The sequence below is a fragment of the Paracoccus binzhouensis genome (assembly GCF_016446475.1).
GTDB classification, from domain to species: domain Bacteria; phylum Pseudomonadota; class Alphaproteobacteria; order Rhodobacterales; family Rhodobacteraceae; genus Paracoccus; species Paracoccus binzhouensis.
On sequence record NZ_JAEHFP010000023.1, the window covers coordinates 1 to 41,750 of the forward strand.

The following is a 41,750-nucleotide window of genomic DNA, read 5'->3' on the forward strand; positions in this document are numbered from 1 at the left end:
AGGTCTGCGATCTGTTCTCCGACGAGGAGTGCTACAACTACTTCAAAACCGCCGGGTATGAGGCCGATTGAGTGCAACAGGCTCTAGAGCCAGTCCGCGTTGCCGCTGCCGGTCAGCTCGGCCAGCGTGACGCCTTCGCGCGCCAGCCGTGCGTCGAGGTCGCGCGCGATCTGCGCGGCAAGCGAGAAGCCCTGGTAGATCAGCGCGGAATAGATCTGCACGGCCGAGGCGCCGGCGCGCAGCTTCTGCCAGGCCTGCTCGGCCGAGCCGATGCCGCCGACGCCGATCAGCGGCACCCGGCCGCCGGTCTTGCGGTGAAGCCGGGCGAGGATGCGGGTGGCGCGGTCGAAGAGCGGCGCGCCGGAAAGGCCGCCGGCCTGCCCTGCATGGGTCGAGGCGAGGCCGTCGCGCGAAAGCGTGGTGTTGGTGGCGATGATCGCATCGACCGGCGCGGCGAGGGCCACGGCGGCGATGTCGGCCAGCGCGGCCTCGTCGAGATCGGGGGCGATCTTGATGAACACGGGCGGGCGGTTCGGCAATGCGTCGCGCGCCGCCAGCACGCCTTGTAGCAGCGCCGCCAGCGCCTCGGCGCCCTGCAGGTCGCGCAGCTTCTCGGTGTTCGGGGAGGAGACGTTGACGGTCAGGAAATCGGCATGGGCGCCGGCGATGCGCACGACTTCGGCGAAATCGGCGCTGCGGTCCGGGCTGTCCTTGTTCGCGCCGATGTTCAGCCCGACCGGGATGCCTTTCGGGCGCCGGGCAAGCCGGGCGGCGATGGCCTGCGCGCCTTCATTGTTGAAGCCGAAGCGGTTGATGATGGCGCGATCCTCGGTCAGCCGGAACAGGCGCGGCCGGGGATTGCCGGGCTGGGCGCGCGGGGTGGCGGCGCCGATCTCGACGAATCCGAAGCCGGCGCGCATCAGCGCCGGCAGGGCGCGGGCGTTCTTGTCGTAACCTGCGGCAAGTCCGATCGGGTTCGGCAGGTCGAGCCCGGCAAGGCGCAAGCGCAGCCGGTCCGAGGTGACGGCTTGGCCGGGCAGCGGCACCAGCCCGCTTCGCAGGGCGAAGATCGAGAGATCATGCGCGCGTTCCGGGTCGAGGCGATGCAGCGCGGCCAGGCCCAGCCGCTCGATGGGGTTCATGCCAGGTCTCCGATCTCGTGGCCCATGGGGCCGAGGGGCAGGGGGCGGGACCAGAGCACGTCGTCGGCCCGCAGCTCGCGGTAGAGATGCGGGAACAGGTCGCCGCCGCGCGAGGCTTCCCAGCGCAGACAATTCAGCCCCTCGGTCTCGACAGCCAGCAGGTGCAGGCCGGATTCGCCGGCGAAATGCTTGGCAAGCGTTCCGGGCAGCTGTGCGGCGGTGGACAGGTGGATATAGCCATCGGCCAGGTCGACGGGCGCGCCGGCTGAGCAGCCGTCGCGCAGGAATGCCTGGTATTCGGGATCGCGGAAAATCTTGTAGGCCAGCATGGCCGGTTCATGCGTCGCGGCCCGGCCGCCGTCAAGCGCGAAGCTTTGGTCGAGCACGATTGACGCAGGCGGGCGCATCGCCCAATCTTCCCATGGTCCAGACATCCGTGACGAGAGGGATTGAGATGAAACGCTGGCTCCTGGTTTCAGCGGCGGCGGTGGTGCTGTCCTCGGGCGCGGCGCATGCGGATTACACGCTGCATGTGCTGCATATCAACGATTTCCACAGCAGGATCGAGCCGATCAACAAATATGACAGCACCTGCGACGCCGAATCTGCGACGAAGAACGAGTGTTTCGGCGGCGTCGCGCGCCTGGCCAGCAAGATCCGCACGCTGCGCGAGCAGTTGAAGGCCGATGGGCAGCACGTCGTCGTGCTGGACGCCGGCGACCAGTATCAGGGCAGCCTGTTCTATACCTCCTACAAGGGCAAGGACACGGTCGAGTTTATGAACGCCATCGGCTTCGACGCCATGGCGGTCGGCAACCATGAGTTCGACGACGGGCCGGGCGGCCTGCAGATTCTGGCCGAGGGGGCGAAGTTTCCGGTCGTCTCGGGCAACCTGGATCTGTCGCAATCGCCCGAACTGAAGGGCAAGGTGGGCGACGTGCTGACCCTGGAGGTCGGCGGCGAGAAGATCGGCATCGTCTCGGCCCTGGCGATGGACACGCCCGAGACCGCCTCGCCCGGCGACAAGGTCATCTTCCAGGACGACATGGACAGCCTGAAGGCCGATGTCCAGGAACTGACCGACGAGGGCGTGACCAAGATCATCGCGCTGACCCATTCCGGCTACAGGCGCGATCAGGCCTTCGCGGCCGAGGTCGCCGGGATCGACGCGGTGATCGGCGGGCACAGCCATACGCTGCTGGGCGACATGGAGGGTGCCGAGGGCCCCTATCCGACCATGGTCAAGGGCGCGGACGGGGTCCAGGTGCCGGTGGCGACGGCTTATGCCTATGGCAAATACCTGGGCCACCTGGTCCTGACCTGGGACGACAAGGGCAAGCTGGTCAAGGCCGAGGGCGCGCCGATCCTGCTGGACGCCTCGGTGGCGCCGGACGAGAAGCTGGCGGCGCGGGTCAAGGAAATGGCCGCGCCGATCGAGCAGCTCAAGCAGAAGCGGGTGGCCGAGTTGAAGGCGCCGATCGACGGCAGTCGCAACAATTGCCGCGCCCGGGAATGCGAGATGGGCAATGTGGTGGCCGATGCCATGCTGGCGCGGGTCAAGGACCAGGGCATCACCATTGCCATCCAAAACGGCGGTGGACTGCGCGCCACGCTGCAGGCCGGGACGGTGACGATGGGCGACGTGCTGTCGGTGCTGCCGTTCCAGAACACGCTGTCGACCTTCCAGCTGAAGGGCGAGGACGTGGTCGCGGCGCTTGAGAACGGCGCCAGCCAGATCGAGGAGGGGGCCGGGCGCTTCGCCCAGGTCGCAGGACTGAAATACACCCTGGACCCGGCGGCCCCGGCCGGCAGCCGGATCAGCGAGGTGCAGGTGCGCGGCGGCGCGAACTGGGTGCCCATCGACCCGAACGCGACCTATGGCGTGGTGTCGCAGAACTACATGCGCGCCGGAGGCGATGGCTACAGGGTCTTCGCAGAGAAGGCGATGAACGCCTATGATTTCGGGCCGGACCTGGCGGATGTGCTGGCCGAATACCTGGCCAGGCAGGGGCCGGATTTCGCGCCCAGGCTGGATGGGCGCATCACCGTCAAGTGAGAGGGCCGGAAGCGGAGGGGCCGGGCATGCGCCCGGCCCTTTTCGCGTTTCAGGCGGGCGTCATGCCGGCAGGAAGGGGCGGGCGTTCTTCAGGTGCCGCTGCAAGAGCCTGCGTGCCTCGCGCCCGCGGGTCAGGGGGCGGGCGGAGGCCGCGCTTTCCCCGGCAAGGTTGGGGAACAGCGCGAAGATCTCGCGCCGGGCGGCGGCCGACAGCCCGGCCAGCGCCTGCGGCCCGGTCAGCAGCGATTCCGTCCAGAGCCCGTCGGAGAGCAGCAATTCGTGCCGGTCGAAAAGCAGGTGCAGGTAATGGATGCCGCCGGCCGGCGCCAGGACGGTGACGCCGGGCAGCGCCGTCAGGTGCTTGGCGGCGACCAGGACCTCCTCGGCCCCGAACATGCGCTGCGCGATGACCGAGCGGATCAGCACCCGGTGCTGGGGCGAGACCAGCAGGTCGCGGGCCGGCAGGCCCGGCCCCAGCGCCCCGCGGCCGATCAGGATCGGGCGCAGGTTGGGCTGCAGGTCCAGCTGACGCCCGGTCAGCCGGGCGCCGCCGATCCAGCGCAGCGGCCGGCAGCCGTGGTCGCGGGTCAGGATGGCGTCGCCGAGGCGAAGCGTCTCGACGGGCCTGGCGCCGTCGGCGGTGGCGATCAGCGTGCCCGGGGTGAAGCAGGGCGGCGCGCTGACCGTCTGGTCATAGGCGATCGAGGTCTGGCCGACCCCGATCTTGTAGCTGCCGACGAAGCTGTAGGTGGCGTCCTGGCGGAATTGCGGCCAGTAGTCGTTGCCCTCGGCATCCTGGCGGAGTTTGGGCACGATCAGGACGCTGTGCCGGAGGCCGATCTCGATCGGATAGCCGCTGGTGCCGTAATCGGTATAGGTCGGGAACGAGACGTAGAACTCGTTGCCCTGGTCGTCGCGCAGGATGGCGGCGTCCTGGAAGGATATGCGCTGGCCGGGCCCGAGGGTCACGGGGGCGTCGGAGGGGCCGAAACTGGCGCCCTCCAGCAGCGACTGGCCGGTTTCGCTGCCGGGATCGTCGTAATAGCTGCCGGAACCGCCGCGCGAGAGATAGCCGAACTCGGCGTCGTCATCCTCGAGGCGGATCTCGCCCATCTCTGCCGTGTCGAAACGGACCGAGCCGCGGTTCAGGAAGGGCAGGTATTTGTCCGAGCCGGTGGCCGAGGGATCGCTGTAGACCGGGGCCTGGAACGTCGCCGTCGTGATTCGATATTCCATGGAGCCCCCGTGCAACAACTACCGATTGTGTCGCCAGATAACGGCATGGCCGGGCATCCATCAATAAAACATCAATTTGCCTGCATTTTACCGATTTCATGTGTCGTTGATGCAACTTTTGCACGATTTGCGGGTGCGGGTGCTAATCCTCGCCCGCCTCATCGCCGCATTGGGGCAGGGCATCGCGCAGGAAACGCTCGAAATCGTCGAGATCCACCGGCTCGAACTGCCCGAAGCCCTGCATCCAGACCGAGGCGCTGCGCAGCCCGTCCGGCTCGAGCTTGCACCAGATGATGCGGCCGCGCCGCTCCTGCCGGATCAGCCCGGCGGCGGCCAGCACGGCGAGATGCTTCGAGATCGCCGCCAGGCTGACCTGGAAGGGCGCCGCCACGTCCGTCACCGCCATGTCGTCTTCCAGCAGCATGCCAAGGATCGCCCGCCGCGTCGGATCGGCAAGGGCGGAGAAAATGGCGTCGAGGCTGGGTGGCTGCGCGGTCATCGGCTTTCGCTTAACTTCGCGGTTGAATATGCGGCGGATGCCCCGCCGACCGCAAGGCCGGGTTTTCGCCGCGTCGGGCGATTCCTCAATCCCTGCAAAATCAGATGGTTGCGGTAAAAACCCCCTTGCTTGACTCGGGGGACGCAAGCCCCTATCACCGCGCCAACCGATAACGGGGGTGTGAGCCGTGGCCGAGGACGACCATGACGCCGCGCGGGCCCGGGACGCGGAGCGGTTGCGCGCGCTGGAGGCCCGGCTGGGCGAGAAGGCAGCCGACAAGCCGGCCTCGCGCGGGGAGGAACATTTCAGCCAGGCCAACATGGCCTGGCGCATGGTGACCGAGCTGGTGGCGGGATTGGCCCTCGGTTTCGGGATCGGGTTCGGGCTGGACTATCTGACCGGCCTGCGGCCGGTCTTCATGGTGGTTTTCGTGCTGCTGGGCCTGGTGGCCGGCATCAAGACCATGATGCGGACCGCCAACGAGATAGGCAAGACACCGGGGCGCCCCGGCGACGACAAGGGTGAATGACGATGGCAGAAGAAGAAGCAGGTGGTCTGGTTTTCCATCCGATGGATCAGTTCGTCGTCAAGCCGCTGTTTGGCGACGGTCCGGTGCATTGGTACACGCCGACCAACGCGACGCTGTGGATGGCGCTGGCGGCGCTGGCGATCACCGCGCTGCTGGTCTTTGGCACCCGCGGCCGGGCCATCGTGCCGAACCGCGTGCAGTCCATCGCCGAGCTGCTCTACGGCATGGTCCGGAAGATGGTCGAGGACGTGACCGGCAAGGACGGGCTGAAATACTTCCCCTATGTGATGACGCTGTTCTGCTTCATCCTGTTCGCCAATTTCCTGGGCCTGCTGCCGAAAAGCTTCTCGCCGACCTCGCATATCGCGGTCACGGCGGTGCTGGCGGTGCTGGTCTTCGTCGGCGTCACCGTGCTGGGCTTCGTCAAGAACGGCGCGCATTTCCTGGGCCTGTTCTGGGTCAGCTCGGCGCCGCTGGCGCTGCGCCCGGTCCTGGCGGTGATCGAGCTGATCTCGTATTTCGTGCGTCCGGTCAGCCATTCGATCCGACTTGCCGGCAACATCATGGCCGGCCACGCAGTGATCAAGGTCTTTGCCGCCTTCGCCGCCATTGCTGCCATCGCGCCGGTCTCGGTGCTCGCCATCACCGCCATGTACGGGCTCGAGGTGCTGGTCGCGCTGATCCAGGCCTATGTCTTCACCATCCTGACCTGCGTCTATCTGAAGGACGCGCTGCATCCGGCGCACTGAGCCGGGCAGCCAAGGTCTGAAACGAAAACCCTTTCCAAAGCCTCAAGGAGCATGAACATGGAAAATCTGGGTCAACTGGGACAGTATCTCGGCGCCGGTCTGGCTTGCGTCGGCATGGCCGGTGCGGCCATGGGGGTGGGCAATGTTGCCGGCAACTACCTGGCGGGCGCGCTGCGCAACCCGTCGGCTGCCGCTTCGCAGACCGCCACGCTGTTCATCGGCATGGCCTTCGCGGAAGCCCTGGGCATCTTCTCGTTCCTGGTCGCGCTGCTGCTGCTGTTCGCAGTCTGATCCTTTGCCATCCTTGCGGTTGGGTGGGGGCCGTGCGGGCGCCCACCCGATTGTGAAACGACCGGCATGGGGTAGGATATGTTCAGCCTGTTGCAACAGACCGCGCCCGTCGTGGTCGAAGACTCTGAAACGGTGGTGATCACCGAATCCGCCGAGGCGGCGGGCCATGGCGCCGATGCGGCCCATGCCGCGGCCGGTGCAGCGGATGCGGCCCATGGCGCGGCCGGCCATGCTGCCAGCGCCCCCGGCATGCCGCAACTGGATTTCACGACCTTCGGCAACCAGATCTTCTGGCTGCTGGTCATCCTGGCAGTGATCTACTGGGTGCTGTCGCGGATCGCGCTGCCGCGCATCGGCGGCGTCATCTCGGACCGCCAGGGCGCCATCACCGGTGATCTGATGGCCGCCGAGGAATTCAAGCAGAAGGCCAAGGAGGCCGAGGCCGCCTATGACAAGGCGCTGGCCGATGCCCGCGCCGAGGCCCAGAAGATCATCGCCGCCAACAAGGCCGAGATCCAGAAGGAGCTCGACGCCGCCATCGCCCATGCCGATGCGGAAATCGCCGCCCGTTCGGCGGAATCCGAGAAGCGCATCAGCGAGATCCGCGCCTCGGCGGTCGAGGATGCGCGCACGGTCGCCCGCGACGTGACCGCGGCGCTGGTGGAACATTTCGGCGGTGCTGCCGACCAGGCCCTGGTCGGCGAAACGGTCGATCAGCGGCTGAAGGGGGTGCTGCAATGAAGCGTCTGAGCGTTCTCTTCGCCCTGATGGCGAGCCCGGCCCTGGCGGCTTCGGGTCCGTTCTTCTCGCTGCGCAATACCGACTTCATCGTCACCCTGGCCTTCCTGCTGTTCGTCGGCGTGCTGGTCTGGTTCCGGGTGCCGCAGATCGTCGGCGGGTTGCTGGACAAGCGCGCCGAGGGCATCCGCAACGACCTGGCCGAGGCCCGGCGCCTGCGCGAGGAAGCCCAGGAGATCTATGCCAGCTACGAGCGCCGGCAGCGCGAGGTGAAGTCGCAGGCCGACGAGATCGTCGCCAATGCCAAGCGCGAGGCGAATCTGGAGGCCGACAAGGCCAAGAAGGCGCTGCAGCTTTCCATCGAGCGTCGCCTGAAGGCGGCCGAGGAGCAGATCGCCAGTGCCGAGGGTGATGCCGTCCGCGCCGTGCGCGACCGCGCCATCCAGACCGCTGTCGCCGCTGCGACCGAGATCCTGGGCAAGCAGGCCACCGCCGAGCAGCGCGCGGCCGGCATCGACAAGGCCATCGACGACGTGGCGCGCCGCCTCAACTGAGGTCGCCTGAGCCGGACAACGCGCCGGCAAGGCGCGGCACAAGGGACAGCGATGCGACCCCCCCCTTGGCGAAAGCCTTGGGGGGTTTCTGCATGTCCGGGCCGCCCTGCACCACTGTCCAAATCCCCGGTGGTCCGCACGCGCCGGCCCGCCGCTTCGGCGCTTCTCCGTTCCACAGATACTCAAGAAGATCGCCGGCGCCGGCGCATGAAAAAGGGCTGGCAGCCGCGCCGCCAGCCCACGCTTGCCGTCCCGGCCCGCCGCGATCAGCGGGTCGGGATGATCAGGATCTCCACCCGGCGGTTCTGTGCCCGTCCGGCGGCACTGTCGTTCGAGGCGACCGGCTGGGCCGAGCCGCGGCCGGAGGTGGTGATGCGGCCCGAGGACACGCCGCCGGCGGTCAGGATGCCGGCGACCGACCGCGCCCGGCGCTCGGACAGGTCCTGGTTATAGGCGGCCGAGCCGGTGCTGTCGGTATGGCCGATCACCTGGATGGTGCTGTTCGGATACTGGTTGAGGTTGCGGGCGATGACATAGAGATCGTTCTGCCCCTGCGCCCCCACCGCCGCCGAATCGGTGGCGAACAGCGTCGATTCCGGCATGGTCACCGACAGGTAGCTGCCATGGTTCACCACCCGGATATTGGGGTTGTTCAGCGATTGCTGCAGCGCCTTCTGCTGCTGGTTCAGGACGGCGCCGCCGACGCCGCCGATGGCGGCACCGACGATGGCGCCCTTGATCGCGTCCTTGCCCTGGTCGTTCTTGTCATTGTCGCGGGTCGCGCCCAGGATGCCGCCGACCACCGCTCCGGCGATGGCGCCCTGCTGGGCGCGGTTCAGCTGGGTTCCGCCCGTCGTCGGGTTGCCATAGGGATCGGTGGGCGCACAGGCCGTCAGCGCGATCGCGCCGGCCGAGGCGAGAAGCAGCGGAATACGGGTCTTCATTCTTTCACCTTTCTTTTCAGGGCGATCCACCGTCGCCTGTCCTTGCGACTGGGCCGGAGAGGCCGGCTGCTGGTGCCCAAACACCCGGAACTTGGCACGAGTTCCGCGACAAGGCCAGAGAGAGGCGCGCAAATCTGCCCACGCCCCCTCACAATGCGGCGATGGCGCGCGGTGCAATGCTGGCGCCCTCGCGGGCCAGCAGGGCGCGCTTGACCGCCTCGCCCCAGTGATAGCCGCCGATGGCGCCGCCGGTGCGGGTGACCCGGTGGCAGGGCACCACCCAGGAGACCGGGTTCTGCCCGACCGCGGTGCCGACGGCGCGCAGCGCCCGCGGTCGGCCGATGCGCTCGGCCAGCATGGCATAGCTGATCACCTGCCCGGCCGGCACCCGGATCAGCGCCTGCCAGACCTGGAGCTGGAACGCGGTGCCGGCCAGCCGCACCGCGATCTCGCCCTCTCCGCCCAGCAGCGTCTGGATGGCCGGGGCCAGCGCCTTGGGCGCCTCGACCGTCCTGGCGCGGGGAAAGCGCGCGGCCAGGTCGGCCTCGACCTGGTCCTCGGGGATCGGCCCGGCGAAGCCCAGGGCCCAGAGCGCCCCGCCGGCGCCATAGGCGATCACCGTGCCAAGCGGGGTCGGGAAGCGGCCGCGGCACAGCACCGCGCCCCGGTCCTCGGCCGGCTGCGTGGTGATCGTGACCCGCAGCCCTGGCTCGGCGGGGGCGGGGGAAAAGAGCGTCCGTGTCATCCTGGCCTCGCTGCTGTTGCCGGGGCAGCTTAGCGCGGCGGCGGGCCGAATCCATGCACGAATGCTTGCGCATGGCAGCGGGGCAGGGCATCTGGGGGCCATGGCACGCAGCGCTTCCCCTCGCCCCTCGCCGGCCCTGCCCTATGCGGCGCAGGTCGAGATCTTCTCGCGGTTTCGCGCCGCGAACCCGCAGCCGGTGACCGAGCTGGAATACACCAACGCCTTCACCCTGCTGGTGGCGGTGGCGCTGTCGGCGCAGGCCACCGATGTCGGGGTGAACAAGGCGACGAAGCGGCTGTTCCAGCGCGTCGCCACGCCGCGGCAGATGCTGGAGCTGGGCCTCGAGGCGCTGACCGAGGAGATCCGGACCATCGGGCTTTACCGCCAGAAGGCGAAGAACGTCATCGCCCTGTCGCGCATCCTGGTCGCGGAGTATGGCGGCGAGGTGCCGCAGTCGCGCGCGGCGCTGATGACCCTGCCCGGCGTCGGGCGCAAGACCGCCAATGTGGTTCTGAACAGCGTCTTCCATTTCCCCGCCCAGGCGGTGGACACGCATATCTTCCGGGTCGGCAACCGCACCCGTATCGCCCCGGGCCGCGACGTGGCCGAGGTCGAGCGCGCCATCGAGGACAACGTCCCCGTCCCCTTCCAGCAGAACGCCCATCACTGGCTGATCCTGCATGGCCGCTACGTCTGCCAGGCGCGCCGCCCGCGCTGCAAGATCTGTCCCATCGAAGACCTGTGCCCCTATGAGGAGAAGACCGAATGACCACCCCCTATGTGATCGGCATCGGCAATGCCGTCATGGACGTGATCGCGCCGACCTCGGATGCGACGCTGGCGCGGCTGGGGGTGCAGCGCGGCATCATGCAGCTGATCGACCGCGAGCGGTCCGAATTCCTGATGGCGGCGCAATCGGCCGATCCGCAGGCCGGCAAGGCGCGGCTGGTGCCGGGCGGCTCGGTCGCGAACACGCTGGCCGGGCTGGGGATGCTGGGGCTGCGCACCGCCTTCATCGGCAAGGTGGCGGGCGATCCGCTGGGGCTGAGCTATGCCGAGCAGACCGAGGCGCAGGGCACCGTCTTCGTCAACCCGCCGGTCGCGGGCCAGGTGGCGCCGACCTCGCGCTCGATCATCTTCGTGACCCCGGATGGCGAGCGGTCGATGAACACCTATCTGGGAATTTCCGGGGAGCTGGGGCCGGATGACGTGAACCCGGCGACCTTCAGCGGTGCCGGCTGGCTGTTCCTGGAAGGCTATCTCTTCGACAAGGATGCCGGCAAGGCAGCCTTCCTGAAGGCGGCCGAGGCCTGCCACCAGGCGGGCGGGCAGGCGGGGATCGCGCTGTCGGACCCGTTCTGCGTCGACCGCCACCGCGCCGATTTCCGCCGGCTGGTGGCCGGGCCGATGGATTACGTCATCGGCAATGTCCATGAATGGCAGTCGCTCTATCAGGTCGAGGATCTGGAGGCGGCGCTGCGGCTGGCCTCGGGCGATTGCGGCACGGTGATCTGCACCCGCTCGGGCGAGGATGCGATCCTGATCCGCGGCGAGGAGCGGGTGACGGCGCCGGTGCATCGCGTGGTGCCGGTCGATGCCACCGGGGCTGGCGACCAGTTCGCGGCCGGGCTGATCTATGGCCTGGCCATCGGTGCCGAGCTGGCGGCGGCGGGGCGCATGGGCTGCATTGCCGCGGCCGAGGTGATCGGCCATGTCGGCGCCCGGCCCGAAAGCGACCTGCGCGCGGCCTTCCGGGCCGAGGGGCTGATCTGATCGCGCCCTTGCGCGCCGCCGCCTGGGTATTCGGGAAACGGTGAAGTGCCGCGGGGCCGCGCCCGGCGTTTCGGAAGCGGTTCTTTCCGTTTTGCAAATACCCATCCGACCGGGCGGACAAGGCCGATCCTTGCAGCCTTGTCCCGGGGCCCCTGTCAGGCGGCCTTGCGGGCGGTCCTGCCGTAGAAGCTTTCGCCCTTGGCGGCCATATCCTTGAGCAGTTGCGGGGCGGTGAAGCGGGGGCCGAATTTCGCCGCGAGATCCTCGGCGATCTCGACCGCGCGCGCAGCGCCCAGCATGTCGAGCCAGCCGAAGGGGCCGCCCGACCAGGGTGCGAAGCCCCAGCCGAGGATGGCGCCGACATCGCCCTCGCGGATGTCCTCGAGCACGCCGTCCTGCAGCGCGCGGACGGCCTCGAGCGATTGCGCGAACATCAGCCGGTGCTGGATCTCGGTCAGCCCGGGCTGGGTTTCGGCTTCGGGCCATTCGGTCGCAAGGCCCGACCAGAAGCCCTGGCGCTTGGCCCCCTCGTCATAGTCGTAGAAGCCCGCCTTGGCCTTGCGGCCCAGCCGGCCCTGCTCGGCCAGCCTGAAGATCACCTGGTCCACCGCATCGTCGGGATAGGCATCGCCCATTGCCGCCTTCGTCGCCTTGGCGATCTTGACGCCGAGGTCGATCGAGGTCTCGTCCACCAGTTGCAGCGGCCCCAGCGGCATGCCCATCATCTTGGCGGCGTTCTCGATCAGCACCGGGCTGATCCCTTCGGCCACCATGCGGATGCCCTCGTTGATATAGGGGATGATGCAGCGGTTGGCGTAGAAGAAGCGCGCGTCGTTGACCACGATGGGGGTCTTGCGGATCTGGCGCACGAAATCCAGCGCCTTGGCGACGGCGCGCGGGCCGGTCTCGCGGCCCTTGATGATCTCGACCAGCAGCATCTTGTCCACCGGGCTGAAGAAATGGATGCCGATGAACTGGTCCGGCCGGGCGCTGGCGCGGGCCAGCTCGCTGATCGGCAGGGTCGAGGTGTTGGTGGCGAAGATCGCCTCCGGCGGAAGCACCGCCTCGGCCTTCTTGGTCACCTCGGCCTTGACGGCGGGATCCTCGAACACCGCCTCGACCACCAGGTCGCAGCCTTGCAGGGCGGCATAGTCGGTGGTGGGGGTGATGCGGGCCAGCACCTCGACCTTCTTCTCCTCGGTCGCCTTGCGGCGACTGATCGCCTTGTCGAGCAGGTCGGTGGAATAGGACTTGCCGCGCTCCGCCGCCTCGATCGTCGAGTCGATCAGCACCACCTCGATCCCCGCCATGGCCGAGACATAGGCGATGCCCGCGCCCATCATGCCGGCGCCGAGGATGCCCAGTTTCTTCACGCTCTGGTCCGGCGCCTCGGGGCGGTTCGCGCCTTTCTCCAGCGCCTCCTTGTTGATGAACAGGCTGCGGATCATCGCGGTCGAGGACGGGTTCATCAGCACATTGGTGAACCAGCGCGCCTCGATCTTCAGCGCCGTGTCGAAGGGCACCATGGCGCCTTCATAGACGGCGCTCAGCAGGGCCTTGGCCGCCGGATAGACGCCCAGCGTCTTGCCATGCACCATGGCGCTGGCGCCCACGAAGGTCATGAAGCCAGCCGGGTGATAGGGCTCGCCGCCCGGCATCTTGTAGCCCTTGGCGTCCCAGGGCTTGACCAGATCGGCCTCCGATGCCTTCAGCACCCATTCGTGGGCCGCGGCGACCGGATCGGCCACCACCTCGTCGATCAGCCCGGCCGACTTGGCCTTGGCCGGGTCGCTGAGCTTGCCCTCCAGCAGGAAGGGCGCGGCGCCCATGGCGCCCAGCTTGCGCACCAGCCGGGTGGTGCCGCCGGCGCCGGGAAAGATGCCGACCATGATCTCGGGCAGGCCGATCTTGGCCTTGGCGTTCTCGGCGGCAAAGATGCGATGCGTGGCCAGCGGCAGTTCCAGCCCGATCCCCAGCGCGGTGCCGGGCAGGGCGCTCGCGATGGGCTTGCCGCCCTTCTTGGTCTTGGCGTCCATCCCGGCCAGTTCGATCTTGCGCAGCAGGCGGTGCAGCGTCATCACGCCGTCGAACACCGCCTGCGCGCCGCCCTGCTTCATGCCGGCGATGACGTTCAGGTCCATGCCGGCGGCGAAATCCTTCTTGCCGCTGGTGATGACGATGCCCTTCACGGCCGCGTCGGCCAGCGCATCGTCGATCAGCGCGTTCAGCTCGGCCGCGCCGTCCAGCGACAGCACGTTCATCGACTTGCCCGGCACGTCCCAGGTGATGATGGCGACGCCCTCGGCGTCCTTCCGCATGGTGAAATCGGTCATGTTCCCCTCCCTCAGACGCGCTCGATGATGGTGGCCGCGCCCATGCCGGACGCGATGCAGAGCGTGGCGAGGCCCACGGTCTTGTCCTGGCGCTCCAATTCGTCGAGCAGCGTGCCGATGATGATGGCGCCGGTCGCGCCCAGCGGGTGGCCCAGGGCGATGGCGCCGCCATTGACGTTGACCAGGCCGGGATCGACCTGGAAGGCCTGCATGAAGCGCAAGACGACCGAGGCAAAGGCCTCGTTCACCTCGAACAGGTCGATGTCGGAAATCGCCATGCCGCTGTCCTTCAGGATCTTTTCCGTCACCGGCACCGGGCCGGTCAGCATGATGGTCGGATCGGTGCCGATCTTGGCGGTGGCGCGGATGCGGGCGCGGGGCTTCAGCCCGTGGGCCTTGCCGAATTCCGCATTGCCGATCAGCACGGCGGCGGCGCCGTCGACGATGCCCGAGCTGTTCCCGGCATGGTGGATATGCTCGATGCGGTCCAGATGCGGGTATTTCAGCATCGCCACCTTGTCGAAGCCGGGCATGGTCTCGCCCATCTCCTTGAAGCTGGCCTTCAGCTTCGCGAGATCCTCCAGCGTGGTGCCGGGCCGCATGTATTCGTCGCGGTCGAGGATGGTCAGGCCGTTCTGGTCCCTGACCGGCACGATGGACTTGGCAAAGCGCCCCTCCTCCCAGGCGATGGCGGCGCGGCGCTGGCTCTCGACGGCCAGGGCATCGGCCTCCTCGCGGGAAAAGCCGTATTCGGTGGCGATGATGTCGGCGCTGATGCCCTGCGGCACGAAATAGGTCTTGAAGGTCAGGCTGGGGTCGACCGCAATGGCGGCGCCGTCGCTGCCCATGGCGACGCGGCCCATCATCTCGACGCCCCCGGCGATATAGGCCTGGCCGGCGCCGCCCTTGACCTGGTTCGCGGCCAGGTTCACCGCCTCCATGCCCGAGGCGCAGAAGCGGTTGATGGCAAGGCCGGGGATGCTTTCGTCCAGATCGGATTCCAGCACCGCCGAGCGCGCCAGGCAGCCGCCCTGTTCCTTGACCTGGGTGACATTGCCCCAGATCACGTCCTCGACCGCATGGCCGGTCAGCCCGTTGCGTTCCTTGACGGCGTTCAGCAGCCGGGCGGAAAGCGCGACCGAGGTGACTTCGTGCAGGCTGCCGTCGGGGCGGCCCTTGCCGCGCGGGGTGCGGGCGGCGTCGTAGATATAGGCTTCGGTCATGCGTCCTCCTTCGCGGCCCGGTCCGCGGGATTGCCGGGCATCAGGTCATAGGGGTGTTTCCAGCCGGGCAGGGCCTGGATGCGGTCGAGCCAAGCGTCGATATGCGGCCATTCGGCGCGGTCGAAGCCGAAGGGCTCGGGGTAGAAGAGATAGGAGCAGCAGGAGAGGTCGGCGATGCTGGGCGTCTCGCCCACCAGCCAGTCGCGGCCCTGCAGTTGCCGATCCAGGGTCTTGAGCGCTGCCTTGCAGCGGCCGGTGAGCCAGGCGATCACCTCGGCCGGGCGCTTGTCGGGCGGCAGGAAGTTCATCAGGAAACGCAAGGTGCCGAATTGCGCCGAGCCCTTGTGGTTGTCCCAGAACAGCCAGCGCAGGATCTCGCTCCGGTCGCCCTCCATGAAGCGCCTGGTCTTCCCGGCCAGGTGCAGCAGGATCACGCCGGACTGGGTCAGGGTCACTCCGTCCTCGGTGAAGACCGGCGCCTCGCCCATCTCGTTCAGGGCGTGGTAATCGGCGCTGCGGGTGGCGCCGCCGAAGAAATCCACGAAGACCGGCTGCCAGGGATAGCCGGTCAGCTGCATCATCAGCGCCACCTTGTAGGAATGGCCGGATTCTCCGAAGCAGTGAAGCTGGGCGGTCATGCTGTTCTCCCTTTCCTCCTGGTTGGGCCAGGGGTCGCCGTCGCATTGGGTATTTGTAAAACGGAAAGTGCGTCAGCGGGTTCTTAACCTTTCTCGGCTATGGCTGATTCCGCGGTACAGGCTGGGGAGCCGATGACCGCAAACGGAAAGAGCGCCCCGGTTCACCCGGTCTTGATCCCCTGGGAAAGGCACGGTGCTCCGGGGCGCCGCATCCGCATCTTTCCGTTTTCCAAATACCCATGCGATCCCGCCGCCAGGCCCCCTTGCCCGTTTCAGAACCGATCCGCCGCCAGCGCCATCACCGGCTCGGCGCCCGAGCGGATGCGCGCCAGATGCGTCGCGGTCATCGGCAATTGCCGGGCCATGTAATAGCGGCCGGTGGCGAGCTTGGTCTCGTGGAAGGCCGGGTCGTCGCTGCCGGCCTCGAGCGCCGCCCGCGATGCCGCCGCCATGCGCGTCCACATCAGCCCCAGCGCTACATGCCCGAACAGGTGCATGAAGTCGTAGGAGCCGGCCAGCGCCGCGTTCGGGTTCTTCATGCCCTGTTCCATGAAGAACATCGCTGCCGCCTGCAGGTCCTTCGAGGCGGTCTTCAGCGGCTCGAGGAAATCGGCCTTCAGCGCCGCGTCGCCCTCATGCGCCTTGATCTCGGCCTTGATCAGTTCGAAGAAACCCATGATCGGCTTGCCGCCCTCGGCCGCCAGCTTGCGGCCGACCAGGTCCAGCGCCTGCACGCCGTTCGCGCCCTCGTAGATCATGGCGATGCGGGCGTCGCGGACGAATTGCGACATGCCCTGTTCCTCGATGTAGCCGTGGCCGCCGAAGACCTGCTGCGCCTGTACCGTGGTCTCGAAGCCCTTGTCGGTCAAGAAGCCCTTGATCACCGGCGTCAGCAGCGACACCAGGTCGTCGGCCTCCTTGTCCTGCGCCAGATGCGCGCGGTCGATCAGATGCGCGCCCCAGAAGGCCAGCGCGCGCGCGCCTTCCAGGAAGCTCTTCTGGTCCATCAGAGTGCGGCGGATATCGGGATGCACGATCAGCGGATCGGCGGCCCCCGAGGGGTTGGCGTCGCCGGTCACCGCGCGACCCTGCAGCCGGTCGCGGGCATAGGCGGCGGCGTTCTGATAGGCGGCCTCGGCCACGGCATAGCCCTGCAGGCCGACACCGATGCGGGCCTCGTTCATCATGGTGAACATGGCGCGCATGCCCTTGTGCAGATCGCCCAGCAGCCAGCCCTTGGCGCCGTCGTAGTTCATCACACAGGTCGCGTTGCCGTGGATGCCCATCTTTTCTTCGAGGTTCCCGACCGAGACGGCGTTGCGTTCGCCCAGGCTGCCGTCCTCGTTCACCAGGAATTTCGGCACGATGAAGAGCGAGATGCCGCGCGTGCCCTCGCCGCCGCCCGGGGCCTTGGCCAGCACCAGGTGGATGACGTTTTCCGCCATGTCGTGGTCGCCGGCCGAGATGAAGATCTTCTGCCCGGTGATGCGGTAGCTGCCGTCGTCCTGCGGTTCGGCCTTGGTGCGCAGCAGACCCAGATCCGTGCCGGCATGCGGCTCGGTCAGGTTCATGGTGCCGGTCCATTCGCAGCTGACCATCTTCGGCAGGTAGGTGGCTTTCTGCTCGTCGGAACCGTGGGTGTGGATGGCGGAATAGGCGCCATGGGTCAGGCCTTGATACATGGTGAAGGCCATGTTCGAGGCCGAGAACATCTCGCCCGCCGCCAGGCCGATCACATAGGGCATGCCCTGGCCACCATAGGCCGGGTCGCAGTCGAGCGCGGTCCAGCCGCCCTCGCGCATCTGCTCGAAGGCCGCGCCGAAGCCGTCGGGCGTGCGCACCACGCCGTTTTCCAGCCGGCAGCCCTGGCGGTCGCCGACCGGGTTCAGCGGCGCCAGCACTTCCGCGGCCAGCTTGCCGGCGGCATCCAGCACGGCCTCGGTGAATTCGCGGTCGAGATCGCCATAGCCGGGAAGCTCCTGCTTCGAGATCTCGAGCACGTCATGCAGCACGAATTGCATGTCGCGGACGGGGGCGGCATAGGTGGTCATCGGTCCTCCCAGGGTTGGCGCGTCAGGCGCCGGATTTCAGGTTCTGCAGCCAGACCTCGCCCTCGGCGATCTGCGCGCGCAGCTCGGCGATGGCTCCGCCCAGCTCGTGATGCTGCCGCTCCATGTCGGCAAGCCGCTCGCGGGCGGTGGTCAGGGTGGCCTCGGTCTGGGTGATGTTGCGCTCGGCCGGGTCGTAAAGCTCGAGCAACTGGCGGATCTGCTCCAGCGAGAAGCCGAAGCGCTTGCCGCGCAGGATCAGTTTCAGCCGCGCCCGGTCGGTGCGGCCGTAAAGCCGGTGCTGGCCCCGGCGCTCGGGGAAGATCAGCTCGCGGGACTCGTAAAAGCGCAGGGTGCGGGGTGTCACCTCGAAGGCGTCGCACATCTGGCGGATGGTCATCAAAGCGTCGCTCATGGCCGATCCCTCCTTCAGTGGCACGCCTCGAAGGGGAATATAGGCGCAGTTGACGTGCACGTAAGGTGCGACGTGGCGTCAGTGCTCGGTCAGCGTTCGGCCGCCGCCGCGCCGTCCCCCTCCGAGGCTTCCATGTCCTTCAGCAGCGTTTGCGTCTCGTTGCGCAGCGTCAGCAGGTCGGCCATGGCCGCCTCGAGCTCGGCGCGCTGCTGGGCCAGCACCTCGAGCTGGCGGTCGGCCAGTTCAATCCAGACGCGATACTGTTCGCGCGTGCCCTTCTCGCCATAGATCAGCAGCCATTGCCGGATGTCCTCGAGCGAGAAGCCGAAGCGGCGACCGCGCAGGATCAGCTTCATCCGGGCGATCTCGCGCGGGCTGTAGAAGCGCGAGCGGCCTTCCTTCTTCGGGCTCAGAAGCTCGATATACTCGTAATAGCGCAGGGTGCGCGGCGTCACGTCGAAACGCGCGCACATTTCCTTGAAGCCAATGTATTCGTTATCGGACATCGGAAGAACTCATGCTCGGGCCGGCCTCGGCCGCAGCCTAGCGCGCCGCCCGCGCAAACTCAACCATTGGCGGGAGCGGGCTTGCCAGTGTGTCCCGCGATGCTACCATTCCCCATCCAGCAGAGGCAGCCAGACGCATGACCGACCCGATCCCGGAAGAGCAGACCGAGCAGCGCCAGCGCATCGCGCGCCAGTTCATCGAGGTGATCCCCCATGCGCGCGCGCTTGGCATGAGCTTCGGCGAGTTGTCCGAGCAGGGGGCAGAGATCTGGCTGCCCTGGCGCGAGGACCTGGTCGGCGATCCGCGCAGCGGGGTGATCCATGGCGGCGTCATCTCGGCGCTGATGGACACCTGCTGCGGCGCGGCGGTGATGGTGCATCCGACGGGCGCGCGCTCGACCGCGACCATCGACCTGCGCATCGACTACATGCGCGCCGCGACGCCCGGCCAGACCATTCGCGCCAAGGCGAGCTGTTATCACATCACCCGCTCGGTCGCCTTCGTGCGGGCGGTGGCGATGGATGACGACGACAGCCGCCCCGTGGCCTCGGCCACCGGGGCCTTCACCATCGAGCGCTGACATTGGACCGCTGACATGGACCGCAACGAACCCCTGGCCGCGATCAAGTCGCGCCGCGACAATGCCCTGAACGCGCTGGTCTCGGGCGTGCCCTATATCCGCTGGCTGGGCATCCGCTTCGACCGGCGCGGCGACGAGCTGACCGCCGTGCTGCCCTTTGACCAGAAGCTGATCGGCAACCCGATGCTGCCGGCGATCCATGGCGGCGTCACGGCCGCCTTCCTGGAGGTGGCGGCCATCGTCGAACTGACCTGGACCGCCATCTGGGAGGACATGGAGCAGGGCCGCATCGCCCCCGATGCCGCGGTGCCCGACAGCCTGCCGCGCCTGCCCAAGACCATCGACTTCACCGTGGACTACCTGCGTTCCGGCCTGCCGCGCGACGCCTATGCGCGGGCCAAGGTGGTGCGCTCGGGCCGGCGCTATGCCAGCGTGCAGGTCGAGGCCTGGCAGGACCACCGCCAGAAGCTCTTCGCCCAGGCGACCGGGCATTTCCTGATGCCGCAGAACGGCTGAGCCATGGTCGAGCTGCAGTCCGGCGGCCAATCCGGCGGCCTGTCCGGGACGGAGCCGCCGCGGGCGCTGACCCATCGCCGGGTGCTGGCCATCGCGCTGCCGGTGGTGCTGTCCAACGCCACCATTCCCATCCTGGGCGCGGTGGATACCGGCGTCATCGGCCAGCTGGGCCGGGCCGAGCCCATTGGCGCGGTCGGGCTGGGCGCGGTGATCCTGACCTCGCTCTACTGGATCTTCGGCTTCCTGCGCATGGGCACCTCGGGGCTGGCGGCGCAGGCGCATGGCGCGGGCGACGCGGGCGAATCCGGCGCGCATCTGATGCGGGCGCTGGCCATCGGCATGGCGGCGGGGCTGGGGCTGGTCCTGTTGCAGGTCCCGCTTTTCGCCGTTGCCTTCTGGCTGGCGCCGGCCTCGGACCAGGTCGAGGCGCTGGCCCGGGACTATCTGGCGCTGCGCATCTGGGGCGCGCCGGCGACCATCTCGCTTTACGCCCTGACCGGCTGGCTGATCGCCGTCGAGCGGACGCGCGCGGTCCTGGCGATGCAGCTGGCGATGAACGGGCTGAACATCGTCCTGGATCTGTGGTTCGTGCTGGGACTGGGCTGGGGCGTGCGCGGCGTCGCCGGCGCGACGCTGATCGCGGAATGGTCCGGGCTGGCCCTGGGCCTGTGGTTCGCGCGTCACGCCATCCGCGCCGGGATGCGGCGGGCGGGGCTGTTCGCCCGCGACCGGCTGGAGCAGCTGGCGCGGGTGAACGGCGACATCCTGATCCGCTCGGTCCTGCTGCAGGGCTCGTTCACCACCTTCATGTTCATGGCGGCGGGGCAGGGCGACGTGACGCTGGCCGCCAACCAGGTGCTGCTGCAATTCCTCTCCATCGTCGCCTATGGGCTCGACGGCTTCGCCTTTGCCGCCGAATCGCTGGTCGGGCAGGCGGTGGGGGCGCGGCGGCCGGACCGGCTGCGGCGGGCGGCGCGGCTGGCCTCGGGCTGGGGCGTGGCGGGGGCCGGGCTGCTCTCGGCCCTGTTCCTGCTCGGCGGGCCGGCGATCGTGGACCTGCTGACTACCGCCCCGGCGGTCCGTGCCGAGGCACGGCAGTTCCTGCCCTGGCTGGTGGCGGCGCCGCTGATCGGCGTGGCCTCGTGGATGCTGGACGGCATCTTCATCGGCGCCACCCGCACGCGCGAGATGCGCAATGCCATGCTGGTCTCGGTCGGGATCTATGCGGTTCTGGTGCTGCTGCTGCCCAGGGCCTTCGGCAATCACGGGCTTTGGGCGGCGCTGATGGCGCTGAACGCGCTGCGCGGCCTGACTCTGTGGCGGCTTTACCCGCGGATCGCGGCGGCGGCCGGAGGCGCGGTCTCGGCAGCGCCCTGAACCGCGCCCCCGGAATGCAAGACGCCCCGGCGCGGGGCCGGGGCGTCGGGAAGAGCGCGGAGCGGCGCCTACATCTCGCTGACGATCTGGTCGCGGGCGGTGGCGCGCAGTTCGACCATCTTGGCGCGGATGGCCTCCTCGTCGACCTTGCCCGCCAGGTCGGCCGCCAGCTTGCGGAACACGTCCTCGTCGCCTGGCTCGTCGAAATCCGAAGTGACCACGGTCAGCGCATAGGCGCGGGCATCGTCGCCGGTCTTGCCCAGAAGCCCGGCCGCCCATTCGCCCAGCAGGCGGTTGCGCCGCGCCTCGGCCTTGAAGTTCAGTTCGGCATCATGGGCGAATTTCGCCTCTTGCGCGCGCTCGCGGTCGTCAAAGGTGGTCATGGCGGCCTCTGCTTGGGTTTTCCCGTGGTCTTGTCGCAGGATATGCCCGCGCCGGGGCCGCATCGCAAGCCTGTATTGCCCCTGACCCCGTTTCTGGCCTATAGCGCGATAAAGATTGTCACCTTGCGGACGGGAGAAGCGCAGCATGGCACCAAGGCGCAAGAAAATCTACGAAGGCAAGGCCAAGATCCTGTACGAAGGCACCGAGCCCGGCACGCTCATCCAGTATTTCAAGGATGACGCCACCGCCTTCAACGCCCAGAAGAAGGCCACCATCGAGGGCAAGGGCGTGCTGAACAACCGGCTGTCCGAGTTCTTCATGACCGGGCTGACCAATATCGGCGTGCCGAACCACTTCATCCGCCGCATCAACATGCGCGAGCAGCTGGTGCGCCAGGTCGAGATCATCCCGCTGGAGGTGATCGTGCGCAACTTCGCCGCCGGTTCCATCGCCAAGCGCCTGGGCATGGAGGAGGGCACGCCGCTGCCCCGCCCCATCGTCGAATACAGCTTCAAGAACGACGAGCTGGGCGATCCCTTCGTCAGCGAGGAATACATCATCGCCTTCGGCTGGGCCTCGCAACAGGACCTGGACGACATCGTGAGCCTGGCGCTGCGGGTGAACGACTTCCTGTCGGGCGTGTTCTTCGGCGTCGGCATCAAGCTGATCGACTTCAAGATCGAGGTCGGCCGGATCTGGGACGGCGATTTCATGCGCCTGGTGGTCGCCGACGAGATCAGCCCGGACAGCTGCCGGCTCTGGGACGTCAAGACCGGGCAGAAGCTGGACAAGGACGTGTTTCGCCGCGACCTGGGCAGCCTGACCGATGCCTATACCGAGGTGGCGCGCCGGCTGGGCCTGATGCCCGCCAACACCACCTCGCTGACCAAACCCACCCTGATCAACTGAGAGGCCCGCAGATGAAAGCCCGTGTCACCATCATGCTGAAGGATGGCGTTCTGGACCCCCAGGGCGAGGCGATCCGGCACGCGCTCGGCGGGCTGGGCTTTGCCGGGGTCTCAGGCGTGCGCCAGGGCAAGGTGATCGAGCTGGACCTGGCGGCATCCGATGCCGAGGCCGCCAGGGCCGAGGTGGCGCGCATGTGCGAAGGCCTGCTCGCCAATACCGTGATCGAGAAATACGCGGTCGAGATCGTCTGATCTGCCGGACCGGGGGCTTCGCGCCCCCGGACCCCCGCGGAGTATTTTCGGAACGAAGAAGCCCGTGGGACGGGAAGGGCGGGTCCGTGATCGACAAGCTTTCCATGTTCATGGCCCTGGCGCGCGAGAAGCATTTCGGCCGCGCCGCGGAATCGCTGGGCATCACCCAGCCGACGCTGTCCTCGGCCATCCGGGCGCTGGAGGAGCAGCTGGGCGTGCAGCTGGTGCGGCGCGGCTCGCGCTTCCAGGGCCTGACGCCAGAGGGCGAGCGCGTGCTGGGCTGGGCGCGGCGCATCGTCGCCGATGCCCGCGCCATGCAGGCCGAGATGCAGGCCAGCCGCAAGGGCGTGTCGGGGCGGCTGCGCATCGGCGTGATCCCCACCGCGATGCCGCGCATCGCCGAGCTGACCGGGCCGTTCCTGCGCCGCCATCCCAATGCCGGGGTCTCGATCCTGTCGCGCAGCTCGGACGAGATCCGCGACCAGATCGAGGCGCTGGAGCTGGATGCCGGCGTGACCTATCTGGACAGCGAGCCGCTGGGCCGGGTGCAGAGCCTGCCGCTGTATCGCGAGACCTATTGCCTGATCGACCGCGGCGAACTGGCGGGGCCGGCCGACTGGGCCGAGGCCGCCACCCGCCCGCTTTGCCTGCTGACCCCGGACATGCAGAACCGCCGCATCGTCACCCGGCATCTGGTCGAGGCTGGGGCGGATGCGCTGCCGCGGGTCGAATCGACCTCGATGCTGGCGATCCTGTCGCATGTGGCGACCGGCGACTGGGCGGCGATCCTGCCGCGGGCGCTGGCGCGCGGCCTGCCGCTGCCCGAGGGGGTTCGGGCCCGCGACCTGACCGGCGAGGGCCATATGGTCGGCGTGGTGGTGGCCCGGCGCGAGCCGCATCCGCCGCTGGTCGAGGCACTGATCCGCATTGTCTCGTCGATTGATACCTTCAATCAATAAACGATATATCACGATTGTATCGTCTATCGCCGGTCTCTAGTCTGGACAAAACAACAGAGCCCGGACCACCCAGCCATGACCTCACCAGCGATCGACGCTGATTTCCTTCTGCGCCTTGACGAAATCATCGCCGCCCACAAGGGCCGCGAGGGGCCGCTTCTGCCCATCCTGCACGACATCCAGGCCGAATGGGGCCATGTGCCCGAGGAGGCGCAGCCGCGGCTGGCCGAGGCCTTGGGCATGACCCGGGCCGAGGTCTATGGCGTGGTGAGCTTCTATCACGATTTCCGCGACCATCCGCATGGCCGGCACGTGCTGCGGCTGTGCCGGGCCGAGGCCTGCCAGTCGATGGGCGCCGATGCCCTGGCCGAGGAGGTGCGCGCCGCGCTGGGGATCGACTGGCACGAGACCACGCCGGACGGGCGGCTGACGCTGGAGCCGGTGTTCTGCCTGGGACTTTGCGCCTGCGCGCCCTCGGCGCAGCTGGGCGACAGGCTGCTGGGCCGGGCGAACCTGGCCAAGGTGCGGCAACTGGTGGCCGAAGCGGGCATGGAGGCGGGCGCATGAGGGTCTGGGTTCCCCTGGATGCCGCCGCAAGGGCGCTTGGTGCCGATGCGGTGGCCGAGACGCTGGGGCGCGAGTTCACCGTCACCCGCAACGGCACCCGCGGCATGATCTGGCTCGAGCCGCTGGTCGAGGTCGAGCGCGACGGCGTGCGTTACGGCTATGGGCCGGTCGGGCCCGGGGATGCGGCCTCGGTCGCCGAGGCGATCCGCACCGGCGGCGAGCATCCGCTGGCCCTGGGGCCGGTCGAGGAACTGCCCTGGATGAAGGCGCAGAGCCGGCTGACCTTCGCCCGCGTCGGCATGATCGACCCGCTGTCGGTCGAGGAATACGAGGCGCATGGCGGCCTGGCCGGCCTGCGCCGCGCCATCGGCATCGGGCCGGAGAAGATCGTCGAGGAGGTCACCGGATCCGGGTTGCGCGGCCGCGGCGGCGCCGGTTTCCCGACCGGCATCAAGTGGAAGACCGTCGCCGGCGCCAAGGCTCCGCGGAAATACATCGTCTGCAATGCCGACGAGGGCGATTCGGGCAGTTTTGCCGACCGCATGCTGATGGAGGGCGATCCACTGGTCCTGATCGAGGGCATGGCGATCGCCGGCATCGCCACGGGCGCGGTGCAGGGCTATGTCTATATCCGCAGCGAATATCCCGACGCCATCCGGCTGATGGAGGCCGCCATCGGCAAGGCCCGGCAGGCGGGCATCCTGGGCCCGTCGGTGCTGGGATCAGACCATGCCTATGACATGGAGGTGCGGGTCGGCGCCGGCGCCTATGTCTGCGGCGAGGAGACCAGTCTGCTCAACAGCCTGGAGGGCAAGCGCGGCGTGGTGCGCGCCAAGCCGCCGATCCCGGCGCTGGAGGGGTTCCTGGGCCGGCCGACGGTGGTCAACAACGTGATCTCGCTGGCCTCGGTGCCCTGGATCCTGACCCATGGCGGGGCGGAATACGCCAAGCTGGGCATCGGGCGGTCCAAGGGCACGATCCCGATCCAGATCGCCGGCAACGTGAAATATGGCGGGCTGTTCGAGGCCGCCTTCGGCATGAGCCTGCGCCAGATCATCGAGGAGATCGGCGGCGGCACCGCCTCGGGCCGGCCGATCAAGGCGGCGCAGGTGGGCGGGCCGCTTGGTTCCTACATCCCGCATTGGGATTTCGACGTGCCCTTCGGCTACGAGGAGCTGGCGACGAAGGAGGGCCTGCTGGGCCATGCCGGCATCACCGTCTTCGACGACACCGCCGACATGCTGAAGCTGGCGCGCTTCGCCATGGAATTCTGCGCCGTGGAAAGCTGCGGCAAATGCACGCCCTGCCGCATCGGTTCGGTCCGGGGTGTCGAGACCATCGACCGCATCGCCCAAGGCGACGAGACGGGGATCCCGATCCTCACCGATCTGTGCAACACCATGAAATGGGGCTCGCTTTGCGCGCTGGGAGGCTTTGCGCCCTTCCCGGTCATGTCGGCGTTGACCCATTTCCCCGAGGATTTCCGCGGGTGCCGCGAGCCCCGCCCGATCATCAAGAGCCGGGAGGCCGCCGAATGAAGGATTTCATCATTCCCGACCGCGACATGGGCACGCCCGCGGTCAAGTCCGACATCACCGTGAACCTGCTGGTGGATGGCATCCCGGTCAGCGTGCCGGCCGGAACCAGCGTCATGCGCGCCGCCGCCGTGGCCGGGATCTCGGTGCCGAAGCTCTGCGCCACCGACCATCTCACCGCCTTCGGCTCATGCCGGCTTTGCGTGGTGCAGATCGACGGCATGCGCGGCCTGCCGGCATCCTGCACGACGCCGGTGGCCGAGGGCATGGTGGTCCATACCCAGACCGAGGAGGTCGCCCAGGTCCGCAAGGGGGTGATGGAGCTTTACATCAGCGACCACCCGCTGGACTGCCTGACCTGCGCCGCCAATGGCGATTGCGAGCTGCAGGACATGGCCGGCGCCGTCGGCCTGCGCGAGGTGCGCTATGAGCCGGGCCAGAACCATTTCGCCCGCCGCGACGCCGAGGGGCCGAACCCGGAATACCGGCCCAAGGACCAGTCGAACCCCTATTTCACCTTCGACCCGGCGAAGTGCATCGTCTGCAACCGCTGCGTCAGGGCCTGCGAGGAGGTGCAGGGCACCTTCGCGCTGACCATCGAGGGGCGGGGCTTCGACAGCCGCGTCTCGGCCGGGATGGAATCGGACAGTTTCCTCAGCTCGGATTGCGTCAGCTGCGGCGCCTGCGTGCAGGTCTGCCCGACCGCGACGCTGATCGAGAACAGCGTGATCCAGATCGGCACGCCCGAGCATATCGTCAAGACGACCTGCGCCTATTGCGGGGTCGGCTGTTCCTTCGACGCGCATATGCGCGGCGAGGAGGTGGTGCGCATGGTCCCCAGCAAGGACGGCAAGGCGAACCACGGCCACAGCTGCGTCAAGGGCCGCTTCGCCTGGGGCTATGCCACGCATCGCGAGCGCCAGACCCAGCCCATGCTGCGCGAGCGGATCACCGATCCTTGGCGCGTGGTCAGCTGGGACGAGGCGCTGGACTTCGCCGCCACCCGGCTGCGCCAGGCGCAACAGGATTTCGGCCCCGACGCCATCGGCGTCATCACCTCGTCGCGCTGCACCAACGAGGAAACCTATCTGGTGCAGAAGCTGGCCCGCGCGGTCTTTCACAACAACAACACCGATACCTGCGCCCGGGTCTGCCATTCGCCCACCGGCTACGGGCTGAAGACCGCTTTCGGCACCTCGGCCGGCACGCATGACTTCGATTCGGTCGACGAGACGGATCTGGCGCTGGTCATCGGCGCCAACCCGACCGACGGCCATCCGGTCTTTGCCAGCCGGCTGCGCAAGCGGCTGCGCGAGGGGGCCGGGTTGATCGTCCTCGATCCGCGGCAGATCGACCTGCTGAAGACCCCGCATATGGGCACGGGGCTGCACCTGCCGCTGCGGCCCGGCACCAATGTCGCCGTGCTGACCGCCCTGGCGCATGTGATCGTCGCCGAAAGGCTTTATGACGAGGCCTTCATCCGCGAACGCTGCGACTGGGACGAGTTCCTGGCCTATGCCGAGTTCCTGCTGGACCCCCGGCATGCGCCCGAGGAGGTCGAGAAGCTGAGCAAGGTGCCGGCCGAGCTGATCCGCAAGGCCGCCCGCGCCTATGCTGCCGCGCCGCGCGCCAGCATCTATTACGGGCTGGGCGTGACCGAGCATTCGCAAGGCTCGACCACGGTCATGGCCATCGCCAACCTGGCGATGATGACCGGCAATATCGGCAAGCCCGGCACCGGCGTGAACCCGCTGCGCGGCCAGAACAACGTGCAGGGTTCTTGCGACATGGGCTCGTTCCCCAACGAATACCCGGGCTATCGCCATGTCTCGGACCCCGAGACGCGGGCGATCTACGAACGCGCCTGGGGCGTCGAGCTGTCGCCCGAGCCTGGCCTGCGCATCCCCAACATGTTCGACGAGGCGCTGGCCGGCCGCTTCAAGGGCCTCTACTGCCAGGGCGAGGATATCGTGCAATCCGATCCGGATACCCGGCACGTCACCTCGGCGCTGTCGGCCATGGATATCGTGATCGTGCAGGACCTGTTCCTGAACGAGACCTCGAACTATGCGCATGTCTTCCTGCCCGGTTCCAGCTTCCTGGAAAAGGACGGCACCTTCACCAATGCCGAGCGGCGCATCAACATGGTCCGCCGCGCCATGACGCCCAAGAACGGCTACGAGGACTGGGAGATCACCCAGATGCTGGCGAACCGCATGGGCGCGGCCTGGTCCTATACCCACCCGCGCGAGATCATGGCCGAGATCGCGCTGACCACGCCCAGCTTCGCCGGGGTCAGCTACGATCTTCTGGACCGCGAGGGCTCGGTGCAATGGCCATGCAACGACAAGGCGCCGCTGGGCACGCCGGTCATGCATATCGACGGCTTCGTGCGCGGCAAGGGCAAGTTCGTCCATACCGAATATGTCGCGACCGAGGAACGCACCGGGGCGCGCTTCCCGCTCTTGCTGACCACCGGGCGCATCCTGTCGCAATACAATGTCGGCGCGCAGACCCGGCGGACCGAGAACAGCGTCTGGCACCCCGAGGACATCCTGGAGATCCATCCCTCGGATGCCGAGAACCGCGGCGTCCGGGAAGGCGATTGGGTGCGCGTGGCCTCGCGTTCGGGTGACACGACCCTGCGGGCGCATATCACCGAACGGGTGGCGCCGGGCGTGGTCTATACCACCTTCCATCACCCGACGACCCAGGCCAATGTGGTGACGACGGACAATTCCGACTGGGCCACCAACTGCCCCGAGTTCAAGGTGACGGCCGTGCAGGTCAGCCCCTCGAACGGCCCCTCGGACTGGCAAGAGGAGTATCGCCATCATTCCGACCTCGCCCGCCGCATCCTGCCCACCGCTGCCGAGTGACGGCATGCGCGACGTGACGGCCGGCGTGCTGCGCTGGGACGGTGAAGGCCAGGGCGGCGGTGGCTGGCATCCGGTCAAGCCGCCCCCCGCGCCGCAGGAATGCCCGGTGGCCATCGTCATCGACGGCATGAGCCAGGCGGTGCTGATGGCGACGCCGCATGACCTGCGCGACTTCGCGCTGGGATTCGCGCTGACCGAGGGGCTGATCGCCGCGCCCGAGGATGTCGCGGGCTTCGAGGAGGCCGCGGTCGAGGCCGGCGGCTTCCCGGCGCGCGAGGCGCGGCTGTGGCTGCGCCCGGGCCTTGCCGCCCGGCTGGCCGAGCGGCGGCGCAGCATGATCGGCCCGGTCGGCTGCGGGCTTTGCGGCGTGGACAGCATCGAAGCAGCGCTGCCCCGGATCGTGCCGGTCGCCTCGGACTGGTCGATGCCGCCCGGGGAGGTGGCCCGCGCCATGACGGCGCTGGCGAAAGGCCAGGTCCTGCGCCGCCAGACCCCGGCGATCCACGGCGCCGCCTTCTGGGACGGCACCCGCGCCGTGACGCGCGAGGATGTCGGCCGCCACAACGCGCTGGACAAGCTGGCCGGGGCCCTGGCCCGGGCCGGGCAATCGGCGGGGCAGGGCGCTGTCGTCATGTCCTCGCGCCTGTCGGTCGATCTGGTGCAGAAGGCCGCCCGCATCGGCGCGCCGATCCTGATCGGCGCCAGCGCACCGACGGCGCTGGCGCTGGACTGGGCGGAACGCGCCGGCATCACCCTGATCGCGCGCGCGCGCGACGAAAGCTTCGATCTTTACACCCACCCCCGGCGCATCGCCGGAAGCTGAGGCCCCATGTCCCACGACGATATGTCCCACGACGTTTCCAAACTGATCCGCATGGCCACGCAGATGGCGCAGTTCTTCAGCAGTCAGCCCGATCGGCCGGCACCCGAGGCGGTGGCCGCCCATATCAACGATTGCTGGACGCCGCGCATGCGCCAGGATTTCGTGGCGCAGATCCGCGCCGGGGCCGAGGCCGATCCGGTGGTGCGCGACGCGGCGGCCTTCGTGCGGCTGCCCGCCGCCTGATTTTGCCCCTGCCGCCTCGTCCGGCAGCATGCTAGCGTGGCGGCATGGCACAGCTTCCTTCCCGTCAAGAGATTCTCGACTGGGTGTCCGCCCATCCGGACGCCACCGCGAAACGCGACATCGCAAAAGCCTTCGGCATCAAGGGCGCCGAGCGCATCGAGTTGAAGCGGCTGCTGAAGGAGCTTGAGGCCGAAGGGCTGCTGGAACGCCGCCGCCGCCATTATCACGATGCCGAGCGGCTGCCGCCGGTCACCGTGCTGCAACTCCTGCAGCCCGACCGGGACGGCGACATCTTCGCCAGGCCGCTGGAATGGCAGGGCGAGGGGCCGATGCCGCGCATCCTTTACGCGGCGCTGAAATCCGATCCCGCCGTCGCGCCGGGCGAGCGCATCCTGGCCCGGCTGATCGAGACCCGGGGCGAGGATCACGACTACCAGGCCCGGCTGATCCGCCGCATCGGCACGGTGCAGCACCGGATCGTCGGCATCTTCCGCGCCGCCACCGGCGGGTCGGAGGCGGGCGGCCGCATCCTGCCCATCGACAAGGGCCAGGACAAGGAATGGCAGGTCCGCCCCGGCGACGTCCATGGCGCGAAAGGCGGCGAACTGGTCGAAGCCGAGCAGGTCGGCCCGCGCGGCCGCTTGGGCCTGCCGATGGCGCGGATCGTCGAGCGGCTGGGCGACCCTTCGGCGCCCCGGGCCGTCAGCCTGATCGCCATCCACCAGCACGGCATTCCCGACGATTTCCCCGATGAGGCGATCGCCGAGGCCGACGCCGCCCGCCCTGCCACCATGAAGGGGCGCGAGGATCTGCGTCACCTGCCCTTCATCACCATCGACCCCTCGGATGCGCGCGACCGCGACGATGCCGTCGCCGCCGAGACGCATGAGGATGGCGGCGCCACGATCTGGGTCGCCATCGCCGATGTGGCGCATTACGTCCGCCCCGGCTCGGCCCTGGACCGCGAGGCGCGGAATCGCGGCAATTCCACCTATTTCCCCGACCGGGTGGTGCCGATGCTGCCCGACATCCTGTCGGGCGACCTGTGCTCTCTCCACCAGGGCGTGGACCGGCCGGTGATCGCTGTGCGGATGCGGCTGGACGCGCAGGGCAACAAGACCGGCCACAGCTTCCACCGCGGCATGATCCGCTCGGCCGCGAGTCTGGCCTATGCGCAGGCGCAGGCCGCCGCCGACGGTAACCCGGACGAGCAGGTCGCGCCGCTGGTCGAGCCGGCGATCCGGCCGCTCTGGCACGCCTACGGGCTGCTCAAGGCCGCGCGGGCGCGCCGCCAGCCGCTGGAGCTGGACCTGCCCGAGCGCAGGATCGTGCTGACCCCGGACGGAAGGGTGAAATCGGTCAACTTCCGCGAACGCTACGATGCGCACCGGCTGATCGAGGAATTCATGGTGCTGGCCAATGTCGCCGCCGCCGAGGAGCTGGAACGGCTGCGCCGGCCGCTGCTCTATCGCGTGCACGAGGAGCCGACGGTGGAAAAGCTCGACGCGCTGCGCGAGGTGGCCGAGGCTTCGGGCTTCACCCTGGCCAAGGGGCAGGTCTTGCAGACCCGGCACCTGAACCGGCTGCTGGAACAGGCCGAGGGCTCGGAATTCGACGAGCTGATCAACATGACGGCGCTGCGCTCGATGCAGCAGGCCTATTACAACCCCGAGAATTTCGGCCATTTCGGGCTGGCGCTGCGCTCCTATGCGCATTTCACCTCGCCGATCCGGCGCTATTCCGACCTGATCGTGCACCGGGCGCTGATCATGGGCCATAAGTGGGGCGATGACGGGCTGTCGGCGCAGGATATCGAGATGCTGTCGGAAACCGCGCAGCATATCTCGGAGACCGAGCGGCGCTCGATGGCGGCCGAGCGCGACACCACCGACCGCTATCTCGCCGCCTATCTGGCCGACCGGGTGGGGGCCGAGTTCACCGGCCGCATCAGCGGCGTGCAGAAATTCGGCGCCTTCGTGCGGCTGGACGAGACCGGGGCCGACGGGTTGTTGCCGATCCGCGAGATCGGCCGCGAGTATTTCCACTACGACCCGGATGCGCAGGTGCTGATGGGCTCGGAAACGGGTCTGGAGATCGGCATCGGCCAGCGCGTCACCGTGCGGCTGACCGAGGCGGTGCCGCTGACAGGCGGGCTGATGCTGGAACTGCTGGAGGTGGAAGGCCGGCCGCTGCCGCGGGGCGCGGGCGGCGGGCGCGGCAAGGGGCCGATGCGCAAGCGCGCCACCCAGGCGCGGCTGGCCGAGATCAAGCGGGCCCAGAAGCGCCGGCGGGTGCGGCGGTAGCGCTGAGAAAGGGGGCTTCGCCCCCGCGCGTTCCGCGCTCCCCCAGAGTATTTGGGGAACGAAGAAAGCCGGGGCATGGGCCGGGCGGGGGCGGGCCGGGCTCTTGCGGCAAAGGACCAAGCGAAAGGGGCGGTCCACCGGACCGCCCCCTTGCATCATTCCCGTTTCAGGCTTCAGCCGATGGCGGCGGCGCGGACGTCGTCGTCGATCTTGTCGGCATATTGCGCGAAATTGTCGCTGAACATGCCGACCAGCTTCTGGGCCTGGGCGTCATAGGCGGCGCCATCCGCCCAGGTCTGGCGCGGGTCGAGCAGCTTGTCCTCGACGCCGGGGACCGAGACCGGAACCTCGAAGCCGAAATTCGGATCCTTGCGGAACTGAACGCCGTTCAGCGAGCCGTCCAGCGCCGCGGTCAGCAGGGCGCGGGTCGCCTTGATCGGCATGCGCTTGCCGGTGCCGAAGGCGCCGCCGGTCCAGCCGGTATTGACCAGCCAGCAATGCGCGCCGGTGGCGGCGATCTTTTCCTGCAGGAGCTTGCCATAGACTTCCGGCCGGCGCGGCATGAAGGGCGCGCCGAAGCAGGTCGAGAAGGTCGGTGTCGGTTCGGTCACGCCGACCTCGGTGCCCGGCGTCTTCGAGGTGAAGCCCGACAGGAAGTGATACATCGCCTGCGCCGGGGTCAGCCGCGCGATCGGCGGCAGCACGCCATAGGCGTCGCAGGTCAGCATGATCACGTTCCTGGGCTGGCCGGCCAGCGAGGTCGGCGAGGCGTTCGAGATCTGCTCCAGCGGATAGGCGCAGCGCATGTTGTCGGTGATCGAGTTGTCCTCGAAATCCAGCGCCAGCGTTTCGGGGTCGTAGACCATGTTCTCGATCACCGTGCCGAACTTGTAGCAGGTGGCGTGGATTTCAGGCTCGGCCTCGGCCGACAGGTTGATGGTCTTGGCGTAGCAGCCGCCCTCGAAGTTGAAGATGCCGTGATCCGACCAGCCATGCTCGTCATCGCCGACCAGAACGCGCGAGGGATCGGCCGAGAGCGTGGTCTTGCCGGTGCCCGACAGGCCGAAGAAGATGGCGCTGTCGTCCGGGTTGCCGAGCGCGTGGTTGGCCGAGCAATGCATCGGCATCACGCCCTTTTCCGGCAGGATGTAGTTCAGGAGCGTGAAGACCGATTTCTTGTTCTCGCCGGCATAGGCGGTGTTGCCGATCAGGATCAGCTTCTTGTCGAAGTTGAGCGCGATCACCGTTTCCGAGCGGCAGCCATGCCGCGCCGGATCGGCCTTGAAGCTGGGGCAGTTGATGATGGTGAATTCCGGCGCGAAGCCGGCCAGTTCGGCGGCCTCGGGGCGGCGCAGCAGGTTGCGGATGAACAGCCCGTGCCAGGCCAGCTCGGTCACGACCCGGACGTCGAGGCGCAGGGCAGGATCCGCGCCGCCGTAGAGGTCCTGGACGAAATAGTCCTTGCCCTTCATGTGCTCCAGCATGTCGGCATAGAGCTGGTCGAAGGCCTCGGGCGCCATCGGGCGGTTGTTTTCCCACCAGATGCTGTCTTCGACCGAGGGGGTGCGCACCACATGCTTGTCCTTGGGTGAGCGGCCGGTATGGGCGCCGGTCGAGACCAGGAAGGTGCCGCCAAGACCCAGCCGGCCTTCGCCGCGCTGGATGGCCGCCTCGATCAGCGCCGGTTCGAGCAGGTTGTAGTGGACATTGCCGAGCCCGGAGATCCCCTGGTCTTCGAGACGGCAATTCGGATTGACGCGCGGTTCGCTCATGGCACCTGTGCTCCTGCTTGAATTCCGGGCCGACAACCGGCCGTTGCGCGTCCTATAACACGGCATTTCCCCAGCGAAAGCGGCGTTATGGACAGGTTTAGCGCTACCAGGAAAGGTTAGCGCAACCATTTGCGCGGGCATGGTCCAGGCGTCAGGAATTCGTCACAAAGGCAGGGGTTCTGTTCCAACCGGCGGCACTGATTCGCCGCGCATCGGGGGCTGTCGCGCCATGATCCTGCACGCATCCTGCATCGCCCATCGGGGCAGGGGGCTTCTCATCCTGGGCGCCTCGGGTGCGGGCAAATCGACGCTTGCCCTTGAAATGATGGCCTTCGGCGCGGCGCTGGTGGCGGATGACCGTACGCTGCTGCGGGCAGAGGGCGGGCGGCTGGTCGCCGATTCGCCCGATTCGCTGCGCGGGTTGATCGAGGCGCGCGGCCTGGGAATCCTGCGTGCCCGCGCCCATGGTCCGGTCGAGCTGGCCCTGGCGGTGGACCTGGACCGGCCCGAGCCCGAGCGCCTGCCGCCACCGCGCCGGCTTGACCTTTTGGACAGGGCTTTGCCCCTTGTCCTCGGCGCCGGCCGTGTTCATCTTGCACCGGCACTGTTGCAATATCTCGACGCCGGACGGGCGGACACGGATGGGCAGGAGAAGTGAGCCGAGATGTCTGAGGCGGGCAGCCCCATGCACAGCCAGCAGGATCCGACCCGCAAGGGTGGCGCCGAGGAGCCGGCGCAGCGCCTGGTGCTGGTCACCGGCCCTTCCGGGGCGGGGCGCTCGACGGCGATCAACGTGCTGGAGGATCTGGGCTACGAGGCCATCGACAACCTGCCGCTGTCGCTGATTCCGCGGCTCTTGGACGGGCCGCCGCGGCCGGTGCCGCTGGCGCTGGGGCTGGACGTGCGCAACCGCGATTTCTCGGTCGCGAACCTGATCGAGCTGATCGACAGGCTGACCCGGCTGCCGGAATATGCGCCGGAGGTGCTGTTTCTGGACTGCACGACCGAGCAGCTTTTGCGACGCTTCAATGAAACCCGCCGCCGCCACCCGCTGCGGGGTGAGGCCTCGCCCCTGGACGCGATCCGGGCCGAGCGCGACCTGCTGGCGCCGATCCGGGCGCGGGCCGACGTGCTGGTCGATACCTCGGAGCTGTCGCCGCACGACCTGAAGGCGGAACTGGCGCGCTGGTTCGACACCGAGACGGGGCGGCGGCTGGCGGTCTCGGTACAGTCCTTTTCCTACAAGCGCGGGGTGCCGCGCGGCGTGGACATGATGTTTGACTGCCGCTTCCTGGCCAACCCGCATTGGGAGCCGGCGCTGCGGCCGCTGGACGGCCGCGACCCGGCGGTTCAGGATCATGTGATCGCCGATCCGCGCTTCGACGAGTTCTTCCGCAGGGTGCGGGATCTTGTGCTTTTCGCCCTGCCTGCCCATCTGGAAGAGGGAAAGGCCCATCTGGCGATCGGCTTCGGTTGCACCGGAGGGCAACACCGTTCTGTCACAATGGCGGAAAAAATGGCGGATGCGCTTGCGAAAGCAGGCTGGCAAGTGTCAACTAGACATCGGGAACTTGAACGCCGTCAAAAGGCGCCGGCACCTGGGGATGATGGCCAGCACGGCCTCTCGCACGGCCGGGCGCCAGGGTAAGCGGCTGATGCGTGGTGGAGCGAATTGATCGGGATTGTCATCGTGGCGCATGGCGGCCTGGCGAGGGAATATCTCTCGGCGGTTGAGCATGTGGTGGGACCGCAAACCGGCATCAAGGCCGTGACGATCGAGGAAAACCATGATCGGAGCCAGAAGCAGGCCGAAATCTGCGCGGCCGCCGATTCGGTTGATTCGGGCGACGGCGTGGTGGTGGTGACGGACCTGTTCGGCGGCTCGCCCTCGAACCTGTCGCTGATGGCCTGCGCCATGCGCAACCGCTCGATTCTTTACGGCGCGAACCTGCCCATGCTGGTGAAGCTGGCGAAATCGCGCAAATTGCCGGTCGCGGATGCCGTTTCTCTGGCCAAGGATGCGGGACGCAAGTACATCAACAGCTACGACGTTCTGCCTGCCGATGTGCTTCCCATCCCGAATCGTGCCGCCTCATGAATGACATGACCAACGGGGCCGTCACCCGCGAACTGGCGATCATCAACGAAAAGGGCCTGCACGCGCGGGCCAGCGCGAAATTCGTCGAGACGGTCGAGCGTTTCGATGCCCAGGCCATCGTGGAAAAGGACGGGATCAGCGTCTCGGGCGATTCGATCATGGGCCTGTTGATGTTGACCGCGCCGCGCGGCAGCTCGATCCGCGTCACCACGCGCGGCGCGCAGGCCCGCGAGCTGGCCGATGCGCTGAGCGCGCTTGTCGAGGACTATTTCGGCGAAGGCATGTAAGGGCCGGACATGGCCCGATCCTCCTATCACCATGGCAACCTGCGCCAGGCCCTTGTCGAGGCCACGGTGCGGCTGATCGAGGAAAACGGCCCGCAGGGCTTTACCCTGGCCGAGGCCGCGCGTCTGGCCGGGGTCAGCGCCGCCGCGCCCTATCGGCATTTCACCGGCCGCGAGGATCTGCTGGAGGAGGTCGCGCGGCAGGGATTCGAGGAATTCGCCGACCGGTTGGAGGCGGCCTTTGACGAGGGGCGGCCGCGGCCGCTGACCGCCTTCCTGCGCATGGGCCAGGAATATCTGGGCTTTGCGGCCGAGCGGCGCGGCTTCTACATCGCCATGTTCGAATCCGGCATCTCGATCGCCGGCAATGCCGGGCTGTCGCAGGCCTCGGAACGGGCGCGCGGCATCCTGGTGCGCGGCGCCGAGGCGCTGTTCGCGCAGCTGCCCGCGGGGCGCCGCCCGCCGCCCGGCATGGTCGCGGACCACATCTGGGCGCTGAGCCACGGCGTGGTCGAGCTGTTCGGCCGCGGCAAGCCCGGATCGCGCTCGCCCATCTCGCCGGCCGACATGCTGGAAAGCGGCGCGCTGATCTATCTGCGCGGCCTGGGCGTGATTCCCGACTGAATGATCCGGCAGACCTTTCCGGCCGAAAATTTTCACCGCGTCCCTTGAACCCGGCCGGCTGCGCTCCATCTATGTAAATGTGATTAACATTCACATCGGAAAGGGACCGCAATGAACACTGACATCGCCCCGCGCCCCTCCGCCTTCGACCGGATCGGCGCGGCACTGGCCGGCATCCGGGACTGGCTGGACGAACGCGGCAAGGGTGCCTGGATCGCCGCCATGATCCTGGCCTTCATCGCCTGCTGGCCCCTGGGCCTTGCCATCCTGGGTTACATGATCTGGAGCAAACGCATGTTTTCCTGCCGCCACCGCCATCATCACCACGGCCGCCATTATCGCCACGGCTTCGCGGCGCCGACCGGCAACAGCACCTTCGACGCCTATCGCGAGGAGACGCTGAAGCGGCTCGAGGACGAGCATCGCGAATTCCTCGACTTCCTGCAGAAGCTGCGCGAGGCCAAGGACAAGGCCGAGTTCGACCAGTTCATGCAAAGCCGCAACCAGCCGCAGCCGCCGGCGCCGCAAGCGTAAGCCGCGACGCCAGCGTGATGCGAAAGGGGCCGGGGATCACCCGGCCCTTGGTCAATAGGAATATTCGGCGTAGATGCGGCTCAGGTCGCCCGCCCATTCGCCGTGATACTTCCCCAGCAACTCGTCGGCGGGCACCTTGCCGGTCTCGACGCTTTCCTTGAGCGCGTTCAGGAAATGCGTCTCGTCCGGGACCAGCCCGCCCGAGCCCGCGCGGGCCCGCGCCTTCAGCCCGGCTTCCGAGATCGCCAGCACCTCGCGCGCCAGGTCGCGCATCTTCGTGCCCCCGACTTCGGCATCCAGCGCCAGCAGCCCGGCGCCTTGCCGCCAGGCCTCGCGCGTTTCGGTATCCCAGCCCTTGACCAGATCCCAGGCCGCATCCAGTGCCGTCTGGTCGTAAAGCAGCCCGACCCACAGCGCCGGCAGGGCGCAAAGCCGCCGCCATGGTCCGCCATCGGCGCCGCGCATCTCGATGAACTTCTTGACCCGCGCCTCGGGGAAGACCGTGGTCAGGTGGTCGGCCCAGTCCGAGAGCGTCGGGATCTCGCCCGGCAGCGCCGGCAGCTTGCCCTTCAGGAAATCGCGGAAGCTCTGCCCCAGCGCGTCGATATACTTGCCGTCGCGATAGACGAAATACATCGGCACATCGAGGACGTAATCGACCCAGGCCTCGTAGCCGAAGCCGTCCTCGAAGGCGAAGGGCAGCAGGCCGGTGCGCGCCGCGTCGAGATTCTGCCAGATATGCGCTCGCCAGCTTTTCCAGCCGTTGGGCTTGCCGTCGAGGAAGGGCGAATTGGCGAACAGCGCATTCGCCACCGGCTGCAGGGCCAGCGCCACGCGCAGCTTCTGCACCATGTCGGCTTCCGAGGCGAAGTCCAGGTTCACCTGCACGGTGCAGGTGCGATACATCATCTGCGTGCCCAGCGTGCCGACCCGGCCCATGTAATCGGTCATCAGCCTGTAGCGCCCCTTGGGCATCATCGGCATCTGCTCCTGCGTCCAGACCGGCGCGGCGCCCAGGCCGATGAAGCCGGCGCCCAGCTCGTCGGCGACGGTCTTGACCTCGGCCAGGTGGCTGTTCACCTCGTCGCAGGTCTGGTGGATGGTCTCCAGCGGCGCGCCCGAGAGTTCCAGTTGCCCGCCCGGCTCCAGGCTGACATTGGCGCCGTCGCGCTCCAGCCCGATGAGATGGCCGGCCTCCAGCACCGGGGTCCAGCCGAAGCGGGTCTGCAGCCCTTCCAGCATGGCCTTGACCGAGGGCTGGCCGGGCGCGGCCTCGTAGGGCAGGGGCATCAGGTCGGCGTGGCGATAGCCGAATTTCTCGTGCTCGGTGCCGATCCGCCAGGCGTCGCGCGGCTTCTCGCCCGCGGCGAGATATTCGGCCAGCTGTTCGGGACGTTCGATCGGGCCGCCGCCCTGTTGGGGAATGGACATCGGTGGCCTTTCGTTTGCCTTGCGTGCCACAGGTGGCAAGCGCGGCGCGTCAAGTCAAGCGGGCGCGCGCCGGCCTCGTCCAAACGGTCTGGATCGTCGGCGCCGCCTCGGCCAGCGCCGCGGCGAGGCGGCCCATCTCGATCCCCGGCAGGGTGGCGAAGGCGCCGGCCAGATGCTCGGCCCCCGCCGCATCGACCGGGATCAGCAGCGCCTGGCCGTCGGCGCTTTTCAGCCGCCAGTGCCGGCGGCCGTTCAGCCGCATCAGCCGGATCTCGGCCAGCTCGCGCAGCGCGATCTCGCCGCCCAGAAGCCGGCCGGGCGACAGGTAGCGGATCGCGCCCTCGTCCAGCTCGACCATGCCGGGGCCGAGCGTATCATGGCGGAAGCGCATCCGCCGCCGCGCGTCCAGCGCCCAGAGCGCCGAGGCCGCGGCAATCGCCGCGCCGATGGGCCAGAGGATCCAGCCGCCCAGCGAGAACACCCACAGCCCGAACCCGGTCGCGGCCAGCGCTGCGCCGGTTTCGGCCCAGGGGCGCAGCTTCGCGGCCAGCTCGGGGCGGATCATCAAAGCTCCAGCATCATGTCGCGATGCGGGATGCCGGCATCGTCATATTCGGGGCCGTAGGCGGCAAAGCCCAGCTTCTCGTAAAAGCCGATGGCATGGGTCTGGGCGCCCAGCCTGGCGCGGGTGACGCCGGGCAGGGCGCGCAGCTCGTCCAGCGCCGCGCGGATCAGCGCCGCGCCCGCGCCGGTGCCGCGCGCCGATTTCAGCACCGCGACGCGGCCGATCTTGCCGGTCGCGCCCTCGACCAGGATGCGGGCGGTGCCCACCGCCGCGCCGCTTGCGTCGCGGGCCAGCAGGTGGATGGCCGCGCCGTCGCGGCCGTCCCATTCCTCGGCCTCGGGGACGTTCTGCTCGACGATGAAGACCTCGCGGCGGATGGCGCGGCAGGTGTCGAGGTCGGTGGTCTTCTCGATCATGCGAAGTAACGCTCCAGGATGCGGCGATAGATGCGGGCAAGCTGGCGCACCTGATCGGCCGGCACGCGCTCGTCCACCTGATGCATGAAATGCCCGACCAGCCCGAATTCAAGCACCGGGCAGTGATCCTTGACGAAACGCGCATCCGAGGTGCCGCCCGAGGTCGACAGCACCGGATCGAGGCCGGTTTCCTCGCGCACCACGCCGGCGACCAGATCGACGAAGGGGCCGGGTGCGGTCAGGAAGCTTTCGCCCGACACCTCGGTCGAGATGGCGAAATCCACCCTGGTCTCGGCCGAGATCGCCGCCGCGCGGGCGCGGATCATCCGGTCGAGGCTTTCGGAAGTATGCGCGTCGTTGAAACGGATGTTGATCGTGGCCGATACCCGTTCCGGGATCACGTTCGAGGCCGGGTTGCCGCAATCCACCGTCGTCACCTGCAGGCCCGAGGGGTCGAAATGCGCGGTCCCCTCGTCCAGCGGCGTCTCGGTCAGCCCGTTCAGCAGCCGCACCAGCGCATGGAGCGGATTGCGGGCGCGATGCGGATAGGCGGCGTGGCCTTGCAGCCCATGCGCCTCGATCCGCAGGGTCATCGAACCGCGGCGGCCGATCTTGATCATCTCGCCCATGCGGTCGGGATTCGAGGGCTCGCCGACGATGCAGACATCCATCCGCTCGCCTCGGGCCGCCATCCAGTCCAGCAGCGCGCGGGTGCCGTGCTTGCCGGGCCCCTCCTCGTCGCCGGTGATGGTCAGAATCACGGCGCCGTCTGGCGGTGTCTCGGTCACGAAGCCGATGGCGGCGGCGACGAAGGCGGCGACGCCGGATTTCATGTCGGTGGCGCCGCGGCCCCAGATCCAGCCGTCCTGCTCGTGCCCGGAAAAGGGTGGATGCGTCCAGCTGGCCGGATCGCCGGGCGGCACCACGTCGGTATGGCCATTGAAGCCGAAGGTCCGCGCGCCCTTCGCCCCCCAGCGCGCGAACAGGTTCGGCACCCCCTCGCGGTCGACGCGGTGGCATTCGAAGCCCGCCGCGCCCAGCACCTCTGCCAGCAGTTGCAAGGCGCCGCCCTCCTCGGGCGTGACCGAGGCGCAGCGGATCAGCCTTGCGGTCAGCTGGGCGGGATCGGGAACGGGTTGCGTCATGGGCGGGCCTTTCGCTTTTGGCCCTGATTACACCGAGGGCCCCGCAAGCTCCAGCGCGCGGCGCAGCAGGTTGGCGCCGGTCAGCGCCAGCAGGATCAGCGTCCAGCGCCGGAACCGTGCCGCGTCCAGCCGGTCATGCGCCAGATGGCCCAGCCCCATGCCGACCAGCGCCGGGATGACCAGGATCGCGGAAAGCGGCAGGGTCTGGGCGTTCAGCAGCCCCGATTGCAGATGCGAGACGGTCAGCACCGCCGCGCCCAGGAAGAACACCACCCCCTGCACCCGCATCTGTTCCTGCTTGGGCGCGTGCAGCGACAGCAGCAGCACCAGAAGCGGCGGCCCCCAGATGCCCGAGATGCCGCCGATCAGCCCGCCGATGACCCCGGTCGCGATCTCCATGCGGCGGCGGTGATGCACCGGCAGGACCAGGCTGCGGCCCAGGATCTGCCACAGCGCGAAACCCGAGATCGGCAGGCCGATGATGGCATACATCAGCCATTGCGGCACCCGCGGGGCGAAGAAGGCGCTGACCGGGATGAACAGCATCACCATGCCGATATGCCAGCGATAGGCCCAGCTTGCCTGCCAGGCCGGCCGCCAGCCGCCGCGCAGCGCCTGGCGGATATTGGTGACCAGCACCGGCAGGATCACCGCCGCCACCGCCTGTTGCGCGGTCAGGAAGGACCCCAGCGCCGCCAGCATGATCATCGGCATGGCGAATCCGATGGCGCCCTTCACGAAGCCGGAAAACAGCGTGATCGCGATGGCGGTCCAGAAATGGAAGGAGTCGAGGCCGACGCAGCACATGGTCCGGGAATGTCAGGAGATGGATGGTGCTGCGAGAGAGGATTGAAATTTCATTTATCAGCCGAAAATCAATATCTTACATGGGTTGCCGGCACCGATTCTGGCACCAGTTCTGGCACCGAACTGACGTTGCGTCATGCGGTCCGGGAAGGCAAGCGCGACCTCGCGTCAAGGCATGAGAAAGCCCCGGTCGCGGGTGTGCCGGGGCTTAAATCAACCTGCCGGAAGGATTAGCTAGGCTCAGGACGCATTGATTTTCAATGCTCTGCGTGATTCACGGCTCGAAAATGGAGCGGTGACATGAGCGATCTTTACTGGCTGACCGACG

The 41,750-nt window shown here is 68.1% G+C and carries 45 protein-coding genes; 26 read left to right on the forward strand and 19 right to left on the reverse strand.

Translation table 11 applies throughout. From position 1 onward, the window contains the following. Positions 1-83: 83 nt before the first annotated feature. Both I9P22_RS07850 and I9P22_RS07855 read right to left on the reverse strand, forming a co-directional pair. Positions 84-1,142: a quinone-dependent dihydroorotate dehydrogenase gene (locus tag I9P22_RS07850; RefSeq protein ID WP_199258883.1), complete on the reverse strand. Its 1,059-nt coding sequence runs from the start codon at positions 1,140-1,142 to the stop codon at positions 84-86. Then, a complete protein-coding gene (locus I9P22_RS07855) occupies positions 1,139-1,471 on the reverse strand; it encodes a DUF952 domain-containing protein (protein WP_199258954.1) in 333 nt (110 codons plus the stop codon). The genes I9P22_RS07850 and I9P22_RS07855 overlap by 4 nt, the downstream gene beginning before the upstream one ends. 125 nt (positions 1,472-1,596) lie before the next feature. On the opposite strand from I9P22_RS07855, the gene I9P22_RS07860 reads away from it, so the two are divergent. After that, a complete protein-coding gene (locus I9P22_RS07860) occupies positions 1,597-3,198 on the forward strand; it encodes a bifunctional metallophosphatase/5'-nucleotidase (RefSeq protein ID WP_199258884.1) in 1,602 nt (533 codons plus the stop codon). Positions 3,199-3,258: 60 nt separating this feature from the next. Here the strand turns inward: I9P22_RS07860 and I9P22_RS07865 are convergent, their stop codons facing one another. Further along, a complete protein-coding gene (locus tag I9P22_RS07865) occupies positions 3,259-4,434 on the reverse strand; it encodes a Hint domain-containing protein (RefSeq protein ID WP_199258886.1) in 1,176 nt (391 codons plus the stop codon). A 142-nt stretch (positions 4,435-4,576) separates the two neighbouring features. Next, complete coding sequence (locus I9P22_RS07870; protein ID WP_199258888.1) at positions 4,577-4,933, reverse strand: ArsR/SmtB family transcription factor; 357 nt, start codon at positions 4,931-4,933, stop codon at positions 4,577-4,579. A 187-nt stretch (positions 4,934-5,120) separates the two neighbouring features. On the opposite strand from I9P22_RS07870, the gene I9P22_RS07875 reads away from it, so the two are divergent. From I9P22_RS07875 to I9P22_RS07895, 5 genes are all read left to right on the forward strand, one after another. Continuing rightward, positions 5,121-5,462, forward strand: a complete 342-nt coding sequence (locus I9P22_RS07875; protein ID WP_199258890.1) for an AtpZ/AtpI family protein — start codon at positions 5,121-5,123, stop codon at positions 5,460-5,462. A 2-nt stretch (positions 5,463-5,464) separates the two neighbouring features. Then, on the forward strand, positions 5,465-6,211 hold the full coding sequence (locus tag I9P22_RS07880) for a F0F1 ATP synthase subunit A (RefSeq protein WP_199258892.1): 747 nt from the start codon (positions 5,465-5,467) through the stop codon (positions 6,209-6,211). 57 nt (positions 6,212-6,268) lie between these two features. Next, the gene (locus tag I9P22_RS07885; protein ID WP_010394077.1) at positions 6,269-6,502 is read left to right on the forward strand and encodes a F0F1 ATP synthase subunit C; all 234 of its coding nucleotides are present in this window, start codon (positions 6,269-6,271) and stop codon (positions 6,500-6,502) included. A gap of 78 nt (positions 6,503-6,580) precedes the next feature. Beyond that, positions 6,581-7,243, forward strand: a complete 663-nt coding sequence (locus tag I9P22_RS07890; RefSeq protein WP_199258893.1) for a F0F1 ATP synthase subunit B' — start codon at positions 6,581-6,583, stop codon at positions 7,241-7,243. Continuing rightward, a complete protein-coding gene (locus tag I9P22_RS07895; protein ID WP_199258895.1) occupies positions 7,240-7,794 on the forward strand; it encodes a F0F1 ATP synthase subunit B in 555 nt (184 codons plus the stop codon). Before I9P22_RS07890 ends, I9P22_RS07895 begins: the two co-directional genes overlap by 4 nt. Positions 7,795-8,060: 266 nt before the next feature. On the opposite strand, the gene I9P22_RS07900 is transcribed toward I9P22_RS07895, so the two are convergent. After that, complete coding sequence (locus I9P22_RS07900; protein WP_199258897.1) at positions 8,061-8,738, reverse strand: OmpA family protein; 678 nt, start codon at positions 8,736-8,738, stop codon at positions 8,061-8,063. A 148-nt stretch (positions 8,739-8,886) separates the two neighbouring features. Next, positions 8,887-9,483: a methylated-DNA--[protein]-cysteine S-methyltransferase gene (locus tag I9P22_RS07905; protein ID WP_199258899.1), complete on the reverse strand. Its 597-nt coding sequence runs from the start codon at positions 9,481-9,483 to the stop codon at positions 8,887-8,889. Positions 9,484-9,583: 100 nt separating this feature from the next. On the opposite strand from I9P22_RS07905, the gene nth reads away from it, so the two are divergent. Then, complete coding sequence (gene nth / locus I9P22_RS07910) at positions 9,584-10,252, forward strand: endonuclease III (RefSeq protein WP_199258901.1); 669 nt, start codon at positions 9,584-9,586, stop codon at positions 10,250-10,252. After that, on the forward strand, positions 10,249-11,256 hold the full coding sequence (locus I9P22_RS07915; RefSeq protein WP_199258904.1) for an adenosine kinase: 1,008 nt from the start codon (positions 10,249-10,251) through the stop codon (positions 11,254-11,256). Before nth ends, I9P22_RS07915 begins: the two co-directional genes overlap by 4 nt. Positions 11,257-11,411: 155 nt before the next feature. Here I9P22_RS07915 and I9P22_RS07920 read toward each other — a convergent pair whose 3' ends face one another. The 6 genes from I9P22_RS07920 to I9P22_RS07945 form a co-directional block, all read right to left on the reverse strand. Further along, a complete protein-coding gene (locus I9P22_RS07920; protein ID WP_199258905.1) occupies positions 11,412-13,589 on the reverse strand; it encodes a 3-hydroxyacyl-CoA dehydrogenase NAD-binding domain-containing protein in 2,178 nt (725 codons plus the stop codon). A gap of 11 nt (positions 13,590-13,600) precedes the next feature. After that, a complete protein-coding gene (locus tag I9P22_RS07925) occupies positions 13,601-14,812 on the reverse strand; it encodes an acetyl-CoA C-acetyltransferase (RefSeq protein ID WP_199258907.1) in 1,212 nt (403 codons plus the stop codon). After that, on the reverse strand, positions 14,809-15,450 hold the full coding sequence (locus I9P22_RS07930) for a glutathione S-transferase family protein (RefSeq protein ID WP_199258909.1): 642 nt from the start codon (positions 15,448-15,450) through the stop codon (positions 14,809-14,811). Before I9P22_RS07930 ends, I9P22_RS07925 begins: the two co-directional genes overlap by 4 nt. Before the next feature lie 272 nt (positions 15,451-15,722). Continuing rightward, entirely contained in the window at positions 15,723-17,501 is a 1,779-nt protein-coding gene (locus I9P22_RS07935) for an acyl-CoA dehydrogenase C-terminal domain-containing protein (protein ID WP_199258910.1), read from the reverse strand. Positions 17,502-17,523: 22 nt separating this feature from the next. Then, positions 17,524-17,913, reverse strand: a complete 390-nt coding sequence (locus tag I9P22_RS07940; protein ID WP_199258912.1) for a MerR family transcriptional regulator — start codon at positions 17,911-17,913, stop codon at positions 17,524-17,526. An 89-nt stretch (positions 17,914-18,002) separates the two neighbouring features. Beyond that, positions 18,003-18,419, reverse strand: coding sequence for a MerR family transcriptional regulator (locus I9P22_RS07945; protein WP_199258914.1), 417 nt, complete (start codon positions 18,417-18,419; stop codon positions 18,003-18,005). A 137-nt stretch (positions 18,420-18,556) separates the two neighbouring features. Between I9P22_RS07945 and I9P22_RS07950 the strand changes: the two genes are divergently transcribed. Genes I9P22_RS07950 through I9P22_RS07960 form a run of 3 tightly spaced genes read left to right on the forward strand, consistent with a single transcriptional unit; the run spans position 18,557 to position 20,893 of the window. Further along, a complete protein-coding gene (locus I9P22_RS07950; protein WP_199258916.1) occupies positions 18,557-19,000 on the forward strand; it encodes a PaaI family thioesterase in 444 nt (147 codons plus the stop codon). Positions 19,001-19,015: 15 nt separating this feature from the next. Then, positions 19,016-19,516 carry a PaaI family thioesterase gene (locus I9P22_RS07955; protein ID WP_199258918.1) on the forward strand — a complete coding sequence of 167 codons (501 nt, stop codon included), beginning with the start codon at positions 19,016-19,018 and terminating at the stop codon, positions 19,514-19,516. Positions 19,517-19,519: 3 nt separating this feature from the next. After that, positions 19,520-20,893, forward strand: a complete 1,374-nt coding sequence (locus I9P22_RS07960; RefSeq protein WP_199258919.1) for an MATE family efflux transporter — start codon at positions 19,520-19,522, stop codon at positions 20,891-20,893. A 68-nt stretch (positions 20,894-20,961) separates the two neighbouring features. Here I9P22_RS07960 and I9P22_RS07965 read toward each other — a convergent pair whose 3' ends face one another. Then, positions 20,962-21,276 carry a DUF1476 domain-containing protein gene (locus tag I9P22_RS07965; RefSeq protein ID WP_199258921.1) on the reverse strand — a complete coding sequence of 105 codons (315 nt, stop codon included), beginning with the start codon at positions 21,274-21,276 and terminating at the stop codon, positions 20,962-20,964. 145 nt (positions 21,277-21,421) lie between these two features. Here I9P22_RS07965 and purC point away from each other — a divergent pair, with 145 nt between their 5' ends. From purC to rnr, 9 genes are all read left to right on the forward strand, one after another. Beyond that, a complete protein-coding gene (gene purC, locus I9P22_RS07970; protein WP_028716635.1) occupies positions 21,422-22,186 on the forward strand; it encodes a phosphoribosylaminoimidazolesuccinocarboxamide synthase in 765 nt (254 codons plus the stop codon). Positions 22,187-22,197: 11 nt separating this feature from the next. Continuing rightward, entirely contained in the window at positions 22,198-22,437 is a 240-nt protein-coding gene (gene purS, locus I9P22_RS07975; RefSeq protein WP_115756863.1) for a phosphoribosylformylglycinamidine synthase subunit PurS, read from the forward strand. Between the two features lie 86 nt (positions 22,438-22,523). Beyond that, the gene (locus tag I9P22_RS07980) at positions 22,524-23,396 is read left to right on the forward strand and encodes a LysR family transcriptional regulator (RefSeq protein WP_199258923.1); all 873 of its coding nucleotides are present in this window, start codon (positions 22,524-22,526) and stop codon (positions 23,394-23,396) included. 75 nt (positions 23,397-23,471) lie between these two features. Beyond that, complete coding sequence (locus I9P22_RS07985; RefSeq protein WP_199258925.1) at positions 23,472-23,963, forward strand: formate dehydrogenase subunit gamma; 492 nt, start codon at positions 23,472-23,474, stop codon at positions 23,961-23,963. Beyond that, a complete protein-coding gene (locus I9P22_RS07990) occupies positions 23,960-25,501 on the forward strand; it encodes an NADH-ubiquinone oxidoreductase-F iron-sulfur binding region domain-containing protein (protein WP_199258927.1) in 1,542 nt (513 codons plus the stop codon). Before I9P22_RS07985 ends, I9P22_RS07990 begins: the two co-directional genes overlap by 4 nt. Then, entirely contained in the window at positions 25,498-28,377 is a 2,880-nt protein-coding gene (gene fdhF, locus I9P22_RS07995) for a formate dehydrogenase subunit alpha (protein WP_199258929.1), read from the forward strand. Before I9P22_RS07990 ends, fdhF begins: the two co-directional genes overlap by 4 nt. 4 nt (positions 28,378-28,381) lie before the next feature. Next, a complete protein-coding gene (gene fdhD, locus I9P22_RS08000) occupies positions 28,382-29,200 on the forward strand; it encodes a formate dehydrogenase accessory sulfurtransferase FdhD (RefSeq protein ID WP_199258931.1) in 819 nt (272 codons plus the stop codon). Positions 29,201-29,206: 6 nt separating this feature from the next. After that, complete coding sequence (locus I9P22_RS08005; RefSeq protein ID WP_408635171.1) at positions 29,207-29,443, forward strand: formate dehydrogenase subunit delta; 237 nt, start codon at positions 29,207-29,209, stop codon at positions 29,441-29,443. A gap of 44 nt (positions 29,444-29,487) precedes the next feature. Beyond that, entirely contained in the window at positions 29,488-31,746 is a 2,259-nt protein-coding gene (gene rnr, locus I9P22_RS08010; protein ID WP_199258933.1) for a ribonuclease R, read from the forward strand. 173 nt (positions 31,747-31,919) lie between these two features. On the opposite strand, the gene I9P22_RS08015 is transcribed toward rnr, so the two are convergent. After that, positions 31,920-33,518, reverse strand: a complete 1,599-nt coding sequence (locus tag I9P22_RS08015; protein ID WP_199258935.1) for a phosphoenolpyruvate carboxykinase — start codon at positions 33,516-33,518, stop codon at positions 31,920-31,922. A 229-nt stretch (positions 33,519-33,747) separates the two neighbouring features. Between I9P22_RS08015 and I9P22_RS08020 the strand changes: the two genes are divergently transcribed. From I9P22_RS08020 to I9P22_RS08045, 6 genes are all read left to right on the forward strand, one after another. Then, the gene (locus I9P22_RS08020; protein ID WP_199258937.1) at positions 33,748-34,176 is read left to right on the forward strand and encodes an HPr kinase/phosphorylase; all 429 of its coding nucleotides are present in this window, start codon (positions 33,748-33,750) and stop codon (positions 34,174-34,176) included. A gap of 27 nt (positions 34,177-34,203) precedes the next feature. Then, the gene (gene rapZ / locus I9P22_RS08025; protein ID WP_199258958.1) at positions 34,204-35,166 is read left to right on the forward strand and encodes an RNase adapter RapZ; all 963 of its coding nucleotides are present in this window, start codon (positions 34,204-34,206) and stop codon (positions 35,164-35,166) included. Positions 35,167-35,190: 24 nt separating this feature from the next. Further along, positions 35,191-35,616 (forward strand): PTS sugar transporter subunit IIA, encoded by a 426-nt coding sequence (locus I9P22_RS08030; protein WP_199258939.1) that lies wholly within the window; start codon positions 35,191-35,193, stop codon positions 35,614-35,616. Continuing rightward, positions 35,613-35,903 (forward strand): HPr family phosphocarrier protein, encoded by a 291-nt coding sequence (locus I9P22_RS08035; protein ID WP_019353312.1) that lies wholly within the window; start codon positions 35,613-35,615, stop codon positions 35,901-35,903. The genes I9P22_RS08030 and I9P22_RS08035 overlap by 4 nt, the downstream gene beginning before the upstream one ends. A 9-nt stretch (positions 35,904-35,912) precedes the next feature. After that, positions 35,913-36,524: a TetR/AcrR family transcriptional regulator gene (locus I9P22_RS08040; protein WP_199258940.1), complete on the forward strand. Its 612-nt coding sequence runs from the start codon at positions 35,913-35,915 to the stop codon at positions 36,522-36,524. A gap of 111 nt (positions 36,525-36,635) precedes the next feature. Further along, positions 36,636-37,058 carry a DUF2852 domain-containing protein gene (locus I9P22_RS08045; RefSeq protein ID WP_199258942.1) on the forward strand — a complete coding sequence of 141 codons (423 nt, stop codon included), beginning with the start codon at positions 36,636-36,638 and terminating at the stop codon, positions 37,056-37,058. Between the two features lie 51 nt (positions 37,059-37,109). On the opposite strand, the gene I9P22_RS08050 is transcribed toward I9P22_RS08045, so the two are convergent. From I9P22_RS08050 to I9P22_RS08070, 5 genes are read right to left on the reverse strand one after another with little or no spacing between them, the layout of a single operon-like run. Beyond that, complete coding sequence (locus I9P22_RS08050; RefSeq protein WP_199258944.1) at positions 37,110-38,489, reverse strand: glutamate--cysteine ligase; 1,380 nt, start codon at positions 38,487-38,489, stop codon at positions 37,110-37,112. Positions 38,490-38,538: 49 nt separating this feature from the next. Beyond that, a complete protein-coding gene (locus tag I9P22_RS08055; RefSeq protein ID WP_199258946.1) occupies positions 38,539-39,054 on the reverse strand; it encodes a hypothetical protein in 516 nt (171 codons plus the stop codon). Next, the gene (locus I9P22_RS08060) at positions 39,054-39,470 is read right to left on the reverse strand and encodes a GNAT family N-acetyltransferase (RefSeq protein WP_199258948.1); all 417 of its coding nucleotides are present in this window, start codon (positions 39,468-39,470) and stop codon (positions 39,054-39,056) included. The genes I9P22_RS08055 and I9P22_RS08060 overlap by 1 nt, the downstream gene beginning before the upstream one ends. Beyond that, positions 39,467-40,615 (reverse strand): succinyl-diaminopimelate desuccinylase, encoded by a 1,149-nt coding sequence (dapE, locus tag I9P22_RS08065; RefSeq protein ID WP_199258950.1) that lies wholly within the window; start codon positions 40,613-40,615, stop codon positions 39,467-39,469. Before dapE ends, I9P22_RS08060 begins: the two co-directional genes overlap by 4 nt. A 27-nt stretch (positions 40,616-40,642) precedes the next feature. Then, complete coding sequence (locus I9P22_RS08070) at positions 40,643-41,422, reverse strand: sulfite exporter TauE/SafE family protein (protein ID WP_199258952.1); 780 nt, start codon at positions 41,420-41,422, stop codon at positions 40,643-40,645. Positions 41,423-41,750 lie beyond the last annotated feature (328 nt).

Coding starts and splice junctions, on each gene's coding strand:
- I9P22_RS07850 (WP_199258883.1), bottom strand. CDS start 1,142: ATGAACCCCATCGAGCGGCTGGGCCTGGCCGCGCTGCATCGCCTCGAC.
- I9P22_RS07855 (WP_199258954.1), bottom strand. CDS start 1,471: ATGCTGGCCTACAAGATTTTCCGCGATCCCGAATACCAGGCATTCCTG.
- I9P22_RS07860 (WP_199258884.1), top strand. CDS start 1,597: ATGAAACGCTGGCTCCTGGTTTCAGCGGCGGCGGTGGTGCTGTCCTCG.
- I9P22_RS07865 (WP_199258886.1), bottom strand. CDS start 4,434: ATGGAATATCGAATCACGACGGCGACGTTCCAGGCCCCGGTCTACAGC.
- I9P22_RS07870 (WP_199258888.1), bottom strand. CDS start 4,933: ATGACCGCGCAGCCACCCAGCCTCGACGCCATTTTCTCCGCCCTTGCC.
- I9P22_RS07880 (WP_199258892.1), top strand. CDS start 5,465: ATGGCAGAAGAAGAAGCAGGTGGTCTGGTTTTCCATCCGATGGATCAG.
- I9P22_RS07885 (WP_010394077.1), top strand. CDS start 6,269: ATGGAAAATCTGGGTCAACTGGGACAGTATCTCGGCGCCGGTCTGGCT.
- I9P22_RS07890 (WP_199258893.1), top strand. CDS start 6,581: ATGTTCAGCCTGTTGCAACAGACCGCGCCCGTCGTGGTCGAAGACTCT.
- I9P22_RS07895 (WP_199258895.1), top strand. CDS start 7,240: ATGAAGCGTCTGAGCGTTCTCTTCGCCCTGATGGCGAGCCCGGCCCTG.
- I9P22_RS07900 (WP_199258897.1), bottom strand. CDS start 8,738: ATGAAGACCCGTATTCCGCTGCTTCTCGCCTCGGCCGGCGCGATCGCG.
- I9P22_RS07905 (WP_199258899.1), bottom strand. CDS start 9,483: ATGACACGGACGCTCTTTTCCCCCGCCCCCGCCGAGCCAGGGCTGCGG.
- nth (WP_199258901.1), top strand. CDS start 9,584: ATGGCACGCAGCGCTTCCCCTCGCCCCTCGCCGGCCCTGCCCTATGCG.
- I9P22_RS07915 (WP_199258904.1), top strand. CDS start 10,249: ATGACCACCCCCTATGTGATCGGCATCGGCAATGCCGTCATGGACGTG.
- I9P22_RS07920 (WP_199258905.1), bottom strand. CDS start 13,589: ATGACCGATTTCACCATGCGGAAGGACGCCGAGGGCGTCGCCATCATC.
- I9P22_RS07925 (WP_199258907.1), bottom strand. CDS start 14,812: ATGACCGAAGCCTATATCTACGACGCCGCCCGCACCCCGCGCGGCAAG.
- I9P22_RS07930 (WP_199258909.1), bottom strand. CDS start 15,450: ATGACCGCCCAGCTTCACTGCTTCGGAGAATCCGGCCATTCCTACAAG.
- I9P22_RS07935 (WP_199258910.1), bottom strand. CDS start 17,501: ATGACCACCTATGCCGCCCCCGTCCGCGACATGCAATTCGTGCTGCAT.
- I9P22_RS07940 (WP_199258912.1), bottom strand. CDS start 17,913: ATGAGCGACGCTTTGATGACCATCCGCCAGATGTGCGACGCCTTCGAG.
- I9P22_RS07945 (WP_199258914.1), bottom strand. CDS start 18,419: ATGTCCGATAACGAATACATTGGCTTCAAGGAAATGTGCGCGCGTTTC.
- I9P22_RS07950 (WP_199258916.1), top strand. CDS start 18,557: ATGACCGACCCGATCCCGGAAGAGCAGACCGAGCAGCGCCAGCGCATC.
- I9P22_RS07955 (WP_199258918.1), top strand. CDS start 19,016: ATGGACCGCAACGAACCCCTGGCCGCGATCAAGTCGCGCCGCGACAAT.
- I9P22_RS07960 (WP_199258919.1), top strand. CDS start 19,520: ATGGTCGAGCTGCAGTCCGGCGGCCAATCCGGCGGCCTGTCCGGGACG.
- I9P22_RS07965 (WP_199258921.1), bottom strand. CDS start 21,276: ATGACCACCTTTGACGACCGCGAGCGCGCGCAAGAGGCGAAATTCGCC.
- purC (WP_028716635.1), top strand. CDS start 21,422: ATGGCACCAAGGCGCAAGAAAATCTACGAAGGCAAGGCCAAGATCCTG.
- purS (WP_115756863.1), top strand. CDS start 22,198: ATGAAAGCCCGTGTCACCATCATGCTGAAGGATGGCGTTCTGGACCCC.
- I9P22_RS07985 (WP_199258925.1), top strand. CDS start 23,472: ATGACCTCACCAGCGATCGACGCTGATTTCCTTCTGCGCCTTGACGAA.
- I9P22_RS07990 (WP_199258927.1), top strand. CDS start 23,960: ATGAGGGTCTGGGTTCCCCTGGATGCCGCCGCAAGGGCGCTTGGTGCC.
- fdhF (WP_199258929.1), top strand. CDS start 25,498: ATGAAGGATTTCATCATTCCCGACCGCGACATGGGCACGCCCGCGGTC.
- fdhD (WP_199258931.1), top strand. CDS start 28,382: ATGCGCGACGTGACGGCCGGCGTGCTGCGCTGGGACGGTGAAGGCCAG.
- I9P22_RS08005 (WP_408635171.1), top strand. CDS start 29,207: ATGTCCCACGACGATATGTCCCACGACGTTTCCAAACTGATCCGCATG.
- rnr (WP_199258933.1), top strand. CDS start 29,488: ATGGCACAGCTTCCTTCCCGTCAAGAGATTCTCGACTGGGTGTCCGCC.
- I9P22_RS08015 (WP_199258935.1), bottom strand. CDS start 33,518: ATGAGCGAACCGCGCGTCAATCCGAATTGCCGTCTCGAAGACCAGGGG.
- I9P22_RS08020 (WP_199258937.1), top strand. CDS start 33,748: ATGATCCTGCACGCATCCTGCATCGCCCATCGGGGCAGGGGGCTTCTC.
- rapZ (WP_199258958.1), top strand. CDS start 34,204: ATGCACAGCCAGCAGGATCCGACCCGCAAGGGTGGCGCCGAGGAGCCG.
- I9P22_RS08035 (WP_019353312.1), top strand. CDS start 35,613: ATGAATGACATGACCAACGGGGCCGTCACCCGCGAACTGGCGATCATC.
- I9P22_RS08040 (WP_199258940.1), top strand. CDS start 35,913: ATGGCCCGATCCTCCTATCACCATGGCAACCTGCGCCAGGCCCTTGTC.
- I9P22_RS08045 (WP_199258942.1), top strand. CDS start 36,636: ATGAACACTGACATCGCCCCGCGCCCCTCCGCCTTCGACCGGATCGGC.
- I9P22_RS08050 (WP_199258944.1), bottom strand. CDS start 38,489: ATGTCCATTCCCCAACAGGGCGGCGGCCCGATCGAACGTCCCGAACAG.
- I9P22_RS08055 (WP_199258946.1), bottom strand. CDS start 39,054: ATGATCCGCCCCGAGCTGGCCGCGAAGCTGCGCCCCTGGGCCGAAACC.
- I9P22_RS08060 (WP_199258948.1), bottom strand. CDS start 39,470: ATGATCGAGAAGACCACCGACCTCGACACCTGCCGCGCCATCCGCCGC.
- dapE (WP_199258950.1), bottom strand. CDS start 40,615: ATGACGCAACCCGTTCCCGATCCCGCCCAGCTGACCGCAAGGCTGATC.
- I9P22_RS08070 (WP_199258952.1), bottom strand. CDS start 41,422: ATGTGCTGCGTCGGCCTCGACTCCTTCCATTTCTGGACCGCCATCGCG.